The 56,594-nt window shown below is 69.3% G+C and carries 51 protein-coding genes (1 of these 51 running past the window's edge); 18 read left to right on the forward strand and 33 right to left on the reverse strand.

The features are described from left to right. Positions 1 to 46 precede the first annotated feature (46 nt). The 5 genes from ACFVM3_RS18165 to ACFVM3_RS18185 all read right to left on the reverse strand — a co-directional run bounded on the left by ACFVM3_RS18165 (position 47) and on the right by ACFVM3_RS18185 (position 4,260). A complete protein-coding gene (locus ACFVM3_RS18165; RefSeq protein ID WP_378439973.1) occupies positions 47 to 670 on the reverse strand; it encodes a hypothetical protein in 624 nt (207 codons plus the stop codon). A 142-nt stretch (positions 671 to 812) separates the two neighbouring features. Next, on the reverse strand, positions 813 to 1,358 hold the full coding sequence (locus tag ACFVM3_RS18170; protein ID WP_378439975.1) for a hypothetical protein: 546 nt from the start codon (positions 1,356 to 1,358) through the stop codon (positions 813 to 815). Positions 1,359 to 1,458: 100 nt separating this feature from the next. Beyond that, positions 1,459 to 2,115, reverse strand: a complete 657-nt coding sequence (locus tag ACFVM3_RS18175; RefSeq protein WP_378439977.1) for a response regulator — start codon at positions 2,113 to 2,115, stop codon at positions 1,459 to 1,461. After that, entirely contained in the window at positions 2,094 to 3,164 is a 1,071-nt protein-coding gene (locus ACFVM3_RS18180; RefSeq protein WP_378439979.1) for a histidine kinase, read from the reverse strand. The genes ACFVM3_RS18175 and ACFVM3_RS18180 overlap by 22 nt, the downstream gene beginning before the upstream one ends. Then, positions 3,157 to 4,260 carry a sensor histidine kinase gene (locus ACFVM3_RS18185; protein ID WP_378439980.1) on the reverse strand — a complete coding sequence of 368 codons (1,104 nt, stop codon included), beginning with the start codon at positions 4,258 to 4,260 and terminating at the stop codon, positions 3,157 to 3,159. Before ACFVM3_RS18185 ends, ACFVM3_RS18180 begins: the two co-directional genes overlap by 8 nt. 262 nt (positions 4,261 to 4,522) lie before the next feature. On the opposite strand from ACFVM3_RS18185, the gene ACFVM3_RS18190 reads away from it, so the two are divergent. Continuing rightward, complete coding sequence (locus ACFVM3_RS18190) at positions 4,523 to 6,091, forward strand: choice-of-anchor A family protein (RefSeq protein ID WP_378439982.1); 1,569 nt, start codon at positions 4,523 to 4,525, stop codon at positions 6,089 to 6,091. A gap of 281 nt (positions 6,092 to 6,372) precedes the next feature. Here the strand turns inward: ACFVM3_RS18190 and ACFVM3_RS18195 are convergent, their stop codons facing one another. From ACFVM3_RS18195 to ACFVM3_RS18210, 4 genes are all read right to left on the reverse strand, one after another. Next, complete coding sequence (locus ACFVM3_RS18195; protein WP_378439984.1) at positions 6,373 to 7,266, reverse strand: DUF2268 domain-containing protein; 894 nt, start codon at positions 7,264 to 7,266, stop codon at positions 6,373 to 6,375. Between the two features lie 50 nt (positions 7,267 to 7,316). After that, complete coding sequence (locus ACFVM3_RS18200; RefSeq protein ID WP_378439986.1) at positions 7,317 to 8,702, reverse strand: alpha/beta fold hydrolase; 1,386 nt, start codon at positions 8,700 to 8,702, stop codon at positions 7,317 to 7,319. Between the two features lie 349 nt (positions 8,703 to 9,051). After that, positions 9,052 to 9,723, reverse strand: coding sequence for a GntR family transcriptional regulator (locus tag ACFVM3_RS18205; protein ID WP_378439988.1), 672 nt, complete (start codon positions 9,721 to 9,723; stop codon positions 9,052 to 9,054). Then, on the reverse strand, positions 9,720 to 11,153 hold the full coding sequence (locus tag ACFVM3_RS18210; RefSeq protein WP_378439989.1) for an aldehyde dehydrogenase family protein: 1,434 nt from the start codon (positions 11,151 to 11,153) through the stop codon (positions 9,720 to 9,722). The genes ACFVM3_RS18205 and ACFVM3_RS18210 overlap by 4 nt, the downstream gene beginning before the upstream one ends. A 138-nt stretch (positions 11,154 to 11,291) precedes the next feature. On the opposite strand from ACFVM3_RS18210, the gene ACFVM3_RS18215 reads away from it, so the two are divergent. After that, positions 11,292 to 12,737, forward strand: coding sequence for a GMC family oxidoreductase (locus ACFVM3_RS18215; protein WP_378439991.1), 1,446 nt, complete (start codon positions 11,292 to 11,294; stop codon positions 12,735 to 12,737). Here ACFVM3_RS18215 and ACFVM3_RS18220 read toward each other — a convergent pair. Genes ACFVM3_RS18220 through ACFVM3_RS18230 form a run of 3 tightly spaced genes read right to left on the reverse strand, consistent with a single transcriptional unit; the run spans position 12,721 to position 15,713 of the window. Continuing rightward, positions 12,721 to 13,644, reverse strand: a complete 924-nt coding sequence (locus tag ACFVM3_RS18220) for an alpha/beta hydrolase (protein WP_378439993.1) — start codon at positions 13,642 to 13,644, stop codon at positions 12,721 to 12,723. The two genes, ACFVM3_RS18215 and ACFVM3_RS18220, sit on opposite strands and share 17 nt — an antisense overlap. Further along, the gene (locus ACFVM3_RS18225; RefSeq protein ID WP_378439995.1) at positions 13,641 to 14,600 is read right to left on the reverse strand and encodes an aldo/keto reductase; all 960 of its coding nucleotides are present in this window, start codon (positions 14,598 to 14,600) and stop codon (positions 13,641 to 13,643) included. Before ACFVM3_RS18225 ends, ACFVM3_RS18220 begins: the two co-directional genes overlap by 4 nt. Positions 14,601 to 14,609: 9 nt before the next feature. Further along, positions 14,610 to 15,713, reverse strand: a complete 1,104-nt coding sequence (locus ACFVM3_RS18230) for a zinc-binding dehydrogenase (RefSeq protein ID WP_378439997.1) — start codon at positions 15,711 to 15,713, stop codon at positions 14,610 to 14,612. A 101-nt stretch (positions 15,714 to 15,814) separates the two neighbouring features. On the opposite strand from ACFVM3_RS18230, the gene ACFVM3_RS18235 reads away from it, so the two are divergent. Continuing rightward, positions 15,815 to 17,143 (forward strand): amidohydrolase, encoded by a 1,329-nt coding sequence (locus ACFVM3_RS18235; protein WP_378439998.1) that lies wholly within the window; start codon positions 15,815 to 15,817, stop codon positions 17,141 to 17,143. Here the strand turns inward: ACFVM3_RS18235 and ACFVM3_RS18240 are convergent. Continuing rightward, positions 17,060 to 17,776 (reverse strand): SDR family NAD(P)-dependent oxidoreductase, encoded by a 717-nt coding sequence (locus tag ACFVM3_RS18240; protein WP_378440092.1) that lies wholly within the window; start codon positions 17,774 to 17,776, stop codon positions 17,060 to 17,062. The genes ACFVM3_RS18235 and ACFVM3_RS18240 overlap by 84 nt on opposite strands. 69 nt (positions 17,777 to 17,845) lie before the next feature. Here ACFVM3_RS18240 and ACFVM3_RS18245 point away from each other — a divergent pair, with 69 nt between their 5' ends. Then, complete coding sequence (locus ACFVM3_RS18245) at positions 17,846 to 18,787, forward strand: aldo/keto reductase (protein ID WP_378440000.1); 942 nt, start codon at positions 17,846 to 17,848, stop codon at positions 18,785 to 18,787. Between the two features lie 267 nt (positions 18,788 to 19,054). Here the strand turns inward: ACFVM3_RS18245 and ACFVM3_RS18250 are convergent, their stop codons facing one another. The 5 genes from ACFVM3_RS18250 to ACFVM3_RS18270 are packed head-to-tail and all read right to left on the reverse strand — an operon-like array spanning position 19,055 to position 24,961. Then, a complete protein-coding gene (locus tag ACFVM3_RS18250; protein ID WP_378440094.1) occupies positions 19,055 to 19,753 on the reverse strand; it encodes an alpha/beta fold hydrolase in 699 nt (232 codons plus the stop codon). Positions 19,754 to 19,783: 30 nt separating this feature from the next. Further along, on the reverse strand, positions 19,784 to 20,704 hold the full coding sequence (locus tag ACFVM3_RS18255) for an ABC transporter permease (protein ID WP_378440002.1): 921 nt from the start codon (positions 20,702 to 20,704) through the stop codon (positions 19,784 to 19,786). After that, positions 20,701 to 21,645, reverse strand: coding sequence for an ABC transporter permease (locus ACFVM3_RS18260; protein WP_378440004.1), 945 nt, complete (start codon positions 21,643 to 21,645; stop codon positions 20,701 to 20,703). Before ACFVM3_RS18260 ends, ACFVM3_RS18255 begins: the two co-directional genes overlap by 4 nt. Further along, positions 21,642 to 23,222 (reverse strand): ABC transporter substrate-binding protein, encoded by a 1,581-nt coding sequence (locus tag ACFVM3_RS18265; protein ID WP_378440006.1) that lies wholly within the window; start codon positions 23,220 to 23,222, stop codon positions 21,642 to 21,644. The genes ACFVM3_RS18260 and ACFVM3_RS18265 overlap by 4 nt, the downstream gene beginning before the upstream one ends. Continuing rightward, positions 23,219 to 24,961 carry a dipeptide ABC transporter ATP-binding protein gene (locus ACFVM3_RS18270; RefSeq protein WP_378440007.1) on the reverse strand — a complete coding sequence of 581 codons (1,743 nt, stop codon included), beginning with the start codon at positions 24,959 to 24,961 and terminating at the stop codon, positions 23,219 to 23,221. Before ACFVM3_RS18270 ends, ACFVM3_RS18265 begins: the two co-directional genes overlap by 4 nt. Positions 24,962 to 25,194: 233 nt before the next feature. Here ACFVM3_RS18270 and ACFVM3_RS18275 point away from each other — a divergent pair, with 233 nt between their 5' ends. After that, positions 25,195 to 26,181: a methyltransferase dimerization domain-containing protein gene (locus tag ACFVM3_RS18275; RefSeq protein ID WP_378440009.1), complete on the forward strand. Its 987-nt coding sequence runs from the start codon at positions 25,195 to 25,197 to the stop codon at positions 26,179 to 26,181. Beyond that, on the forward strand, positions 26,178 to 27,113 hold the full coding sequence (locus tag ACFVM3_RS18280; RefSeq protein ID WP_378440011.1) for an alpha/beta hydrolase: 936 nt from the start codon (positions 26,178 to 26,180) through the stop codon (positions 27,111 to 27,113). Before ACFVM3_RS18275 ends, ACFVM3_RS18280 begins: the two co-directional genes overlap by 4 nt. 315 nt (positions 27,114 to 27,428) lie before the next feature. On the opposite strand, the gene ACFVM3_RS18285 is transcribed toward ACFVM3_RS18280, so the two are convergent. The 4 genes from ACFVM3_RS18285 to ACFVM3_RS18300 are packed head-to-tail and all read right to left on the reverse strand — an operon-like array spanning position 27,429 to position 32,363. Continuing rightward, entirely contained in the window at positions 27,429 to 28,016 is a 588-nt protein-coding gene (locus tag ACFVM3_RS18285) for a TetR/AcrR family transcriptional regulator (RefSeq protein WP_034306161.1), read from the reverse strand. 41 nt (positions 28,017 to 28,057) lie between these two features. After that, positions 28,058 to 29,692 carry an amidohydrolase gene (locus ACFVM3_RS18290; protein WP_378440013.1) on the reverse strand — a complete coding sequence of 545 codons (1,635 nt, stop codon included), beginning with the start codon at positions 29,690 to 29,692 and terminating at the stop codon, positions 28,058 to 28,060. A gap of 3 nt (positions 29,693 to 29,695) precedes the next feature. After that, on the reverse strand, positions 29,696 to 30,487 hold the full coding sequence (locus ACFVM3_RS18295) for a molybdenum cofactor biosynthesis F family protein (protein WP_378440015.1): 792 nt from the start codon (positions 30,485 to 30,487) through the stop codon (positions 29,696 to 29,698). Between the two features lie 10 nt (positions 30,488 to 30,497). Continuing rightward, positions 30,498 to 32,363, reverse strand: a complete 1,866-nt coding sequence (locus ACFVM3_RS18300) for a primary-amine oxidase (RefSeq protein WP_378440017.1) — start codon at positions 32,361 to 32,363, stop codon at positions 30,498 to 30,500. A gap of 114 nt (positions 32,364 to 32,477) precedes the next feature. Between ACFVM3_RS18300 and ACFVM3_RS18305 the strand changes: the two genes are divergently transcribed. From ACFVM3_RS18305 to ACFVM3_RS18315, 3 genes are all read left to right on the forward strand, one after another. Next, positions 32,478 to 33,197, forward strand: a complete 720-nt coding sequence (locus ACFVM3_RS18305; RefSeq protein WP_378440019.1) for an SDR family NAD(P)-dependent oxidoreductase — start codon at positions 32,478 to 32,480, stop codon at positions 33,195 to 33,197. 14 nt (positions 33,198 to 33,211) lie between these two features. Continuing rightward, on the forward strand, positions 33,212 to 34,009 hold the full coding sequence (locus ACFVM3_RS18310; protein ID WP_378440021.1) for an SDR family NAD(P)-dependent oxidoreductase: 798 nt from the start codon (positions 33,212 to 33,214) through the stop codon (positions 34,007 to 34,009). A gap of 465 nt (positions 34,010 to 34,474) precedes the next feature. Beyond that, complete coding sequence (locus ACFVM3_RS18315) at positions 34,475 to 35,368, forward strand: hypothetical protein (RefSeq protein ID WP_378440023.1); 894 nt, start codon at positions 34,475 to 34,477, stop codon at positions 35,366 to 35,368. A gap of 82 nt (positions 35,369 to 35,450) precedes the next feature. Here ACFVM3_RS18315 and ACFVM3_RS18320 read toward each other — a convergent pair whose 3' ends face one another. From ACFVM3_RS18320 to ACFVM3_RS18355, 8 genes are all read right to left on the reverse strand, one after another. Then, on the reverse strand, positions 35,451 to 36,146 hold the full coding sequence (locus tag ACFVM3_RS18320) for an ABC transporter ATP-binding protein (RefSeq protein ID WP_378440025.1): 696 nt from the start codon (positions 36,144 to 36,146) through the stop codon (positions 35,451 to 35,453). Continuing rightward, the gene (locus ACFVM3_RS18325; protein WP_378440027.1) at positions 36,143 to 37,846 is read right to left on the reverse strand and encodes an ATP-binding cassette domain-containing protein; all 1,704 of its coding nucleotides are present in this window, start codon (positions 37,844 to 37,846) and stop codon (positions 36,143 to 36,145) included. The genes ACFVM3_RS18320 and ACFVM3_RS18325 overlap by 4 nt, the downstream gene beginning before the upstream one ends. Next, the gene (locus ACFVM3_RS18330) at positions 37,833 to 38,693 is read right to left on the reverse strand and encodes a branched-chain amino acid ABC transporter permease (RefSeq protein ID WP_378440029.1); all 861 of its coding nucleotides are present in this window, start codon (positions 38,691 to 38,693) and stop codon (positions 37,833 to 37,835) included. The genes ACFVM3_RS18325 and ACFVM3_RS18330 overlap by 14 nt, the downstream gene beginning before the upstream one ends. 12 nt (positions 38,694 to 38,705) lie before the next feature. Continuing rightward, the gene (locus ACFVM3_RS18335; protein ID WP_378440031.1) at positions 38,706 to 39,884 is read right to left on the reverse strand and encodes an ABC transporter substrate-binding protein; all 1,179 of its coding nucleotides are present in this window, start codon (positions 39,882 to 39,884) and stop codon (positions 38,706 to 38,708) included. Beyond that, positions 39,881 to 40,273 carry a nuclear transport factor 2 family protein gene (locus tag ACFVM3_RS18340; RefSeq protein ID WP_378440033.1) on the reverse strand — a complete coding sequence of 131 codons (393 nt, stop codon included), beginning with the start codon at positions 40,271 to 40,273 and terminating at the stop codon, positions 39,881 to 39,883. Before ACFVM3_RS18340 ends, ACFVM3_RS18335 begins: the two co-directional genes overlap by 4 nt. Positions 40,274 to 40,282: 9 nt before the next feature. Further along, positions 40,283 to 41,050, reverse strand: a complete 768-nt coding sequence (locus tag ACFVM3_RS18345; protein WP_192744583.1) for a MoaF C-terminal domain-containing protein — start codon at positions 41,048 to 41,050, stop codon at positions 40,283 to 40,285. A 40-nt stretch (positions 41,051 to 41,090) separates the two neighbouring features. After that, positions 41,091 to 42,071, reverse strand: coding sequence for a helix-turn-helix domain-containing protein (locus ACFVM3_RS18350; protein WP_378440035.1), 981 nt, complete (start codon positions 42,069 to 42,071; stop codon positions 41,091 to 41,093). Positions 42,072 to 42,295: 224 nt separating this feature from the next. Beyond that, positions 42,296 to 43,678, reverse strand: a complete 1,383-nt coding sequence (locus ACFVM3_RS18355) for a PLP-dependent aminotransferase family protein (protein ID WP_378440037.1) — start codon at positions 43,676 to 43,678, stop codon at positions 42,296 to 42,298. A 91-nt stretch (positions 43,679 to 43,769) separates the two neighbouring features. Here ACFVM3_RS18355 and ACFVM3_RS18360 point away from each other — a divergent pair, with 91 nt between their 5' ends. Beyond that, complete coding sequence (locus ACFVM3_RS18360; RefSeq protein WP_378440039.1) at positions 43,770 to 44,222, forward strand: carboxymuconolactone decarboxylase family protein; 453 nt, start codon at positions 43,770 to 43,772, stop codon at positions 44,220 to 44,222. Between the two features lie 72 nt (positions 44,223 to 44,294). Further along, positions 44,295 to 45,467, forward strand: a complete 1,173-nt coding sequence (locus tag ACFVM3_RS18365) for an MFS transporter (RefSeq protein WP_378440041.1) — start codon at positions 44,295 to 44,297, stop codon at positions 45,465 to 45,467. Between the two features lie 14 nt (positions 45,468 to 45,481). On the opposite strand, the gene ACFVM3_RS18370 is transcribed toward ACFVM3_RS18365, so the two are convergent. Then, a complete protein-coding gene (locus ACFVM3_RS18370) occupies positions 45,482 to 46,807 on the reverse strand; it encodes a cytochrome P450 (protein ID WP_378440043.1) in 1,326 nt (441 codons plus the stop codon). Between the two features lie 149 nt (positions 46,808 to 46,956). Between ACFVM3_RS18370 and ilvD the strand changes: the two genes are divergently transcribed. Continuing rightward, positions 46,957 to 48,636 (forward strand): dihydroxy-acid dehydratase, encoded by a 1,680-nt coding sequence (gene ilvD / locus ACFVM3_RS18375; RefSeq protein ID WP_378440045.1) that lies wholly within the window; start codon positions 46,957 to 46,959, stop codon positions 48,634 to 48,636. A 220-nt stretch (positions 48,637 to 48,856) separates the two neighbouring features. Beyond that, the gene (locus tag ACFVM3_RS18380; RefSeq protein ID WP_378440047.1) at positions 48,857 to 49,978 is read left to right on the forward strand and encodes a helix-turn-helix domain-containing protein; all 1,122 of its coding nucleotides are present in this window, start codon (positions 48,857 to 48,859) and stop codon (positions 49,976 to 49,978) included. A gap of 3 nt (positions 49,979 to 49,981) precedes the next feature. Here the strand turns inward: ACFVM3_RS18380 and ACFVM3_RS18385 are convergent, their stop codons facing one another. After that, complete coding sequence (locus tag ACFVM3_RS18385; protein ID WP_378440048.1) at positions 49,982 to 52,294, reverse strand: LuxR C-terminal-related transcriptional regulator; 2,313 nt, start codon at positions 52,292 to 52,294, stop codon at positions 49,982 to 49,984. Between the two features lie 238 nt (positions 52,295 to 52,532). Between ACFVM3_RS18385 and ACFVM3_RS18390 the strand changes: the two genes are divergently transcribed. From ACFVM3_RS18390 to ACFVM3_RS18405, 4 genes are all read left to right on the forward strand, one after another. After that, positions 52,533 to 53,717: a sensor histidine kinase gene (locus tag ACFVM3_RS18390; RefSeq protein ID WP_378440050.1), complete on the forward strand. Its 1,185-nt coding sequence runs from the start codon at positions 52,533 to 52,535 to the stop codon at positions 53,715 to 53,717. Next, positions 53,718 to 54,389: a response regulator gene (locus ACFVM3_RS18395; protein ID WP_378440052.1), complete on the forward strand. Its 672-nt coding sequence runs from the start codon at positions 53,718 to 53,720 to the stop codon at positions 54,387 to 54,389. A gap of 86 nt (positions 54,390 to 54,475) precedes the next feature. Next, positions 54,476 to 55,051 (forward strand): dihydrofolate reductase family protein, encoded by a 576-nt coding sequence (locus tag ACFVM3_RS18400; protein WP_378440054.1) that lies wholly within the window; start codon positions 54,476 to 54,478, stop codon positions 55,049 to 55,051. A gap of 39 nt (positions 55,052 to 55,090) precedes the next feature. After that, positions 55,091 to 55,924: an ABC transporter ATP-binding protein gene (locus tag ACFVM3_RS18405; RefSeq protein ID WP_378440055.1), complete on the forward strand. Its 834-nt coding sequence runs from the start codon at positions 55,091 to 55,093 to the stop codon at positions 55,922 to 55,924. Between the two features lie 31 nt (positions 55,925 to 55,955). Here the strand turns inward: ACFVM3_RS18405 and ACFVM3_RS18410 are convergent, their stop codons facing one another. Then, positions 55,956 to 56,369 carry an ATP-binding protein gene (locus ACFVM3_RS18410; RefSeq protein WP_378440057.1) on the reverse strand — a complete coding sequence of 138 codons (414 nt, stop codon included), beginning with the start codon at positions 56,367 to 56,369 and terminating at the stop codon, positions 55,956 to 55,958. Between the two features lie 154 nt (positions 56,370 to 56,523). Between ACFVM3_RS18410 and ACFVM3_RS18415 the strand changes: the two genes are divergently transcribed. Next, positions 56,524 to 56,594 carry the 5' end (the start) of an STAS domain-containing protein gene (locus ACFVM3_RS18415; protein ID WP_378440059.1) on the forward strand. The gene runs 280 nt beyond the window's last position, so 71 of the gene's 351 nt are visible here — the first part of the coding sequence; the start codon lies at positions 56,524 to 56,526; its stop codon lies beyond the right edge, outside the window.

Here is a 56,594-nt window from a genome sequence, read left to right on the forward strand (position 1 = left end):
TCCCTCGGCTCAGCCGAGGGAAGGGGGCCTTCACGCGCACTGAGGGCTACTTCTTCCAGACGATCGGGTCGTCCTTGTATCCGTCACCGTCGTTGAACTCCGCACCGCCGACCTCGCCGCCGTCCCTGATGGCCTGGAGCTCACAGGTCTCGTAGGTCGCGCCGGCGGTCTTGAAGTCCTTCTTCGCCGACTCGGACTGGCAGTTCGTGGTCTCGCCGGTGATGATCACGCCGGTGCTCTTGTTGTCCGGGCCGACCGCGCGCATGCGCACCGTGCTGTTGCTGAGGTCGGTGCCGCCGACGTTCTCCACGGTCATCCGGATGTACACCGGCGTCATGCCCTTGGCCTTCTCGCCGTAAGAGGCGAGGTCTTCCTTCGGGCCGAGCTCGATCGCCTTGACGGTGATCGCGATGGTGCCGGTCTTGTCCTTGCCGTACTTGAACGGGACGACGGCGCGCTCGCCGACCTTCAAGGCAGTGCCGGGGGCGGTGGCGTCCGCGTTCGAGACCGGGACCGTGCCGCTGGTGGCGGGCGAGGACGCAGCGGCCGACGTCGGCGCCGGCGACGGGGCGGGAGCGGGACTGCCCCCCTCCTTCTCGCCGCCGCAGGCGGAAAGCAGCAGCGCGGCGGCGCAGCCGGTGGCGGACAGGGCGATGCGGTCGAACTTCATGGATCTCCTCGGACTCCCCGCCGAATCCTGCTCCGGCGTTCTCGCCACGCACCGTAGTCGATGAGGGAGCAAGTGAGTGTGGGCCATTCGCACCACGAATGGTTACGAATCGATTACGCTGTTCGGCCCAATGGGGAGCGGTTCACTTCTTCCAGGTGATCGGGTCGTCCTTGTAACCGTCTCCGTCACCGAACGACACGCCGCCGACCTCGTCACCGTCCTTGACGCCTTCGGTGTCGCAGGTCTCGTAGGTCGAGCCCGGCGTGGTGAACGTCGCCGGCGCGGTTTCTCCCTTACAGGCCGCGGTGCCACTGGCCATGATCACCTTGGTGCCCTTGCCGTTCGCGTCGACCGCGCGCACCGACACCGAAGTGTCGGCGAGGTCGGTGCCGCCGATGTTCTCCACCGTCATCCGGACGTAGACCGGGAGCGATCCCTCACCCTTGTCCTTGAACTTGGCGAGATCCTCCTTGGGGCCGATCTCGACCGACTTGACGGTGATCGCGATCGTGCCCGACTTGCCCGCGTCGCTGAACGGGACGACGGCGCGCTCGCCGACCTTGAGCTCGCTGCCGGGAGCCATGGTGCCGTCGGCTCGGACGGTCTTCCCGCCCTCCTCGCCACAGGCGGAAAGCAGCAGCGCGGCGGCGCAGCCGGTGGCGATCAAGGCGGTACGGGCGGGCTTCATGGTTCTCCTCGGACTGCCGCCGAGTCGGTACCGGCGTGCTCGTCACGCACCGTAGCCGCCACCGGGGGCGGCGACTGTGGCTCGTTCGCACCACACCCGATCACAAATCGCTTACACCGATCAGCCCGTCTTGGATCGCCCGGGCGACGAGCGCCGCCTTCGTCGGGGCCTCCCTGCCGATCTGGGCGTACTTGACTCTGATCCGCTCGAGATGCGAGTTGACCGTGTTCGGCGAGATCCCCAGCCGGTGCGCGACGAAATCCTTCGACTCGGACTGGAACCACTCGATGAGGACTTCGGTCTCCCGCGCGGAAAGGGCGGGACGCCGTTCCGAGCGGTCACCGGCCATCGCACCCGCCAGCGACGGCGGCGTGTACGACCGGTCGGCCGCCGCCGCCCGCACGGCTTCGACGATGTGTTCCGCGCCTTCGGACTTGGTGAGATAGCTGAGCGCGCCGAGTTCGAGACACTGCAAGACCGTCTCGTCGTCGGCCCGCATCGAGTAGACGACGACCCGGCGGCCCGCCTCGGTGAGCCGTCGCAGGTCGCCCATCGCCGGGGTGGTGCTGTTCAGGTGCAGGTCGAGGATGACGACGTCGGCCTGTGCGCCCTCGCCGATCCACGCGGCCCGCACGTCTTCACCCTCGGCCACGACGGTGACCGGCGGGGTGCCGCAGGACAGCCAGTGCACGACCCCGGCCCGTACGGCCGGATGATCGTCGACGACCACCGCGGTCAGTTCGGTCGCGAACGCCATTTCGCCTCCATCCACGATCGTTCTCCCAGTGCGTGCCATTCGACGTCGACGGAGCCCGATCCGTTCGCCGTCGGCCCGGGTTCACCGTCCGTGATCGCGGCGACGCGGATCTCGTCGTCCGCGCGCAGGACGCTGACCCTGGCCTGCGTCCGGGCGGCGGCCAGCGCGGTCATCAGCGGACCGGTCAGTTCGCGGCGCACCGAAGTCGGGACGGGCGCCGCCTCCCCGCTGACCGCCAGTGTCACGGTCAAGCCTCGCCGCTCGGCGAGATCGACGCAGGCCGAGACCTCGTGGAGCAGCGGGTCGGGGACGTCGTCGTTCTCCGCGAACAGCCGCCGCAGTTGCGTGGCGGCGAGCGCGCAACGCTGCCGGACCGCGTCGTCACGCGGGTCCAGCGTGCGGTCGGCCAGACCGGCCAGCAGCGGCAGGGTGGCGCCGAGCTGTCCGGCGAACCGGCTCCGCTGGTCGGCCTCCCGTTCCTCCGCGAGCGCTTTGCGGTGGGCCTGCCGGTCGCGTTCCGCCGAAGCCTCCGCGGCTTCGCCCGCCCGCCGGTTGACGACCGTGATCAGCGCCAGTGTCGCGGCCTGGAAGGCGAGCACGCTGAGCCCGGCGATCATGACGCTGCCGATCTCGCCGCGATCGGTGGGCGCGGCGCCGACCTGCCGGACGAAGGTGAGCGTCATCTGGAGGACGAGCGCGGCCATCGCGACCGCGGGCCGGTCCAGCAGCAGCACCAGCAGATGCCAGCCCGCGAGGCCGGACGCCCAGTCCTCGTCGCCGAGGTGCTGGTCCGGGGGCAGAGCCCAGCTGGCGACCGCGGACGCCGCGAGGACCACGATCGCCCCCGCGAGCGCGACCGGCCAGGGGACCGGCTTCCAGCGCAGCACCCACCACGCCGCGAGGGCGAGCACGACGGCGAGCGTGGCGAACGCGATCCGGCCGGGGGCGCCGTCCAGCCGGGTCAGGCTGAGCCCGAGCTGGATCGCCGCCGTCGCGAGCAATACCGCGATCCGGCAGCCGCCGAGCACCCGGTCCGCGGTCTCATTCATGCGGCCACACCAGTTCCACCGTGGTCCCCGCACCGGGCGCGGAGGTCACCTCGGCCCGGCCGCCCGCCGCGGCCATGCGTTCGACGAGCGAGCCTCGGACACCTCGCCGCTGGGCCGGGGTCTTCGCCGGGTCGAAACCGCGGCCTTCGTCCCGGACGGTCACGCGAACGCCGTCTTCCACCGTCAGGCTGGCCTCGCCGACACCGGCGTGACGGTCGACGTTCACCAGCGCCTCGCGCACGGCACGGACCATCGCGAGCGCCGCCGACGCCGGGATCGGCGCGACCGGGGACCAGTGCGCCTGGACCTTCACCGGGCTTTGCGCGAGCACGCCGCGCAACGAGGTCTCCAGGTCGACGACGCTGCCGGGCCCGGATTCGCCGGTGAGGATCGCGAGATCGCGGCGGGCGTATCCGGCGACCTCGGACGGCTCCGTCGTTTCGCCGCGCTGGGCGACCGTGAGAAAGGTGGCCGCTGCCGTGTCGTGCAGGACGGCCAGGTACTCGCGTTCCTGCAGCCGTCGTTGCACGGCAAGGGATTCCTCCCTGGTCAGCCGGGCCTGGCGCTCGCGGAGATCGTCGATCCGGCGCGTCGTCCGCGACAGCAGATGGAAGGCGATCCTGGCGAGAGTGGCTTCGATCAGCACTCGCACCACCACCCACAAACCGTCCTCGAGGCCGAGAGGCGCCACCTCGATCGCCAGCAGGCAGGCGATGGCGGGCACGGTGACCTTCGGCGGCCATTCCCATTGAAGGGTGATGGCGGTGATGGTGAGGACATTGAGCGCCCACTGGTTCAGCTCGGCCGCTTCGGGCGCGGTCAGGACCTGGGTGCCGCAGATCGCCGCCGCGCGCACCAGCGTCAGCGCGAACGCCATCGGCCTGCCCCGGCCCGTCTTCCCCACGAGGTGCTCGGCAACCGCGGTGACCAGGGCCAGCGCGAGCAGTCCGAAGGCGAGCGGGAGCGCCCCGGACGGTGTGGCGAGTACCCCGAAAACACTGATCACCAGCAGCCCGGCGCCCCTGGCCGGACCGGCGAACCGGCCGACCACCCGCGAGAACTCCGCTTCGACGGAGGTCGCACGATCGGACGGCACGGCAGCAGTCAAGCAGATGCCTCGAGCGCGCGCAGGTCCAGTACCCGCCAGGTCAGGGATCCACCACAGTCCACAGGCGAGCCCGCGCTGTGGTGGACCTCCCTTGTCGGGCAGGTTGCGGGATTTCGCATTCCACCTGGAATTCACTTGTCCGGACAACGCTGGACAACCGAAAATGAGATGGGTTACCCGCCTCGCCCGGTCGGGGGTATTTCCGCATTCCGATTGTGTTCGCACGGTCGATGGGCACAAGAATCGCCGCATGCGTGCAAGGCGATTCGCCTCTCTTTCCGCCGGTGCCGCCGCCGCGGTGTGCGTCGCGGCGCTCGTGGTCACCGACGGCGCGGTCGCCGCCCCGTTACCGGGCGGTCTGGGACCCTGCGTCGGACCGGCCTGTCCCGATGTGTACCCACCGGTGAACAACAAGGATTACGCTGGCCGGGACAACGGCATCAATGTCTATGTCGGCGGCGAATTCCAGGTACGGGAAGCCGCCGCGGAAGCCGAAGGGCGGGTCGTCGTCCTCGGTGATTTCGATATGGCCAAACGAGCGGGCGTGTCCTCCGTCTACAACGTCGGGATCGCCGGTGTCGGATCGCGTGTCCCGCCACCGGACGGCGCGGATTTCCTCACCACCGGCGGGAACGTCGGTGTCGCGGCGGGCCAGCGGCTGCTCGCCGACGGCGGCGTCGTCCGGCACGCGGGAACCGTCACCGGGACGGTGACCGGCAAACTCGAACAGGACCCCGACGCGGCGAAACCCTATCTGAGCCTGCGTGAGGAACTTCGGGTCGCGAGCAAGTGCTACGCGCGGGAAGGCGCCACGCCGCGTCCGGCCACCGGCACGGCGGTCAACCAGGGATACCGCACCTTGTTCACCGGGGACGGGAAATCCGCGCTGCAGGTGTTCACCGTGGACTTCGACCTGACCGGCCCCACCGGCGGCATGCAGGGGATCGAGTTCGAAGGTATCCCGGCGGGGGCGACGATCCTGGTCAACATGATGGGGACCGCCCGGACGATCAACACCTACACCGGCGACCCCGACGACCGGGATCCGCTGAACAAGCTGCGCGAGCGGCTGCTGTGGAACTTCCCGGACGCCACCGGAGTGAAGATCGCCGGAGGCGCCCAGTTCCAGGGGAGTGTGCTGATCGGTGAGCCGGGGAGCACCGCGACCGTCACCGCCTCCGGGATGAACGGCCGGTTCTTCACCACGGGCTCGCTGGTGCACACCTCCGAGGCGACCGGCGGTGGAGGGCAGGAATTCCACGCCTACCCGTTCAACGGCGACCTGCCCGAATGCGGCAGCACGCCGACCACGACGCCCAGCACCTCCACGTCTTCGTCTTCTTCGTCGAGCAGTTCGCCGACGAACAGCAGCTCGACCACCACGACCAGCAGCTCGACACCGACCAGCTCGACACCGACGAGCGCTACGTCGACCATTCCGACTTCGGCCACTTCCACGTCGACGGCGCCCACCTCGGCCACGTCGTCGAGCCCGACAAGCACCAGTTCGACGTCGACCAGTTCTTCCAGCAGTGCGACCTCGTCGAGCAGCAGCGCCACGCCGTCGTCGAGCTCGGGCAGCACCGCACCGACCACCACCAGCAGGACTTCGACCACGAGCCCTGCGCCCGGGATCACGGTGACCACCACGCCTGGGCAGCCCGGCGCGCCCGCTCCGGGCGGCGGGCCGTCCGACAGCGGGCCGCTGGCCTCGACCGGCAGTGAGGTCCGTGGCCTGCTGGTCGCCGGCCTGTTCCTGCTGTTCGCCGGTGGCGCGCTGGTGGCGCTCACGATCCGGTCGAGGCGCCGCGAGTCCTAGCCGCTGCCCGGCAAGTCCTGTTCGCGGTCTTCACACCCAGGTGTCGCGAAAGTCGCTTTCGGGACATCAGGCGTCGCGAAAGTGGCTTTCGCGACACGCTCCGGCCGCACGACCACTTGCGGGACGTCACCGCCGACCCCCACTGTCCACAAAGGCTTCCTTCGCGGGGGGCTGAGTGATTTCACGAAGGGATCGTGAGTGGTAAGGAGCGTCCTTACCGCTCACGATCCCACATCCAGTCGGCGAACGGCATCCTTTGTGGACACTTGGGAGACGCGGACTCATCGGACAGTGCCCTGGCCGAGGGCGGTGTCGATGACGTCGCGGCGGTCCGCCAGCAGGGCCTCCGCGGCGGTCCGGCCCGTCGCGGCCAGATACGCGTCGACGAGCCGGTTGCCGACCGCGTAGCCGGCGCCGGTCGGCAGGCCGACAGGTGTGGCGCCGTACCGGGCGGCGGTCTCGTCGCCGTGCACCCACGCCGTGAAGTTCTGCATGCCGGTGATCTCCAGTCCGGAGACGACCTTCGCGAACACGGCGTCGTCGCGCAGATGCGGCACACCGATGCGGGCGTAGCCGAGCTCGTCGCCGTAAAGCTGGCGGGCGAACGCGTCGGCCAGGCCCTCGGAGACGATCTGCTCGCCGACGGTGACCGTCGCCGGGTCCCAGATCACCCCGCCGGGGCTGTAGCGCAGGTTGTGGTTCAGCTCGTGGACCGCCGTGGCTTCGAGCCGCGCCAGATTCTCCGGATACGGCCAGAAGTTGAGGTAGATGTAGCCGGACACGCTGCCGTTCGCCGTCATCCCCAGACTCGGGCCCAGGAAATGCTCGTCGCCGGGATCACCCAGCACGGTGAGGACGGTGATGTCCGGGACCGTCAGGCCGGGTGTCGCGGCGAGCTGTGTTGTGACGGCGTCGTCGAGCGCGCGCTGGATCCGGTTCCATGCGTCCGCTTCGTGGAGTGCTTCGAGCGCCTCCAGGCAGCGTTCCTCGTCGCGGTCGAGCGGGAACCCGGCGCCCATCGCGTGCATCGCGACGAGGTCCACCTCGCCGGGGAAGTAGCGGTACATCCCGGCGGCGGGTTCGACCATCGCCTTGAGCATCGCGGCGCGGTCCGCCCGCGGCGCGCGCAGGATCGCTCGCATCGCGGGGTAGGTGTCGAGAACGGTGATAGTCATGGGAGCGACGGTAAAGGCTCCAGTGGGTGGAGACTCAAGCTTGCGACGGCTCACCTGGCGAGGAACTCGGCCACCGCTTTCCGTCCGGCCCCGCCCGGCTCCCGGTTCTGAATGGAATGCGCCGCGCCTTCGACGATCACGACCTCGCCCCGCGGCGCGGCCTTCGCCTCCGCGTACGCCCACTCCATCGGTGTCGACAGGTCGTGGTCGCCGTTGAGCAGCAACACCGGGACGTCCGGCAGTTTCCCGCCGGGGTTCGAACTCGGCGGGACGACCGGCCACGGCAGGCACGTCCGGATGAACCCGACCCCGGTCGCCACGGCCGGGCTGAACGGCCACGTGTCCCGCGCGGTCAGACGCTTCTCGGCCGGCTTCAGCAGCGGCTCGCGGACGAAGCCCGGCGTTCCGGCGTCACCCCAAGGGAAACGCATGTCCGCACACAGTGTCGCCGCGTGCAGGCCCGAGCTGAACGACGTGAGCGGGTCGCCGCCGGACGCGAGATTCCGCAGCAGCGAATCGAGTTTCGTGGTGTTTCCGCCGCGAGCGGTCCGCAACGCGGTGATCAGATCTGCTCCCAAAGCCGACGGGTCCCGGTAGGTGGGGTCGACGAACTCGTAGGTGACGATCATGTCGAACAAAGCGACCCCGGCCGCCGTGTCCCGGTTCCGGACCAGCCACGCGAGGTCCTCCGCCGGATCGGAGCCACAGACCGGCGGCTTCGCGCAGGCGTCACGCAGCACACGCGCGGTCGCCTTCATCGCCTGGAGGTACAACGACTGGTCGGCCGTCGCATGGTGGGGGAGCACCGAATCGAGGATCAGTTTCGAGACGTTGCCAGGATGCGCGATGGCGTACCGCGCCGCCGTGAACGAACCGTAGGAAACCCCGTCCACCACCATCTTCGGCACGCCCAGTGCCCGGCGGAGCAGATCGAGGTCGGCGACCGTCGCGTCGCTGCCGTAGAACCCGGCCTTGTCACCGAGAACGGCGGCACAGCGCGTGACCGCTTCGCGGGTCGGCGGTTCGATGTCGGAGCTGCCGACCTGGGCCTGCAGCTCCGGGCAGTCGATGGCGTTCGCGCCGGTGCCCCGTTGGTCGATCATCACCAGCCGGTGGTCGGCGAACACCTCCGGCATCCGGTCGAAGAGCTTGGTGCTGAACGGGACTCCGGGCTGCCCCGGTCCGCCGGTAAGGAAGAGCAGCACCCCCTTGGCCGCGTTCGCGTTGTTCGCGGTGGCGACCTGGAGTTTGAGCTTGCCCGGTGTCCGGCCGCGATGGTCGAGCGGCACGGTCAACGTCGAACAGGTGAACCGCGCGTCGTGCGCGCAGGCGCGCGGGTCGTCCAGCCGTGGTCCCGCGGTCGAAGCGGCGGCCGGTCCGGCGAGCCCGGCCGTACACGCCAGGATCGCGGCAAGAGCGAGCGTCTTCGATCGCATGGACCGATTCTGACCAGGCAGGCCGGGCGCCGCGCGGGGTTTCGCCGAAGTTGGTCCGGTCGGCGGATCCTGGATGTCCGGCAGCCGTCGGCTCCTAGCGTCTTACGACACCCGCCAGTGGCCCAGCGGACTTCGACGCGCGGCTCACCGAGGAGGAGTTCCATGACGGTGCGAAAGCCACTTTCGCAACGTCCGGCGGGACACTCCACCCACCAGGACCCCTGCGGTACACGAAGAGGCGCAGGTACCGAATGGGCCACGTCTCGTGACCGATCGGACGACGCGAAAACGCCACCCGTGCACCCGCAGGAGGTACCTAGGCAACCTGGGCGCAACGGCCGCCAACTTGCTAAGGATGCCGCCAGGCCAGGAACGTCTCCAAAGTGGTCAACCGGTGCTCCCGCACGGCCAGTTCGATCTCCCCGGCAGGCGCGTTCCGATCGAACAGGTCGAGGATCTTCCGGTGCTCCTGCACGGATTCGTGCGCGCGGCCGGGGACAAAACTGAACGTCGACGTGCGGAGCCCGGCCAGCCGGTTCCAGCCGCGGTTGACCAGATCGAGTACCTGGGGATTGGGGCAGGTACCGAAGAGGACGCGGTGGAAGTCGCGGTTCAGCGCGGTGAACCGCGACGGCTCGAAGTTGTCCAGGCAGGCGGTCAGTTCCGCGTTGAGTGCCTTGGCCTCCTCGAGCGCCTCGCCGGGCAGGGACGGCGCCGCCAGCGCGGCGGCGTAACCCTCGATCAGCGCGAGCGTCTGCATGGTGTGCTGGTAGTCGCTCTCGTCCGCCATCGCGACCTGCGCGCCGATGTTGTGCTCGTAGGTCACCAGCCCCTCGGCTTCCAGCCGCCGGACCGCCTCGCGCACGGGCACGGTGCTGACCCCGAGTTCCTGGGCGATCTGCCCGAACACGAGGCGGTAGCCGGGGGAGAAGGTGCCGTCGTCGATCCTCGCCTTGATCCAGTGGTAGGCGATCTGCGATTTGCTCATCGCGGTCGAGTTGACCGCGTCGCCCGTGGTCACGAGTAGTGCAGCCAGACGGATTTGGTCTCGGTGTACGCGTCGATCGCCCACGGCCCCATCTCCCGGCCCCAGCCGGAAGCCTTGTAGCCGCCCCAAGGCGCGGCCATGTCGGGGATCGGCGGCATGTTGACGAACACCGCGCCCGCCCGGATGCCGTTGGCGAACCGCTGTGCGACACCCAGATCGCGAGTCCACACGGTGGCCGCGAGCCCGTATTCGGTGTCGTTCGCCCGTGCGAGCAGTTCGTCCGGATCGTCGTAGGCGGTGACGGCGAGGACGGGGCCGAAGATCTCCTCACGCATGATCGTCATGTCGTCGGCGACACCGGCGAACAAGGTGGGGGAGTAGAAGTAGCCGTCGCGGTCGACGGGTTTGCCGCCGGTGATCAGTTCCGCGCCCTGCTCGTTCCCGGTCGAGACGAGGAAGTCCACGTGTTCGCGGTGCTTCGCGGACACGAGGGGGCCGAGCTGGGTGGTTTCGTCCAGCCCCGGCCCGATCTTGAGGCCTTCGAGCCCGGCGGCCAGCTTCGCGACGAACTCCTCTTCGCGTTTGCGGTCCACGAAGAACCGGGTGTACGCGGCGCAGACCTGCCCGCTGTTCAACGTCGCGCCGGCGAGGTTGCCGGCGACGGCGGCATCGATGTCCGCGTCGTCGGCGATGATGCTGGGTGCCTTGCCGCCGAGTTCGAGGGTGAGGCGCTTGAGGTTCGACTCCGCGCTCGCCGCCGTGATCAGTTTCCCGACCGCGGTGGACCCGGTGTAGGACAGATGGTCGACGTCGGCGTGCCTGCTCAGGAGCGCGCCGACGGCACCGTCGCCGGTGACCAGGTTGACCACCCCCGGCGGGAACCCGGCCTCGTGCACCAGCTCCACCAGCCGGATGCTGGTCAGCGGGGTGACCTCACTGGGCTTGATCACCACGGTGTTGCCGGTGGCCAGTGCGGGCGCGAGCTTCCAAACGAGGATCATCAGCGGGAAGTTCCACGGCGTGATCAGCGCGTTCACCCCGACCGGCTCGCGGCGGGTGTAGTGCAGCGTGTCCGGGAAGGACACCGGGTTGGTGGTGCCCTGGATCTTGGTCACCCAGCCCGCGAAGTACCGGAGGTGCTCCGCCGCGCCGGTGACGCTGACCTGGCGCGAGACGCCGATCGGCTGGCCCTGGTCGCGCGTCTCGAGCGCGGCAAGCTCCTCGTGGCGCTCGTCGACCAGCGACGCCAGCTTGAACAGCAGCGCCGCGCGCTGGACCGGCAGCAGACCCGCCCATGCGGGGTCGTTCAGTGCCTTCCGTGCGGCACCGACGGCGGCGTCGACGTCGGCGGCCGACGCGGTGCCGACCTCCTCGATCACCTGGCCGGTGGCCGGATCGTACGTCGGCAGCGACCCGCCTCCCGCGGCGGTCCACTGTCCGTCGATGAACAGGCGTGTGGCCATGGCTAGCTCCTCCTCGACCGGTGTGTGATCGAGTATCGGGCGCCACGAGGGCCCCGGTCTTGCCCGCCAGGGCACGCCGATTGTCGGCCAGCGAACCGAATCCGCCGGACGTCGTCGCGCCTTGCGAGGGTGGGGGACATGGACGTCATCGTGGTGGGAGCGGGTTCGGCCGGTTCGGTGGTCGCCAGGAGACTGGCCGATTCCGGGGTGTGGGTCACCCTGCTCGAAGCGGGCGGGCCGGACACCAACCCGGCCATTCACGACCCTTCGCGGGCCGGCGAGCTGTGGCACGGCCCGGAGGACTGGGACTACTACACCGTGCCGCAGCCGCACGCGGCGAACCGGCGGCTGCACCTGCCGCGCGGCAAGGTGCTCGGCGGGTCGCATTCGCTCAACGCGATGATCTGGGTGCGTGGCGCCCCGGCCGACTACGACGGCTGGGACCTGCCCGGCTGGCGGTGGGACGACGTCCGTCCGGTGTACGAGCGGATCGAAAAGGACCTGCTCGACGTCGTGCCGAACGAACCGCTGCACCCGATCCAGCAGTCCATTGTGGACGCTGCCGTGCAGATCGGCCTGCCGTTCAATCCGGACTACAACGGCGACGAGCTCGACGGCGTGTCGGTGCAGCGTGTGACCACGCGCGACGGAAAACGGCTCAACACCTGGCTCGCTTACGGGCAACCCGTTGCCGAGCGGATGACCGTCCACACGGGAGCGCTTGTGCACCGATTGCTCTTCGAGGGCGACAAGGTGACCGGTGTACTGGCCGAGATCGACGGCGAACTGCGCAAGGTCTTCGCCGACGAGGTCGTGCTCGCCGCCGGCGCGCTGGCGTCCCCGGCGATCCTGCTGCGCAGTGGGGTCGGCCCGGTCGACGAGCTGGAGGTGCACGGTATCGACGTCGTCGCGGAGCTGCCGGGCGTCGGGAAGAACCTGCACGACCATCTGCTGTCGCCGGTCATCTTCGCGACCGATCGCCGTCAGGTGGACCCGCCCGCGCCCGGCCGCTCGGTCACGCAGACCCATCTGTTCTGGCGCAGCCGCCCAGGCCTGGCGGTGCCCGACACGCAGCCGATCCACTTCAGTGTCCCGATGTACGAGTCGTGGATGACCGGCCCGGAGACCGGGTTCTCGCTGATGGCGGGCATGGTCACGCCGCGCAGCCGGGGCAGTCTTCGGCTTTCGGGGCCGAGTCCGCTCGACGAACCGCTGATCGACCTCGCCGCGCTGGAGGATCCGGCCGATTTCGAAAGCCTGGTCGCGTCGGTGGAACAGTGCCGGGAGATCGGGCGGGCGTCCGCCCTGGCCGAGGACTGGGGTGCCCGCGAGCTGTATCCGGGTCCGGACATCGACGTCCGCGAGTATGTCCGGCGGACCGCGATCACCTACCACCACCAGGTCGGGACCTGCCGGATGGGCACGGACGCCGACTCCGTGGTGGACCCGGAGCTCGCCGTGCACGGGATCAGCGGGCTCCGGATCGCCGACGCGTCGGTGCTGCCGCGCGTGACCACGGGCAACACCAACGCGCCGGCGGTGCTGGTCGGCGAGCAGGCCGCCCGGTTCATGCTCGGCCGATAGTGCGGCGCAGCCAGGAGGCCCGGGCGGCGAGCGCGGCCCTGGTCACCTCGCTGTCCGGGGCGATCCGGTCGAAGCCGTGGTACGCGCCCGCCCAGACGTGCAGTTCGGTGGGCACGCCCGCCTGCCAGAGGCGCCGCGCGTACTCGACGTCCTCGTCGCGGAAGATCTCGGCCGCGCCGACCTCGATGAAGGCGGGCGGGAGCCCGGCGAGGTCGTCCGCGGTCGCCGGAACGGCGTACGGTGAGGTCTGTCCATTCAGGAGCGATCGCCACCCGAACTCGTTGGCCGCCCTGTCCCATACTCCGTGTTCGGCGAATTCCACTGTGGACCCGGAGTCGTTGCGGCTGTCGATCATCGGGCACAGCAGGAGCTGACCGGCCAGCGCGGGTCCACCGCGATCTCTGGCAAGCAAGGCGATACCCGCGCTGAGCCCGCCTCCGGCGCTGCCACCGCCCACGATCAGCCGTCCGGGGTCGAAGCCGAGTTCGTCCGCGTGCTCGGCCATCCACGTCAAGCCCGTGTAGCAGTCTTCGATCGGCACCGGATGCGGATGTTCGGGGGCGAGCCGGTAGTCCACGGTCACCGCGACGAAGCCGAATTCCTCGACGAGGGCGACCATTCTAGGCAGGTCGGCGAACCGGTCGTCCAGCACCATCCCGCCGCCGTGGATGTTGTAGAAACCCGGCGCGTCCTCGGCGTCCCTCGGCTTGACGACCGTGACGACCACGTCGGTACCCGGCACCTGCCGGTCTTCCCAGACGAGATCCCGGTCGCCGATCGCCTCGGCGCAACTCAGGTTCCCGTCGGCCATCGCCCGCCGGATCTCCGCCAGCGAATCGGCACCCAATGGTGGTCCGGCAGGCAGTCCGCTCAGGGCTTCGGCGAGTTCGGGGTCGAAGGCCGTCACGGTCCCTCCGGATCGACGACGCCCCGGTCCGCCCAGTACGGCTCGACGAGTTCGCGGAGCTGTCGCGCGCCCACGCGCTCGACGAGATCGACGGCGCCCAGGTTGTCCTTGAGCTGCTGGGTGCTCGTCGCACCGAAGAGGGTGGTCGTGTTGGCCGGATGAGTGAGAGTGAACGCGAGACACAGCTGCGCCGGTGTCGCGGCCAGTCCGGCCGCGATCTTCGCCAATTCCGGGGCAGCGGCGGCAATGCGCTCGCGGATGTCGCCGGGATCGCGGCCGACCTGGCGCGCACCGCTGTTCTTGCCCAGCAGGATCCCGCCCTCGAAGATGTCCGAAGACTGCAGCGTGACCCCGAGTTCGCCGAAGACCTTCTTGAAGGGTTCACCGTCCGGAATGGACCGTCGCGCGACGCTGTACTTCAGCTGCGCGATCGCGGGACCGGGCACGTTCTCGGCAGCGGCGAAATCGTGCAGGGCCTGGATCGTGGCGGCGGACCAGTTGTTGACGCCCCACTGCCGGATGAGCCCGGCCTCGCGCAGTTCGTCCAGATCCAGCACCAGCTGGTGCAGATCGGTGTCGTCGCGCCGGAGATCGCCCAGTACCACCAGGTCGGCGTGCTCGACGCCCGCGCGGAAAAGCGCGTTGTCCAGCTGGTCGCGCAGGTTGTGCTCCGGATAGCCATCCAGCCAGAGCTTGGCCGAGAACAGGTAGTCCTCCCGGCGGAGCCCGGCCGCGCGGACCATCGCGGAGAACAGCACGTCGGTGAAGACCGGTGCGGCGCCGGGGAAACCGTAGACGCCGACGTCGAAGAGCGTGATGCCGGAATCGACCGCGGTGCGGACGAGGTCCACCGCCTCGCGGAAGTCCATCCGGTCATAGGTGTGCCAGGAGCCGAGCGAGAGCACGCCGGTGAGCGGGCCGTCGCGGCCGATCCTGCGCTGGGGGACTACGGTCATGAGGGTCTCCTAGGGGAGGCGGGGATCGATGACGGCTTTGAGTTCGCCGAGCCGCGACATCGACTCGACGCTCTGGGACGCTTGGGAAAGACCCACAGGCGCGCTGAAAAACTCGTCCCACGGCAGCCGATCGGCGAACGTGCGGAAGAATTCCACCGAGCGGTGGTAGTCGGCGATGTCGCCGTTGAGCGAGCCGACGACCGTGAGTTCCTTGCCCATCACCGTGCCCAGCGCCACGGGGGAGGGCGCGGGGCCGGTGGAGCCGACGATCGCGATCGTCCCGCGCTGGGCGGCGAAGGCGACGGCCTCTTCACCGATCGTCGGCCCGCCGGCGAAGTCGAAGACGTGGTCGGCGCCCCGGCCGCCGGTGAGTTCCTTGACCCGCTCGATACGGTCTTCGACGCTGCCGTCGACCGGGATCGTCGCTGTGGCCCCGAAACGTTCGGCGATCTTCAGGCGGTCGGCGGGCCCGCCGATGGTGATCACGTCTCCCGCGCCGGAGATCCGCGCGACCGCGGTGGCGAACACGCCCAGCGCGCCCGCGCCCTGGACCACGACGGTCGCCCCTGGACGAATACCGCCCGAACGCGACACCGCCCGCAGTACGGTTTTGCCCGCGCAGCCCGACATCGATGCCCAAGTGTCCTTGACGTCGTCGGGGAGAAGAAGCTTTGCCGCACCAGGAGTCACGTAGCAGTACCGCACGAGTCCGCCGGTGGCGTACGGGAAGACATCGGAACGCTGGAGGAAACCGTATCCGCGCTTCTCGCAGGCGACCGGCTCGCGCAGGATCGTGCAGCCGTAACACTTTCCGCAGGTCGACTCGGACCAGCCGATGCGGTCGCCCTGGGCGATCTCGCGGCCGAGCGTGTCGGTGGTACCCGCTCCGACGGCCACCACCTCGCCGACCATTTCGTGGCCCAGCACCATCGGGAGCATGCCGGGGAAGGTCATCTGGCCGGACCAGAGGTGCACATCGGTGCCGCACAGGGTGGTGCAGGTGATCCGGACCAGCGCGGCGCCCGGTTCCGGCTCCTCGGGCAGCGGTAGTTCCCGCAACGTGAGCGCGGAGCCGTGTTCGGTGAGCACCGCCGCTTCGGTTCTGTTGGCCATCTTTTTAGTCTACAGTCGTAGGAGAAAAAGTCCAGATCCTGGAGGAAACCATGCCGTCGCACCGTATTCGCCCCGCTTCACTCGTGGTTCGCGGCGGCCCTGTGCTTACTTTCGACCCGGCGGACACCGTCGTGCGGGCGATGGCCGTCCGTGGCGATCGGATCGTCGCCCTCGGCGATGTCGCGCTGGACCACATCGGCCCGGAGACCGAGGTGATCGACCTGGCGGGCAGAGCCGTTCTCCCCGGTATCAACGATTCACACCTCCACGCGACCTGGCTTGGTGCCCGCTGGCCGGACACGCTCATCGGTGGTGCCGGATTCGCCGGGGGAGAAGAGAAAACGGTGCGCACCGCGGCCGAGCGGCGGGCCGCCATCCTGCGTGCGGGTGACCTGTGCGCGTCACTGGGCATCACGAGCTACACCGAACCCGGTCTGGGGCCTGGCGAGACCGGGTGTTTCGGCGCCGAGGTGCTGGCGGAGTACGCCGCGCTGGCGGAGGACGGGATGCTTCGCGCGAGGGTCACCGCGTTGCGGCTCTTCGGTCTGCTCGACGGTGCCAGTTCGCTGGCGGACTTCGAGCGTGGGCTGTCGTCACCGTCGCCGGTCGCGGATCCGTTGTGGCTCACCGTGCCCGGCGTGAAGATCTTCGCCGATGGCATTCCGCCGATGCGCTCCGCGTGGACGCACCACTGCTATGCCGACGGTTCGCACGGGGCGCTGCTCGTCGACGGCGACGACGATCCGGACCGTGCGGGTAATCTGGCCGCGATGATCCGTCTCGCCCACGACGCCGGGATGACTGTGGCCGTACACGCCACGGGGGATCGCAGCATCGAGGCCGCGCTCGGCTCGCTTCGCCGTGGCGACCACCTGGTGCACGGCGACCTGGTGACGGCGGATCAGCTCGCGCGCATGGCTTCGGCGGGCGTCGGCCTGACCACGCAGCCCGCGATCGCGGTCGCGATGCGGGGAATGCTGACGGACGCGCTCGGTGCCGAGGTCGGTGCTCGTGCCTGGCCGCTGGCGGAAATGCTGACGTCGGGTATGCCACTGACCTTGAGCAGCGACGCACCGGTGGTGACCCCTGATTGGCGGGTGCACATCGCGGCGGCCGCCCAGATGCTGGAAGTGTCCGAAGTGGACCCGACAGTGATGGCTCGGCTGCTGCGCTGCTACACGGTCGCGGCCGCGGAGCAGGACGGTGCGGCGGAGTGGAAGGGTTCGCTGACCGTGGGCCGCGTCGCGGACTTCTGTGTGCTGGCGGCGAATCCGCTCGAGGTCGGGTTCACGGACCTGCCGGACGTCGGTGTCGAACTCACCGTGTCCGGCGGCCGCGTCGTGTACTCAGGTGAGCAGCTGCCCGCCGTCGACCTGGAGGCTCACCCCGGTGAGATGGCCGGCGTCGGCGGAGGCGAGGAACAGGACTGACGGCACCACGTCGGCGACGGAAGCGATGGTTCCCAGGGGAATCCTCGCTTCCCACGCCGCACGGGCAGCGGCGTCCGAGGCGAAACCGGCGGTCATCGGAGTGAGCACCGGGCCGGGCGCCACGGCGTTGACGCGGATGCCGTGCGGTGCCAATTCGAGCGCGGCCGATCGCGTGAGAGCCTCGACGGCGGCCTTGGTGGCCTCGTAGTGGCCGAGCCCCGGGGTCGGCTGCCGGGCGCCGATGGAGGTGATGTTCACGATGGCGCCCCGGGTGCCCGCTTCCAGCATGTGCGCGCCGACCGCGCGCGTCATCAGGAAGGTGCCGCGGAAGTTCACCCGCATGCACAGGTCGAAGACGCCGATGTCCAAGCCCACCAACGGTCCGCCGCCCCCGGCGAGCCCCGCGTTGTTGACGAGGACCTCCACCGGGCCGAACCGATCGGCGACCAGCGCGAGCGCCGCGTCGACCGATCCGGGGTCGGAGATGTCGAGTTCGACATGCTCCGCGCCGAGTTCGCCGGCCAGGTCGTGCGCCGCGCGGACGTCGACGTCGGCGATGACCACGCGGTCACCCGCGGACTGGAACGCTTCGGCGACCCCGCGGCCGATGCCGCTGGCGCCGCCGGTCACCATGACAAGTCTCTTGTTCATTCTATGATCGTAGACTAAAACTTGTTTCCGTTGCCAGCGAAAGGAAATCTCGTGGACGAGAAGCAGAACGGGCTGGGCTTCGCCACTTCGGCGCTGAGCCTGGGATCCTGGAACACCTGGGACCGCATGGACTTCGGCGACGCGGTGCGTCTGCTCCGGTACGCGATCGACTCCGGGATCACGCTCTTCGACGTGGCTCACTACAACATGGGGCCGCATTCCGAACAGTCGCGCACGGACCTCCTCTTCGGCGAGGCCGTCCGCGCGGCCGGGATCAAGCGCGACGAGTACCAGCTGTGCGGGAAACTCTGGCTCTGGGACTACCCGGACACCGGTTTCGCCGAGCAGCTCGCGACCTCGTTCGACCGCGTCGGCGTCGACCGCGCGGAAGCCGTCGTGGTCGGCGACTACTTCGAGCGTCCGGACGTCCCGCGGATCGTCACCGAGGTGGCCGAACAGATCCGGCTCGGCCGGTTCGACGTCTGGGGAGTGAACAACTGGCAGGCCGCCGACCTCGACCTCGCGCTGGACTTCGCCGCGCGCGAAGGTCTTCCGGCTCCACGTTTCGCTCAGCTGAAATACAGCGTCGTTCGCCGTTCGATGGCGGAAGGCCGCTTCTACGGCGCGCATTTCGAGGCGGGGCGGTTGACGTTGCAGGCGTCCGACGTGTTCGAGGGTGGCGTGCTGCTCGGAAAGACTCCGTCGCGGGAGATCGGCGCGGACCCGGGTGGTATCCGGGAGTCGATCCGCGCCGTCGCCACACGCGTCGCCGCTGCTGCCGGGGACTTCGGCGTGAGTCCATCGCAGTTGGCACTCGCGTTCTGCCTCGCGTACGGGCCGGTGGCGAACGTGCTGTTCGGCGTGAGCCGTCTTGCGCAACTGGAGGACAACTTGGGCGCTGTCGCGTTGGCGGCTTCCCAGGGGGCGGAGGTCCGGGCGGCTCTGGATGACCTGTGGCTGGACCGGGAAGTGGCTGCGGACGGGACCTTCTGAACGCCTTTCGCGACTGCGATGAAGGACGCTTTCATAGCGAAATTTGCTATGAAAGCGTCCTTCATCGCAGCAGTGAGAGCACCGGACCCGCATCTGGGTGGTATGAGCCGGGCGAGAGCGCCATGAAAGGTCCTTTCCTTGCAAAATTTGCAAGGAAAGGACCTTTCATGGCATCGGTCGTGTCTTGGGAAGCGTTGCGAAAGTGGCTTTCGCAACGCCTGCGGACCCGCCTGTCGCCGTCCGGAGGTCATGAAAGCCGAAGAGACCTCAGCCCAGGAATTCCAGCACGGCCGCCTTGAACTCCGGACTCCTCAGCGCCCCACCATGGTCCCCTGGCACCCGCACCAGGGAGGACCCCGGCACCAGCTCCACCAACGTCTCGATCCCCTGACTTACCGGATCCTCCACCCCCGCAACGAATCGAGTCGGCACGGAGACCGCACCGGCCACCGGCGCGAAAGGCTCCGCCCGCAGGTCTTCGATGCACCGCGCGAGCGCGGCCGGATTCCGCCCCGGCGCGGTGATCATCTGCGCGATCATCCCCGTCAGCGGATCCGACGGTGCCTTACCGCCACCGGCGAAAGTCAGCGCGGCCGCGACGTCGACGGTGCCGAACGGCTCGAAGGGGCTCACGCCGGCGAGCACGAGCCGCCGGACAGGGGCCTGAGCGGGCAGGTCCCAGGCCAGCCGCGCGCCCAGCGAGTAACCGACAACGTCCACTTCGGACAGACCCGAGACCAGTCGGGTCAGTTCCGAAGTGATCGCGGCGGCACCCAGTGATCCCGAGGGGGCCGGGCTGGAGCCGTGCGCGGGAAGATCGGGGACGAGCACCTCGCGGCCCGCGGCGGTGAGCGCCGCCGGCCACCCGGTGGTGATCCAGTCGGTGTGCCCGTCGGAGGCGAATCCGTGCACCAGCAGTACAGGCGGTCCCGAGACGGTTTCGGGAGCGAAGTGGCGCACGGCCAGGGAAGTAGTGGCAGACAACGGGATCCTCTCTCAGCTGGCGGAAGGGCGGCGGGTGCGCAGGCGCTGCATTTCGCTCAACGTCCGCGCGCGGGCGTCGACGGCGATCCGCAGCGACGAGCCGATGAGGTTCAGCAGGAACACGCACACCATGATCGTCACGCCGGGCGCGATCACCAGCCAGGGCGCCTGCACCAGGTACGACCGCCCTTCGGCGATCATGTTGCCCCAGGTCGGGGTCGGGGGAGCGATACCGAGACCGAGGAAACTCATCGCCCCGTCCACGAGCATCGCCGCCGCGGACAGGATCACCACCTGCACCAGCGCGAGCGGCAGCACGTTCGGGAACACGTGCACGACGAGGATCTTCCACCGGCTCATGCCCGAGACCCGGGCGGCGCCGATGTAGGCGCGTCCGGCGATGCCGAGCACCCGGCTGCGGATGACCCGGGCGGTGAACGGCGTGAAGATCACGGTCAGCGCGATCAGCTCGGTCCAGATGCTCGCGCCGAGCGAGATCGCCAGCGCCATCGCGAGGATGATCGCCGGGAACGACATCCAGGCGTCCATCACCCGCATCAGCACCGCGTCCGCGGCACGGAAGAACCCGCTGATCAGCCCGATGACCAGGCCGGTGAAGGCCGCGCACAGGGTGATCAGGGCGGACAGCCCGAGCGACGCGCGGCCGCCGGAGACCAGCCGGGCGAGCACGTCCCGGCCGAACGAGTCCGTGCCGAGCGGATGCGCGGCCGACGGCGGCAGCAGCCGGTTCACCGGGTCGGTCGCGCTGACACTCGGCAGGAAGAACGGCAGCACGATCACGGTCAGCACGATCACCGCCAGCATCGCGGTGGTGATCACCAGCATCCGGTTCCGCCGGAACATCCTGGCCGCCCGGCCCGCCGGACGGGGTTCGCGCACCGGCGACGTCTTTTCCACGAGAGCCACGCTCACGAGACACGCACCTTCGGGTCGAGCAGCGCGTACGAGAGGTCCACCAGCAGGTTGACCAGCACGAACAGCACCGCGACGAACAACGTCACACCCTGGATCAGCGGGAAGTCGCGAGTGGACACCGCGCCCATCAGCAGATGGCCCAGCCCCGGCACGACGAAGATGGACTCGATGATCACGATTCCGCCGACGAGCATGGCGAAATTGCTGCCCAGCTGAGTGATCAGCGGCATGAGCGCGTTCGGCAGGACATGTTTGGTCATGACCTGGCGCTCCGACAGACCTTTCACCCGCGCGGTGCGCAGATAGGCCAGCGGAAGCTCACCGAGCAGGCTTTCACGCAGGGTGAGCACGAACAACGCGGTCTGCCCGATGACCAGCACGGTCAGCGGCAGCACCAGTGCGGGCACCGCCGTCGCCGGGTCGGTGAACAGGTTCTCGTAGCCGCTGGACGGGAACCAGCGCAGCGTCACCGAGAACACGAGCACGAGCATCAGCGAGATCCAGAAGTCCGGCATCGCCATCCCGAGCGCGGAGAGCCGGTCCAGCGCCCGCGCCATCGGGTTGCGCGGCGACACCGCCTGCCACGAGGTGATCGCGACCGAGAGGAAGAAGCTGATCACCGTCGAGAGCACGGCCAGCGTCAGCGTCGGCAGGATGTGGTCGGCGACCACGCCGAGCACCGGCGCGTGATAGGTGATCGACGTACCGAAGTCGCCGTGCAGTACGTTCCCGGCCCAGCTGAAGTACTGCTCCCAGAGCGTCCCGTTCAGTCCCATGCTCTCCCGCAACGCGTCCACATCGGACGGACGCGCGGTCGGGCCGAGGATCGCCTGCGCGGGGTCGCCGGGGATCAGGCGGATGACGAAGAACATCATCGTCCCGACGATCACCAGGATGATCACCAGATCGCGCAGCCTCCGCAGCAACAGACCGGTCATGACGCCAGCCAGGTGTTCCAGAAGACGCGGTAGAAGTCGCCGTAGCCCTTGAGCTTGGGGGAGTAGGCCGCGTACAGCTTCGACTGGCTCAGCGTGATCACCGACAAGTGCTTCCAGGTGAACGCCTGAAGCTTGTCCACCACCGCCTTCGCCTGCTCGGGTGTCGTCGAGGCGTTGAACTCGGCCATGAGCGCGTCCAGTTCGGGCGACGACGAACCGTTCAGCGTGCCCAGAGTGAGCGCGGGCATCTGCGCGGGCGAGGTCAGCGCCGAGTCGAAGAACAGCGTGGTGATGTCCCAGCCGCCCGGTTCCTTGGTCAGCGTGCCGAGCATGGTGGCGAAATCGAAGGTGTCGATCTTGGTGTTGATGCCGATCTTCGACAGGCTGTCCTGGATCAGCACCGCCCACTTGCCGAACTCCGGATACGAGTTCGTGGTGACGATCCGGATCGTGGCGCCGGCGATGATCCCGACCTCGGCCAGCAGCCGCTTGGCCTTCTCCGGATCGTGCGCCTTGTAGACCTCTTCGCCCGCGGTCGAATAGAACTGCTTGTTGTCCGGCGAGGCGAAGGCGCCGGTCTCGAGGGTGAGGTCCTTGCTGCCGCCGGTGGCCGCGTTGATCGCGGGCTTGTCCAACAGCAGGTTCAGTGCCTCGCGAGCGCGGGGGTCGGCGAACTTCGAACCGGTGTTGAAGTTCGGGATCACCACGTTGTCGTTGCCGCCCGGCAGGTTGTGCACGACCACGGCCGGGTTGTTACGCAGCGGCTCGTACTGGTCGTTCGTGGGCATGATGTGGTCCCATTGGCCGGTCTGAAGGCCGTTGATCAGCGCGTCCTGGTCGGAGACCACCTTGTAGGTCACGGTGTCCAGGTATGCGTGCTTGGCGCCCGCCTGCCCGCCCCAGTCCTCTTCGGACCGGGACTTGTAGCCGGAGTGGCGCTCCAGCACCAGTTCGCGGCCGATGTCCCAGCTCTTGAGCTTGTACGGCCCGGTCCCGATCGCCTTGTCCTGGGCGAACCCGGTCGGCGCGACGCCGGCGAGGTTCTTCGCCTCGTAGATCTCCGTGCCCGCGCCGGCGAGTTCGTTGATGAGCGGGTAGCGCGGCTTCTTGAGCTTGATGGTCACCGTCGCCGGATCGGTCGGCGTGATCGTTTCGATGTCCGGTGTGACCAGCTGACCGGTGCGGTGCACCTGCTGCCACCGCTTCAGGCTCGCCACGACGTCCTCGGACGTCAGCGGGTTGCCGTCGTGGAACGTGACGCCCTGGCGGAGCTTGAAGGTGTACGTGAGCCGGTCCGGGCTGGTGGTGTAGTCCTCGACCAGCATGGGCCGGGCGGTGAAGCCCTTGTCCACCTCGAACAGCTTCTCGTACATCATGTTGCCGATATGCGCGGTCACCTGGCCGGGGTTGGCGACCATGTCGAGCGACTGCGGATCGGTGGGCACGGCGACCTTCAGGTTGCCGCCCCGGACCGGCGGCCCGTCGGCGGCCCCACCGCCTGCCTGCCCTCCCATGCACGAGCTGATCAGCAGGACGGTCGCCAGGCCGAGCGCGGCCTTGGTCAGGGTTCGTCTCATGGGTTCCGCACTCCAATTTCGGGGTTCGCCGCGAGGAGACGGCGGGTGTACTCGTGCCGGGCGCGGAGCCGGATCTCGTCCGGTTCGCCGATTTCGATCAGCCGACCGCGGTACATCACGCCGACCCGGTCGGCGACGGAGAGCACCAGGCTGAGGTTGTGCGTGATGAACAGGAAGCTGAGCGCGCGGGTGCGCCGCAGTTCCAGCAGCAGGTTCATCACCTGCCCCTGCACCGAGACGTCGAGCGCGGAGGTGGGCTCGTCGGCGACGATGAGGTCGGGTTCGGCGGCGATCGCGCGGGCGATCGAGACGCGCTGCCGCTGACCACCGGAGAGCTGTGAGGGCAGCTTCTTCGCGGTGTCGGAGGGGAGGCCGACCTCGTCGATCAGTTCGGTGACGCGGCGGTCGAGTTCGGCGCCGCGGAGGCCGGTGAGCTCCCGCAGTGGCTCGGCGATGATCCTGGCGGCGGTGTGCCGGGGATCGAGCGAGCTCTGCGGGTCCTGGAAGATGAGCTGCGCGCGGCGGCGGAACGCGCGCTCGTCGCCGTCGAGCCCGGATGCGGTGCACCGGTGATCACCGAAGGCGATGGTGCCCGACGTCGGCGGCTCCAGCGCGCTCACCAGGCGGCCGAGGGTGGTCTTGCCCGAACCGGATTCCCCGACCAGGCCGAAGAACTCGCCGGGCGCGATCTCCAGCGAGACGTCCTTGACCGCGTGCACCTCCGGCTCGCGGCTGAGGGAGAACCTGCCGCGTCGTCCGTACACTTTGGACACGGAATCGATGACGAGCGCGGTGCCCTCGCCGATGTCTCCGGTCTTCGCGCGGCTCAGCGACCTGGTTTCGGTCGCGACCGCCGACTCGCCGTTCATCGCGGCTTCGAGCAGTGCCTCGGAGATGGTGGGGAAGCCGTCGCGCCTGCTGATCCCGAGTTGCGGAACGCAGTCGAGCAACGCCTTGGTGTAGGGATGCTTCGGGGAATACAGAATGTCCTCTGTGGACCCCAGCTCGACCAGTTCGCCGCGGTACATCACCGCGATCCGGTCCGCCACCTGCGCGGCCACGCCCATGTCGTGCGTGATGAAGACGCACGCCGTGCCGTGGTCGCGGCGGACCCGGTCGAACAGGGTGAGGATCTCCGCCTGCGTGGTCACGTCCAGAGCCGTGGTCGGCTCGTCGGCGATCAGCAGACTCGGATCGGCCATCAGCGCCAGCGCGATCATCACGCGTTGCTGCATCCCACCCGACATTTGGTGCGGGTAAAGGGAAAGCACGCGGTCGGTGTCGGTGAGGCCGACCTCCTTCAGCAGGCCGCGAGCTTTCGCCTCGGCCTCGCGATGCAACGGCGTGCCCTTGCGCGCGGCCTGGCGTGGCAGGGAACCGGGCTTCCGGTAGGCCTCGATCAGCTGTTTCCCGACGCGCTGACTCGGGTTGAGTGAATCCAAGGCCTCCTGGAAGATCATGCCGATCCGCGGGCCGCGGTACGCGCGCATCTCGTCGGCGGAAAGCCGCGTGACGTCCACGCCGTCGACGGCGATCCCGCCGCGCGTGAACACCGGCGCGACGAATTCCAGCAACCGGATGATCGACAAGGCCGTCACCGTTTTACCGCTGCCGGATTCGCCGACCACGCAGAGTGTCCGGCCTTGGTCGAGGTCGAACGAAAGTTCGCGCACCAGTTCGCGTTCGGTTTCGTCGGCGATGACGCCGACGGTGAGTTCTCGTAATTCGAGCAGGGTCATGAATCCCCTTTCCCGAGCCCGCCCGAAGCGGACCGCACTGCCGGGGAACGGGCCTCCGGCGGGGGTGGTTCTACGCATGTTGACACTGGGCGAGTGCGCTGTCAATGGGTATATTCTACGAATGTAGGAAGTTGATATCCGGCAGGTTTTCCCTGGCAGCGGGCGAAAACTTGCACTGGATTCTTTTGTCTACGTCTGTAGACTCTCGATGGAAACGAGCTGAGGAGGCACCCGTGAGCGGGTCGACCAAGACTGCCGGTCCCGAGCGGATCGTGGACATCGCCGTGGGCTACATGGCGGCAAAGCAACTCTTCGCGGCGAGCCGGATCGGCCTGTTCACCGCGCTCTCCGACGGGCCGTTGACGGCCGCGGAACTGGCGGGGAAGATCGGCAAACCGGAGAAGATCACCCGCATCCTCGGTGACGCCATGTCATCACTCGGTCTACTGTCCCGTGTGGACGGACGGTACGAGCTCGGCGCCGACGCGGCGGAGTATCTCGGTGGCGGCGACCTCGATCTGGCGCCGTTCCTGACGTTCCTGGACTCGATCAGCTACCCGCATTGGCTGCAGTTCGGTCACACGGCCGACAGCGGTGAGCCCGGGAAACTGGAGATGGACGACGCGCGCTGGGGCACGTTCATGGCGGGAGTCATGACGTATAACGCCCTGCACGCCAAGATGCTGGCCGGCGCTTACGATTTCGGCTCGCATCGCAAGGCGCTGGACCTCGGCGGTCTCTCCAGCGCGTTCGCGGTCGAAGCCATGAAGCTCAACGACGAACTGCACACCACGTTCGTCTTCGACCCGGGCTTCACCGAGTCGGTTACCACCGCGGCGGCCGAGGCGGGCTTGGCGGACCGCGCGACCGTCGTCGGGGCGGAGACGCCCACCGCGCGGCCGGAAGGCGAGTTCGACCTGGTGATGGTCAACCACGTCGTCCACCGGTTCGACGCGAAGCAGAACGCGGAGATCCTGCGTAACGCTCGCGCCGCCGCCGCGCCGGGAGCGGCACTGCTGGTGCTCGACTTCTTCCTCGACGACGACGAGGTCCAGCGCCCGATCGACGCGTTGCACGCGGGAGAGTATCTGGTGATCGACGGGACGGTCGTCTACCCGGAGGCCGAGGTCCGAGGCTGGCTGAGCGCGGCGGGCTGGCGGGTCACCGACCGGCTCGCGCTGCCGGGCAGCCCGCGGGTGCTGGTCGCGGAAGCGGTGTGACCGTGACCCTCGATCCCGCGGTCAAGGAACTGCTCGCCCGCAGCGCCCCGTCGGAGGCGCCGGCCGGGCCGCTGACGGCTCCCGAGCTGCGAGCCGCTTTCGCCGCTTCCTGGCGACGCCCCGAGTCGGTCGAAGAGGTCGGATCGGTGGCCGAGCACGTCCTGCCGTCCGGTGTGCGGGTGCGGATCTATCTGCCCGAGGTCGCGGGGCCGGTGCCCGCGTTCGTCTGGATCCACGGCGGCGGGTGGACGATCGGCTCGATCGACGAGAACGAAGTCGCGTCGCGGGCGGTGTGCAACGCGGCGAAGGTCGCCGTCGTCGCGGTCGACTACCGGCTCGCGCCCGAGCATCCGTACCCGGCGGCCCCGGACGACTGCTACGCCGTCGTCGAATGGCTCGCCGCGGGCGGCGGGGGTCCTTCGGTCGACTCCGCGCGGATCGCGGTCGGTGGGGAAAGCGCGGGCGGCAACCTGTCGACGGTGGTCTCGATGATGTCCCGTGACCGTGGTGGCCCGCCGTTGGCCGCGCAGGTGCTGATCTGCCCGGTGTACGGCCATCCGGACGACGGGTTCCGGTCCTATGTGGACTTCGCCGAGGGCTTCGGCATGACCGCCGGGGCGATGCGGTTCTTCTTCGAGCAGTACGTGTCCGATCCGGCGCAGCTGAACGACCCGTACCTGCTGCCGCTGCGCGCCGACGACCTGACGGGTCTCCCGCCGGCGCTCGTGCTCACGGCCGAGTACGACGTCCTGCGGGACGAAGGGGAAGAGTTCGCGCGGCGGCTGGCCGACGCGGGGACCCACGTCGAGATGACGCGGTACTCGGGGCAGATCCACGGGTTCTATGGGCTCCACACGGATCTTCCGGCCTCGCCGCGCTCGCACCGGCACGTGGCGAGCTTCCTGACCCGGACCTTCGACTGCCGCGTTTAGTCCTCTGAATGCGGTATCGCCGGGCGCCGGCACGTTGCGAAGGCCACTTTCGCAACGTCCTCGTGGAGGTTTTCGCCATCGGTAGGCGAGTCGTCACTCGTGTGTGTGGGGCCGGAACTCGCGTGTTTGGGGGCGGATGACAGCTGGTGGCGAGAGTTCCGCCTCCAGTCACGCGAGTTCCGCGTCCAATCACGCGAGTTTCGCCTCTGATCACGCGAGTTCGGTTGTGCGGGCGGAAGTCCGTGAAGGCCTCCTTCACTACCCTGAAGGTAGGGAAGGAGGCCTTCACGGCGTCAGATGCGGGGAAAGCGCCCTTCAGGGGCGGGTGAGGCGCTCGAAGAACGACTCGAGGTGCTGCCGCTGCAAAGCGATCGTCGAGAACTCCCCGGCGACCAGGCTCATCACGTTCGCCCCGGCGTTGATCAGCACGACCTCGTCGACCAGCTGCTCGTCGGGGGTCTCGGTGACGATGTCGCCGTCTTCCCGGCCTTCGGTGAGATACCGGTGCAGCAGCCCCCGCCACGAGCGGATGTGCTCGAGGTACTTGTCCTGCAGTTTCGGGTTGGTCAGCGACAGCTGCCAGAAGGTGAGCAGGACACGCCCCGCGGCGATGCGGTCCTCGTCGATCGGCATCGACGAGACGCACAGCTCGCGGAGCGCGGTCAGCCCGCGCAACTCGTCCAGCTCCACGTACTCGCGCATCATGCCGAGCGCGCGTTCGTAGGTGGCCTGGATGATGTCTTCCTTGCTGGGGAAGTACAGCTTGAGCGCGCCGTTCGCGAAGCCGGCGGCGGCCGCGATTTCGCGCATGGTGGCGGCCTCGATCCCGCCCTGGGTGATCAAATCCCAGGTGACGTCGACGATATGGCTACGCCGCTCGTCGTGGTCGATGATCTTCGGCATCGGCAGACCTCCCGCACTGGTTCTTCTACCAGTGTAGGAGATCAGACGCGGTGATACACGCGCCGCCCGGCGAACCACGTTTGCGTCACCTTTGTCTTGACGAGCGCGGACGGGTCGGTTCGGAACGGATCGCGGTCCAGAACGACGAAATCCGCCGACTTCCCGGGGACCAGCGAGCCGGTGACGTCGCCGAGCCCCATCGCGCGGGCGGCGGCCAGGGTGAAGACCTCGATCGCCTCGTCCAGGGTGATCGCCTGCTCCGGCCACAGCGCGCCGGGGAACGCGCCGGTCGGATCCTGGCGGGTGACGAGGCCGTGGATGCCCTCCCACGCGTTCGGGGACTCGCTGACCGGCCAGTCCGAACCGCCCGCGACCAGCGCGCCCTCGTCGAGCAGCGACCGGTTCGGCTGCATCCGCCCGGCCCGCTCGCCGGGCAGGACCTCGGCGATGGCGGCCGGGATGACGCCCGGGACCCACAGGAACGGCGAGATGTCCGCGGCGACGCCCAGCGCGGCGAAGCGGGGGAGGTCGTCGGGATGGACGAACTGGCCGTGCGCGACCTGGAACCGCGCTTCGGTGAAGCCCTCGGCGCGCACCTTCTCGACGGCGTCCAGCGTCGCGCGCACCGACGCGTCCCCGGTGCAGTGGACCTTGGCCGAGAGCCCCGCCGCGGCCGCCGTGCGCAACCAGCCGACGAGTTCTTCACCCGGCATGGTGGTGGCGCCGTGATGGCAGGCCCCGTGCGCGGCGTCCGGCAGATACGGCTCCAGGAACGCGGCGGTCCGCGTCGGCGGGACACCGTCGAGGAAGATCTTCACGAAGTCCGGCCGGTGATGCTCGCTCCGGTACTGCCCGGCCACCTCCAGCAACGGCGCCCCGATCGGGTCGAAACCGAAGATCGGGTCGTTGATCAGCAGCGACGAAACGACCCAGGCGTGCAACTCGCCCGCGTCGTCGAGCGCCTTGAGGGCGCCCAGGATGTCCGCGGAGACACCGGCGTCCTGGAACGCGGTGACCCCGTACGAGTGCAGCGTGCCGATCCCGTGCCGTGACGCCGCGACGTGCTGCTCCGCGGTGAGTGTCCGTGTCTCGCTGAGGGCTCGTTCGACGGCGACGCCCGCCGCCTCGAGCAGGACGCCGACCGGCTCACCGGTCGAGGGGTCGCGGACGATCTCCCCGCCCGCCGGATCGGGCGTCGACGCGGTGACGCCCGCCAGCTCCAGTGCCCGGCTGCTCACCCAGCGGTTGTGCCTGCTGTCGTCCGACAGCATGACCGGGCGTCCGCCGGCGGCCTCGTCGAGCGCGAGCCGGGCCGAAACCCGCGAAAGCGTGCTGACCAAAGTGGACGCCCAGGCGCCGCCGACCACCCACTCGTCCGGCCCGAGCTCTGCAGCCCTCGCGCGGACCGCGGCGAGGATGTCGTCCAGTCCGGCGTCGAGGCCGAAGTTCAGCTCGAAGAGGGCCGAGCGCCCCGCGAGGGCGTGGTGGTTGTGCACGTCGACCAGACCGGGCATCACGAACGCGCCTTCGAGGTCGACGACCTCGGTATTCGGCCCGCGTTCGATGTCCTCCAGGGACAGCACCTTGCCATCCTTGATCGCCAGCGACGATGCCCAGGGTCTGCCACCGTCCACTGTGTACACGGTGGCGTTGGTGAGGACGATGTCGACGGTCAAGGTTCAGCTCCCGGCCGGGTCGTAGGCCTCGGGGTGCACGGTGGTGCTCAGCAGCCTGCCGTGCGCGCCGAAGGTGAAATGGGTCGGAGTGCTCCCGGTGGCGTCGAGTCCGAAAAGGACACCGTGCGAGCGAAGGCGCTTCGCGTCACGGTGGTCGGCGACGGTCACCGAGGCGCACGGGATCACCTTCTCCCGCCAGGCGAAGACGTAGATACCCGGCCGCAGCTCGTAGACCGAGTTCTCGTCGGTGTCCGCGAGCCCCCTCTCGGGGCCGGCGAGGCACTGCCACGTGTACCAGTGCGGGCTGAGGTACACGTGCTCGTAGGCGTGTTCGGTGCTGTACACCCACAGCACCCGGCGCCCGACCAGCGATGTGGTCGGGGCGAGCGGTTCCCCGGTCGGCTCGATGCCGCCGACCGTGGCGGCCACGAAGGACTGCGTGACGCGGGGCGAAGTGTCGCCGATCTTGCTCAGCACCAGGAGGGCGCGGCCGCGGCGCAGGTCCAGCAGCAAGGTGAACGCCTCGTCCTGCCTGGCCTGCGGGTGGAACTGGACGTAGTACAGGTCGTCGTCGACCAGGAACGTCTCGCAGCGGTCGGTGCCCGTGCCGTGGTAGGTCCACTCGATGCGGGTGCCGGAGAAGGCCGCGGTGAACCTGGTGCCGTCTTCACAGGCGAGTTCGAAGGCGCGGCCGTGCAGGTCGCCGACCGTGGGCGCCTTGTTCGCGTCGAAACCGGGGGCCAGACCGTCCAGCGGCAGCCAGGTGGACGTGTCGGACAGGGTCAGTTCGGGCATCGTGGGAGTCCTAGTGCTCGTGGGCGGAACAGTGATCGGCGGCGGCGCCGGAAGGCAGGTCGAGGGCCGGGTTCCGGTCCAGGAAGCCGTAAGGGCGCAAGGAGAAACCGGAGTAGTCGACCGGCATGACCGGCCAGTCCTCCGGACGCGGGACATGGGTCGGGCCGAACACGTGCCACAGCACGAGATCGGTGTCGACGAGGTCGCGGTCGGCTGCCGTCCAGGCCGGCAGGCCCGCTCCGCCCGGATGCGCGTTCGGACGGTCGCCTGCCGGGAAACGTTCGTCCGCGCGGTACGGCGTCGCCCACAGATGACGGGTTGCGAACGTCGCCCGCTGGTGGACGGTCGATTCCGGCTGCGCCATCAGGGTCGCGGACGGCCGCGGCACGAGCTGGTACGCCGTCGGCGAGCCGAGCCGGTTGGTCCGCCCCGCGCTGCGGATCTCCCAGACCCGCGCCTTGGCCGGATCCGCTAGCCGCCGCGCCTCCTGTTCGGTGCGCAGCGGTGTCTCCTTCCAGGTGAACGCGTTCCCGTACGGGTTCTGCTCGCCCATGGGCACCCGTTCGACGTCGACCTCGACGAGCGAGTTGCGTTCGCCGTCGATCGCCACGTCCAGCCGGGCACAGAACAGGTGCTGGTGCACCGGCGCGAACAGGCCGGGCGCGATCTCGTTGGCGTGCGGATGATCCGTGCCGGGGTGCGCGGCTCCGGCGAACACGATGCCGGTGGCCTTCGCCTCCAGTTCCACGGTGCCGTCGAGGTAGAGGTACCAGAAGAAGCCGTAGTCGTAGTTGCCGATGGTGGAGATCGACGAGATCACCAGCCGTCGGGAGCGGCGGACCTCGGCGCGGCCGTCGAGATCCGTGTGCTTCCAGAGGATCCCGTAATCCTCCTCGTGCATGCAGATCGCGCGGGGGATCTCGACCGGATGGCCGTGGTCGTCGGCGACGAACGCGGGGAAGTAGTGGATGACGCCGAGGCAGTCGCAGCCCAGCCGCAGGTCGTTGCCGTTCTTGCCGAGCAGGTACTCGCCCGCGTCGAAGTAGCTGATCCAGAACCGTCCGGGCGCGGTGTCGCCGTAGGGCACCACCATCTCCGGTACCGACGCGCGGTGCAGCACCGACCGGTCCTGGAAGCTGATCTGATGCAGCGTGAGGCCCTCGCGGGCGTTGAAGCCGACCCGGAGTTTCCAGCCCTCCCAGGTGACCTCGTTGCCGTCGACGGTGAAGCTCGGCCCCTCCGGCTGGGTGATCTCGATCGGCTTGAGGGTGGTGCGGGCCGGGACACCGTCGTAGCGACCGTGCTCAGGTGGCACGGGCACGTCGCCTTCGTCCTCCACCCGGATGATGCGCTGCCCGGTCAGGTCGATGTGCACGATCAGGCCTTCGACCGGATGCGCCCACGGGCTGTCGGACGCGTCGTCGCGCAGGAACGTCAGCGAGCGGATGACCCGGCCGGTCTCGTCGGGCCTGCCGAAGAAGCCGGGCGCCAGGGGAGCGCAGAAGGCGTGCTCGATCCGGTCGCCGAGCCCGCGCCGCTCCATCGCGGCCTGCCACTCCGGCGAGGCCTTGGTGATCGACGCGGCGAGGTCGTACTCCTCGAACAGATACGCGGGCTGACCTGGGCCGCAGTCCTCGTTGGAGACGACTTCGCGCTTGGCCAGCGAAACGACCACGTCTCGCGCCTCGCCGGTCGCGGTGTTCAGCAGCGTGTACTGGACACGGCGGTCGGGGGCGGCGTCGCCTTTCTCGGGCTCCACCGGCAGCACGGCCGGGAATCGCGTGGTCGCGGCGAGCAGGCCTTCGGCGGCCAGGATCTCGCGGCCTGCGGTGAGTTCGTCGGCGGTCAGCGGGTCGAGTGGATGCGGCCTGGTCATGGTTCGCAGTCTTGCCGGTCCACCTCCGGCTGAAAAGGCCGTCATGCGGCTGCCGACAAGAAGGGTGCACTGACGGCCAACCTCCGTGAATGATCCGGACCGGAGGATGGCGCCATGGGACTGGAGCTCGCGGGCAAGGCCGTGCTGGTGACCGGCGCGGCATCCGGTATCGGCCTTGCCTGCGTCCAGGCGTTCCTCGCCGAGGGCGCGCGGGTCGGCGCCCTCGACCGGGCTCCCGTGCCCACGCTGGCCGACGGCCTGCTGGCGATCCACGCCGACGTGACCGACGAGCCGTCGATGGCGGCCGCCGTCGGCACCATGGCGAGCCGGTTCGGTGGACTCGACGTCGTGGTCGGCTGCGCGGGGATTTCCGGACCGGTGGGCACCTCGGTCACCGAAACCACGGCGGCGGATTTCGCCGCGCTCATGGCCGTCAACGTCACCGGCCAGTTCCTGCTGGTCAAACACGCGGCGCCGTGGCTCACCGCGTCGGGTGGCTCGGTCGTGCTGCTGGCCAGCGACTCGGCGTTCACCAGCGCGCCCGGCATGGTCCCGTACTGCGCTTCGAAGGGCGCCGTGGTCGCGATGACCAGGGCTCTCGCCGTCGATCTTCCCGGTGTCCGGGTGAACTGCGTCTGCCCGTCGGTGGTCGACACCCCGATGGCGCGCGGCGATCTCGGCGACGTACTCGACGATCCGGCTTTCCCGGTGCAGGCTCCCGAAGAGGTCGCCTGGCAGGTGCTCCACCTCGCGTCCGCGCGCTCGCGGGCGGTCAACGGCCAGGCCGTGCTCGCCGACTTCGGCGTCTCGGCCCGCTCCGGTTTTCCCGCTTAGAAAGGACTCCGCAAGTGAAGAAGGTTGTCGCGATCACGGGTGGCGGTACCGGTATCGGCGCCGCGGTGGCCCGCCGGTACGCCGATGAGGGCGCACAGGTGGTGGTGCTCGGACGGCGGCTCGAACCGCTGGAGAAGGTGGCCGCCGAAACCGGCGCGCACGTCATCGCTTGCGACGCCAGCGTCCGCGAAGCCGCCGAGAACGCCGCGGCGGAGATCGTCGGCAAGTTCGGCAGGCTGGACGTCGTCGTGGCCAACGCCGGCGGGCACGGCCTGTCCTCGGTGGTCGACACCGGCGACGAGGAATGGGAACTGGCGCTGCGCTCGAACCTGTCCAGCGCCTTCGTGTTCTGCCGGGCCACGCTGCCCACGCTGGTCGAAACCGGCGGTCAGGTGGTCATCGTGTCGTCGCTGGCGGGGTTGTTCGCCGGGCCGAACGTCGCCGGCTACACGGTCGCGAAGCACGCGCTGATCGGCCTGACACGCTCGATCGCCCGTGACTACGGGCCGAAGGGCGTCCGCGCGAACGCGGTCTGCCCCGGCTGGGTGCGGACCCCGATGGCGGACGGCGAAATGGACCAGTTCGCCGAGGCGGCGGGTTTCGACGGCGGCCACGACGAGGGCTACCGGCGCGTCACCGCCGAGGTCCCGCTGCGCCGTCCCGCCGAACCGGAGGAGATCGCGTCGATCGTGCGGTTCCTGGGGTCTTCGGAGTCGTCGTACATCACCGGCGCGGTGATCGTGGCGGACGGCGGCGCGCACGCCGTCGATCTCCCGACTTTGGCCTTCGAACGGGCGGGGATGGGTTCTTAGGGCGCGAGGTACATGATGGCCCCTTCCTTGCGCCTGGTGCAAGGAAGGGGGCCATCACGCGCTTCACGATTTCGTTGGCGCCGGCGTCTTGTGCCACCGATTCGCTATCGCGCCGTGCATGCCACTGAGTTGGTCGGAGCCAAGGAAGAACACTGTCGGTTCACCACCCGGTCTGCGGTTTCACGCCCGGCGAATGAAGGTCAGCTGCGGGAATTCGCGCCCCCGGTACATTCTGGACACCTATCGAGATGGGGAACTCGTGGTAGACAGACGTGTAAATGTGCTTTCGGTGGTCGGAGTGTCAGGGCTGATGCTGACGGCATCGATTCTCGGCGCCGCGGCGGCGCAGGCGGACAGCGCACCGCAATGCACGGCGACGGATCATTGCTACTCTGTCGGGGTCATCGGATCCCAAGCGGAACCCTTGTGGATGAATGCGTCGGCGCGGACCTCGGAGTCGGATGTTTGCACGTAGACGACCGGGACAACGAGTTCGCGAATTGGGAGATGTGGATCCTCACGAACCTTAATGACCCGAAGCAGGACACCTGGGTGGAAGCGGGAATGACCGCCGGAACACTCTACGCTTCGCCTGGGCGAGAGAAGGGTTTTCTCTGGTACTGGGCGGACTCGCGCCCCGGGTCTCCGTATCGCGAGAGTTACATCAAGCCCGCGCGTACGAACGAGTTCGAGAATGTGACGTTCAAATGGGTGCCCGGCAGCGGCGACTGGGAAGTTCACCAGGACGGCGACCGGGTCGCGGTGTCCGAGGGTAACGGGGCCTATGGTGGGCGAGCGGACAATGGACTGGAGGTGACTACGCCGGGTGCCCGGATCGCCGGTGCGTCGACGAACTTTCAGTACCAGGACACCGGCAATGTGTGGCACACTGCCCCCACCTACATCGAGAACGACCGGCCCGACCTCTTTTTCGGTTATACGAACGGAAAGAATGTCGTCGCCGGAACACACAAGCCGTGCGTGAACGAAGTGGGCACGATGACAGAGAACAGGGAAGCGACGTCGCCGACACCGGCCGGCCTGCTGGCGGCGGCCAGGAAGCTGGCGAGCCAGAACGGCGAGCCGAACCCCAGGAACATCGAATACGTCGCGACCGGTAGGCAGGCTCTTTCCAGTCTGGACGGTAGCCGGACGACCTCCGACGACCCCGCGTACTTCGTGCAGATGACCGGTGATTTCGTCGGGCATGCCGCGAAGGTCCCCCGGGGTAGCAAGGCGCCAAGGGGCAACGTGCTGACGTTGACCATCGACGCGAAAACCGGGCAAACGCTGGGCTGGTCCATAGCTTTGGCGCCGCACGACCTGTCCCGGTTCGGGACGGTATCGACATTGCGATAGCGCGCGGATACGTACCGGGTCCGTGAAGCCTCCTTCCTCACCTTCAAGGTAGTGAAGGAGGCCTTCACGGACTTCCGAACGGTCAGGGTTCCCCGAGGTAGGCCGAGTGCAGGGTGCCGGGCGAGTCCAGCAACTCCTGCGCCGAACCCGCATAGGTGACCTGCCCCGAAGACACCACCAGCGCGTCGCTCGCCACGCCGAGCGCGAGGTGCGTGAACTGCTCGACCAGCAGGATCGCCGCGCCCTCCTCGGCGAACCGGGTCACCATCGGCAGCAGCCGCGTGAACACCACGGGCGCCAGGCCGAGCGACATCTCGTCGATCAGCAGGAACGACGGCCGCGCGGCGAACGCGCGGGCCAGCACCACCATCTGCTGTTCGCCGCCGCTGAGCAGCGCGGCCGGCGAGTCGCGGCGTTTCTCGAGTTCGGGGAACAACTCGAACAGTTCGTCGGCCCGCGCGCGGGTGCGCGCGGTCAGCATCAGGTTCTCCAGCACGGTCAGGCCCCCGAACACCGCGCGCCCCTGCTCGATATGCGCCAGACCCCGTCGCGCGCGGGAGACCCGCGACTGCTTCGTGATCTCGTCGGATCCGATGTGGACGGTCCCGGCCGAGGCGGGCACCACGCCGGAGACGGCCTCCAGCAGGCTGGTCTTCCCGGCACCGTTCGGGCCGACGAGCGCGGTGATCCGGCCCGGCTCCAGGGTCAGGTCGACGTCCCGGATCACCGGCCCGGCCCCGCGGGTGACGGTCAGCCCGGCTATCCGCAAAGCGTTCACAACAGCTCCGTTTCACCCATGTACGCCTTGAGCACGGCGGGATCTGCGAGCACCTCGGCCTGGGGGCCGGACGCCAGCACGCGGCCGAAGTCCAGGACGGTGATCGTGTCGCAGACCGAGCGCACCAGGTCGAGATCGTGCTCGATGAGCAGCACCGACACCCCGAATCGCGCCGGGACCTGCCGAAGCCGTTCCCCGAACGCGATGTGTTCTTCGTGTGGAAGTCCCGCGGCCGGCTCGTCGAGCAGCAGGACCCGCGGCCGCGCCAGCAGATGTCCGACGACCTCGACCAGCCTGCGCGCCCCAACGTCCACTTGCGACAGTGGTGTGCGGGCGGCCGGGCAGCCGAAGAAGTCCAGCGCCTCGCCGATCTCGTCGGCGGTGAGCCGCCGCCTGGCGAGGAACTTGAGGTACGCCCCGACCGTCAGCCCCGGCGGGACACGGTCCTGCTGGAACGTCCGGCGCAACCCGGCGCGGGCCCGGTTGGACGGCGACCCGGTGAGCGGGCTGCCGCCGAGTTCGACGGAGCCCTCGGCGTTCGGCAGGAAGCCGCTGATCGCGTCGACCAGCGTCGACTTGCCCGCGCCGTTCGGCCCGATGACGCCGAGCACCCCGTGTTCCGGGACCGCGATGTCCACTGAGGACAGTGCGGCCACGTGCCCGAAGTTCACGCTCAGCCCGCGTACGGTGAGCACCGGTGGGCCAGGCGCTGTGGACTCGATGTTCGCGGTCTTGGCGGCGAGGTCGAGTTTCGCCGGTTCCTTCTTGGCACGCCGATACCACACCTGGCGCACCGTGGTGCCCAGATTCCCGCCGCCGGCCAGCGCCTGGACGCCGAGCACGCCGAACACCACGAAACCCCAGTCCTGAGGGATTCCCCAGCGCTTCAGCAGTTCCGGCACCCCGACCCACAGGATCGCGCCGAACACGGCCATGTCGATCAGATGCGCGCCCGACATGATCGCCAGCACGTACAACGCCAGCGACTGGATCGCGGTGAAGCTCGCCGGGAAGGCGAGCCCGACCTGCCCGGTGAGCAGGCCGCCGCTGATGCCGCCGAGGGTGGCGCTCACCGCGAACGCGGTCAGCTTCGACGTCCGCACGCTCGTCCCGGCGGCCGCCGTGCCGCGTTCGGAGAACGCCACCGCCTGCCAGGCGCTGCCCCAGCGCCCGCGGCGCAGGAAATACACGGCGAGGCAGCACAGCACCAGCACGACGACGGCGAGCTGGAAATAGGACCGGTCGTCGGAGAAGGCGTCCGGCCGTTCGACGGAGATCCCGCCGGAGACGCCGGGGAACTGGAGCTGGACGAGCGCGAGGTCGGCCGCCGCGGCGAGCCCCAGCGTGACGACGGCGAGGTTGATCCCGCGCAGCCGCAGCGCGGGGAGCCCGACGAGGATCCCGACCAGTCCGGCGACGAGGCCGCCGAGCAGCAGCCAGACCAGGAATCCGCCGGGCGCCTGTGCCTCGTTCAACGCTGACACCGTCCACGCACCGACGGCGCCGAAGGTCAGCTGGCACAGGGAGATCATGCCCGCGCTGCCGGTGACGACGCCCAGCCCGAGCAGGGAGATCCCGGCGACGACGGCGCTCATGCCGAGATAGACGAAGTACCCGTCGAGTCCGACGCTCAGGCCGTAGCCCACGGCGATCGCCACGATGGCGACCGCGAACGGAATCCCGCGTTCAGCGAGCCGCATCCCACACCTCCCTGCGCTGCGACCAGAGCAGCAGCGCGACGATGACTGCGAACGGCAGGAAGTACCGCACGACCGAAAGTCCGTCGACCTGCGCGGCCGCGCCCTGGATCAGGCCGAGGCCCAGCCCGCCGGCGACCGCGAGGTCGAGACGGCGGAACCCGCCGAGCAGGGCGGCCGCGGCCGCGGGGACCACGAGCATCGCCAGCGACGTCGCGTCGTTGGACTGCGACGGCGCCACGATCGAGATCACCAGTGTGCTGACCACCCCGGTGACCGCCCAGACCGCGATGCTGAGCCGTTTCGCCGGGATGCCCAGCAATTCCGCCGTCGTCGGGCGTTCCGACAGGGCCCTGAGCTGGACACCCGCCGACGTCCGGCTCAGCACGATCCGGCTGGCCACCGCCACGAGGACGGCCAGCGCGACCGTGACCACGGTGACCTGGCTGATCACCACGCCGCCGACGGTGACCGCCGGACCGTCCAGGATCGGGTGGAACGGCTGAGGTTTGTTGCCGAACAGGATGAACGACAACGAGATCAGCAGGAGCAGCACCGCCACGGTGACCGCCGATCGGGTGCCGGTGTCCGCCTCGGCGAGCCAGGTGGACACGATCCAGCCGAGCAGCGCGCTGAGCAGCCCGCCGAGCAGGATTCCCGCCACCGTGGCCAGCCACGTCGGCAGTCCCGCGTGGACGGACAGGAACACCGCCACGTAGCAGCCGAACATCCCGGTGGCGGACTGGGCGAAGTTCACCACCCGCACCAGGCGCGACATCAGCGTCAGGCACACCGCCAACACCGCGTACAGTCCGCCGGCGGCCAAGCCTGCCAGCGCTCCCTGCAGCATCGAATCCTCCCGTTACTTCTTGGGAATCCGCAGCCAGTCGTCGGCGACGAGTTCCCATTTGTTGGTGCCGGAGGCGAGCTTGATGGGCCAGCCCGCGGTGTTGTCGTGGTGCGTCTGGCCGGGGCCGAAGACGTACGGCGTACCGACCATCGGGTCGGTGATCGGCTTCATCTCGCGCAGTGCCTTGGTCACCGATTCGCGGGTGATGTCACCCTGGATCCCGCGGATGACGTCGAGGAAGTACTTCGCCGCCAGGTAACCGCCCTGGCTGAACGAGGTCAGCGGGATGTTGTTCTTGGTCATCAGTTCGCGCCAGTCCTTGTTCTGCGGGCTGGTCGCGTCGGTGAACGGGTAGAACTCGGCGGGCACGTACACCCCGGCGCCCGCGTTGGTGATGGCCTTGGCGTAGTTCTCGCTGTAGACGCTGGTGAGCAGCAGCCACGTGACGTCGTTCCAGCCCTGCGCCGCGGCGGCCTTGAGCTGGCCGATGGAATCCGGCTCGACCGGGTTCACCGTGATCGCCTTGCATCCGGCGTTGCGCGCCTTGACGATGTAGGACGTGTAATCCGAACCGCCGTAGGGCACGGTCGCGTCGAGGTACTTGAGCTTCTTGCCGGTGATGGCCGACCACTCGTCGATCGCCGCCTGGTACGACGGCAGCGTGTTGCCCGCGATCTCCAGTAGCGCGCAGATGTCGTTCAGCTTCAGCGTTTCCGAGCCGTAGAGCAGGGTCAGCGTCATGTCGTGGTATGGGCCGACGTTGACCGGGGCGATGTTCGGGCTGGAGAAACACGCCGGGTCCACGCCGATACCCTGCATGGACAGGATCTTCTGCTGTTCGTAGTACTTGTTGTTGATCTCGCACTCGATGAGGCTGGACGAGCCGACGAGCGCCACCGCCTCGTCCCGGCCGACGACCTCGCGGGCCGCGGCGGCGGCGGCCGCCGGGTCGCCCTTGTCGTCGAGGGCCTTGTACTGGATCTGTCTGCCGTTCACGCCACCGGTCGCGTTGGCCGCGTCGAAGACCGCCTTGGCCGCCTGGGAGGCTTCGGGGAACGTCGCCGCGCCGCTCAGCGCGTTGACCGAGCCGACCACGATCGGCCCGCTCGAACCGCTTTCGGAGCCGGCGCAGCCCGCGGTCGCGAGCAGGACCGCGGCGGCGAGGGCGGCGAGGCGCCGCGCGGGTTTCACCGGTTCCCCATGGCTTCGGCGACGGGCACGGAGTCGACGATCTGCTCGAACGAAGTGACCTTGCCGCCGTCGAACTTCCACACGTGCGCGACGCGGGCGGTGAACGAGCGACCGGTCTCACGGTGCTTGCCCTCGTAGGTCCCGATGCCGATCACCGCGTCACCGGCGTCGAAAAGGTCGCCGAGCGTGAAGGTGTAGCCGTCCCAGTCCTTCGCGATCGCGCCGAAGACCTTCTCCCGGACTTCTTCGGGGCCGGTGTAGGTGCCGGCGTAAGGGAACCCGGCCGCCTCCGTCCAGGTGGTCCCGGGACCGAGCGGGGCCAGCATGCCCGCCAGATCGCCCCGGTCGCTCGCGGCGTAGTGCGCGGCGATGATGTCTAGATTGGACACTGGGACTCCTTAAACCGGTTGCGCGTCGGGATAGGCGACCGCGCCGAGTGGGTAGATGTGCCCGCCCGCGCGGGAGTGTTCCGACCGGCCGTCGCCGGTCAGGCCGAGGAAGACTCCGGTGGTCTTCAGCGCGTAGCCGAGGTCGTGCAGCCACACACTGGCCACGGCGATGCGGAATTCGCGGAAACAGAACAGGTAGAGCCCGTCCTGGAACTTCCACACCGTCGACAGGTCCATGTCCCCGTGACCGCGCTGCACACCTTCGAGGCATTGCCAGGCATAGCGTTGCGAGGACACGTACACGTGCTCGTAGAGGTGTTCGGGACTGTAGCGGTAGATGTTGCGCTTGCCGATCAGGTCGCGCGACGGTCCCGGTACCTCGCCGGTCGGCGTGCCGGCGTCGGTCGTGCCGGACCAGAACGTCTGGGAGACACGGGGAACGCCTTCGACGTCCTCGGCGCCGATGACCGAGCGCACGGCGAGCGCGCGATGCGTCGTCGTGGAGAAGACGACGGTGAGCGCTTCACCTTCGACGCTGGTGTGTGGGAGATTGACGAAGAAAACGTCTTCCCGGACGGCGACCGCGTCGTACGGATCCTTGATGCCGTTGCAGGTGACGGTTTCAGCGTCTTCGAACCGCAGCGCGAGCGTCTTTCCGTCGTCGAGGGTGACGGTGAGCTCGCGTCCCGACAGGTCCGCGTTCGGCAGGCGGTAGGTGGCTATTCCGGCGGCGAACTCGTCATAGGTGCGCCACTGTTCCTCGGGTGCTTCGGGCATGCGGTCATCGTCGAGGCGACCGCACCGGCGAGGCCAGCTGTCACGCGCTGGGCGGCAACAACCGGTCGCTCACGGTCAAGCCGCGGCGCAGTTCGCTCGGCGAGCAGCCGAATTCCGTCTTGAACACCCGGCTGAAATGCGGCGCGTCGACGAAACCCCACTTCGCCGCGATGGCCGCGACGGGCCGGGAAAGGTGCACGGGGTCGAGCAATTCGCGGCGGCAGTGTTCGAGCCGCCGGGTGCGGATCCAGCCCGAGACGGTCGTGCCCTGTTCGTGGAAGAGGCCGTGCAGATGCCGGGTGGAGATGTAGTGCTCGGCGGCGATCTGCGCCGGGCCGAGGTCGGTGGAGGAGAGGTTCGAGTCGATGTAGGCGAGCACGCGGCGCATCAGCTCGTGGTGCGGCCCGGCGGTCGCGCGGGCGAGGTCCAGCTCGCTGGCGAACAGCGTCGCGAGCAGATCGACCGCCGTATGCGCGAGCCGGACGCCCGCCGGCCCGCCGAGCTGGTCGAGGTTGCTGCCGAGTTGCGCGAGGAACGGCACCACCACGTTGCCCATGCCCCGCTTGCCCGACATGGGCACCGCGGTCAGCTGGCCGACCAGGTCGCGGGGGAGGTCGATGAGCCGCTGCGGGAACATCACCACGAGCGTGCGGAAATCCTCTTCGAAGGCCAAGGTGTACGGCCGGTGCGTGTCGTACAGCGCCACGTCTCCGGGGCGGAGCATCGCCTCGCGGTTGTCCTGCACCAGGAGGCCGGTGCCGGACAGGATCAGGCTCAGCTTGTAGTAGTGCCGGTCCGCCCTGGCGATGAGCTCGGGCGTCCGTTCGACCACGTGCGCGGACGCGGTCACCTCGGTCAGCTGGACGTCGTCCGCGCCGCAGGAGCGGATGCGGCCGCGGAAGTGGTCCCGGTGCTCGCTCGTCACGTGCAGCGGCACGAAGGATTGCGACACCACCGTGCGGAAATCGGTGAAATCTCGCGCGACCGTGGTGGTGGTCGGGTCGGCGGTGGCGGTGGTCACGGGGGTCACCTCGCAGCATCGGGGGTGAATTTCATATACGATAAGCGATACGATGCTGCCGGGCAATGATCGCGGCGAGGTCGGTCGGCGAGGGTCCTCGGGTCCACGTCGACGGGTGCCACCGTGCCCCTTTCGTGACGGCCGACGTCTTCGGTGAGGACGCGCGCGCGCTGAACGGGGTCGCGAACGGATTTGTTCGTCCTTTGTGGACGTGCGGCGGGTCTTCACCGGTCAGGCAAGGCGAGGCAGAGGGCGTCCAGCGCGGCACCGAAGGCGTGTTCGGGTGGAGTGCCGTACCCGATGACCAAGCCCTCGCGCCGGGGCATCGTGCTGTCCGGATGCGGATAGGCGGCGAGGCCGTCGAGTGCGAGCTCTTGGCGCCGTGCGGCGCGCAGCGCGGCTTCTTCGGTACCGGCGGGCAGTTCGAGCACGGCGTGCAGCCCCGCGGCGATTCCGCCGACCGTGATGTGCGGGGCGCGTTCGGCGAGTGTGGTCGTGAGCAGGTCGCGACGGTGCCGATAGACCTTCCGCATCCGGCGCAGGTGCCGGTCGTAGGCGCCGCAGGTGAGGAAGTCGGCGAGGGTGAGCTGATCGACGACGCCCGACCAGATCTCCCGCGGTCCTTTGGCGGCGACGACCTCGTCCGCCAGCCAGCCGGGCACGGCCAGCCAGCCGAGCCTGAGCGCGGGGGAGAGGCTCTTGCTCGCCGAACCGAAATACACGACGTGATCGGGGTCGAGACCCTGCACGGCGCCGGTCGGCTCGCGGTCGTAACGGAACTCGCCGTCGTAATCGTCTTCGAGGAGCAAGCCTCCGGTCGCGCGTGCCCAGTCGATGACCGCTGCCCGGCGCTCCGGACGCAGGGCACCTCCCATCGGGTATTGGTGGGCGGGTGTCAGCAGGGCGGCGTCCGCGCCGGTGCGGTGGAGCTCCTCGACGCGTGCTCCGTGGGAGTCCACCGTCAACGGCACCGTTTTGAGTCCGGCTTCTTCGAGCAACGATCGGTGGAACTCGAGTCCGTACGACTCCACGGCGACAGGGCCGCGCAGGACCCGGCGTACGAGGCTCAGCCCATGCGCGAATCCGGAGCAGACCACGATCCGGTCCGGTTCCGTGCGTACCCCTCTGGTCCGCGCCAGATACTCCACCAGCGCCGCCCGCAATTCCGGTCTGCCGCGGGGGTCGCCGGCGCCGAAGGCCTCGTTGGGAGCGCTCGCGAGCGCCCGCCTGGCCGAAGCCGCCCAGGCCGAGCGTGGGAAGGCGGAGGCGTCCGGGGAACTGGGCGTCAGGTCGTGGAGCACGCGGCGTGAAGCCGGGCGCGCCGGACCTCGTGAACGGCCGGGTTCCAGCGGGGTGGCGCGATGCGCGACGCGCGTTCCCGACCCTTGGCGGGTGATGAGCCAGCCTTCTTCGGCCAGCTCCGCGTACGCGTCGGCGACGGTGTTGCGAGCGACGCCCAGGTCGGCGGCGAGGGCGCGATAGGGCGGCAGCCGGGTGCCGGGCGCGAGCCGTTCGGACCGGATCGCTTCACGCAAGGCCCGCATCAGCCGGAACCGCAGGCTCCCGCCGCCGGCGAGCTCCAGATGCAGATCGCTGCCCCGGTCCATCACGGCCCCTCGGGCTGACGGTGATTGACCCATGAAATCTCCACGGGAATGCACCATACCGTGGGCCACTTGCGCTTCTAGTGTCCTTGGCATGACCACAGTTCACATTCCCGAGCGGATGGATTTCTCCCGCGTCGCCCCGCGGGTCTTCAAGGCCGTACTGGCCCTGGACGCCGCGGCCCGTGCCGGGCTGGATCCGGTCCTTCTCGAACTCGTGCAGATTCGCGCGTCCCAGCTCAACAGGTGCGCGTACTGCATCGACTACCACACCGGCGACGCGCGCAAGGCGGGCGAAACCGAAGAGCGCGTCAATCAGCTGATCGCTTGGGAAGAGTCCAGCCTCTACACCGCGAAGGAGCGTGCGGCGCTCGCCCTCACCGACGCCGTGACCTTGCTGCCACAAGGGGTTTCGGACGAGGTGTACGACCAGGCGGCTCTGCACTTCGAGGACACGGAGCTCGCCCAGCTCATCGCGCTGATCTTCACGGTCAACGCCTGGAACCGGATGAACGTGACCACCCGCAAGACGCCGGGCACCGAATAACCGCTCCCCGCACACCAAGGGCGATGGCCGCTCGCGCGCGGCCATCGCCCTCGATCTCGAAAGGTTCCTCTCGTGACCGCCGCCGAAACCCTGCCCAGGAGCCATTCACCGGTCAAGGGCTGGCTCGCCGTCCTGGCCGTGACACTGGGCATCTTCGCCCTGATGACCTCCGAACTGCTGCCCGTCGGTCTGCTCACGCCGATCGGCTCGGCCTTGGACGTCTCCCCGGGAACGGCGGGACTGATGGTCACCGTGCCCGGTCTGGTCGCCGCGATTTCGGCGCCACTGGTGACCGTGGCCATCGGCAAGACCGATCGGCGGCTGGTGCTGGCGGTGCTGGTCGGTCTCGTGGGCGCGGCCAACCTGGCTTCCGCGTTCGCCACCGGCTTCGCCCTCGTTCTCGTCGCCCGCTTCCTGATCGGGATCAGTGTCGGCGGTTTCTGGGCCCTCGCCGGTGGTATCGCATTGCGCCTGGTGCCGAAACACCACGTCGCGCGCGCCACCGCCGTGATCTTCGGCGGGGTCGAGACGGCGTCCGTGCTGGGCGTGCCCGCCGGTACGCTGCTCGGCGACCTCGGCGGCTGGCGCACGGCCTTCGCGGCCGTGGGCATCCTCGGCCTGATTTCCTTGGCCTGCATGGTCTTCCTGATGCCGAAGGTGGAGCCGGACCAGACGATCACCTTCGCGGATCTGCCGCGCGTGTTCCGTTCGCACGCCGCCGTCCGCGTGGGGATCGCGATGACCTTCCTGGTCATCACCGGTCACTTCGTCGCCTACACCTTCGTACGGCCGATCCTTCAGGAAGACGGCGTCGCCGACGGCATGATCGGTGTGGTGCTGCTGATCTTCGGAGCCGCCGGCATCTGCGGGAACTTCCTCGCGGGCGCGCTGATCGACCGGTACCTGCGGCAGACCGTGTGGGGGATCGGCGTGGTCCTCGCGACGGCCATGGCCGTGTTCGCCGTGACCGACAACGGCACCTTCTCGGCCGCCGTGATCCTCGTCCTCTGGGGACTGGGCTACGGCGCCGTCCCCGTCACCTTCCAGACCTGGATCCTCGCCGCCGCACCGGAAGCGACCGAGGCGGCTTCCTCGCTGTACGTGTCGGCGTTCAATCTGTCCATCGCGCTCGGCGCGCTGTTCGGTGGTTTGGCCGTCGACGCCATCTCCACCGTCAGTGTGCTGTGGATCGGCGGAGCACTGGTGCTGTTGGCGCTTCCGGTGGTGGGGCGGCGGAGAGGGTGAACGAAACGATCCCTTTACGCGAGCGCGGCCGGGAGGGTTTCGAAGCCGCGCAGGATCCGGGTCTCCCGCCGTCGCGCCCCGTCGAGCGGCCGCAGGTCCGGGAAGCGCTCGAAGATCGACCGCAACCCGATCTCGCCCTCCATGCGCGCCAGCGAAGCGCCGAGACAATAGTGCCGCCCCGCGCCGAAGGAGACGTGATCCCGCGCGTTCACCCGTCCGACGTCGAAGGTGGCGGGGTCGTCGAAGATCTCCGGGTCACGGTTGGCGCCCGCGAGCACGGTGGTGACGATCGCGCCGCGCTCGATACGGGTCCCGCCGATCTCGGTGTCCCGCGCGGACAGCCTGCCGGTGAGCAGAACCGGCGGGTCGTAGCGGAGGATCTCGTCGACGGCGTTGCTCCACAGCTCCGGTTCCGCCCGCAGTTTCGCGAGTTCGCCCGGGTGCCGGGTGAGCAGGGCGATGCCGTTGCCGAGGAGGTTGACGGTCGTTTCGAAGCCGGCCGCCAGTACCAGTCCGGCGGTGGCCTTGAGTTCCCGCTCGGTCAGGCCCACCCCGTCCTCGCGTGCGGCGATCAGCTTGCTGAGCAGGTTGTCGCCCGGATTCTTCCGCAGTTTCCCCAGATGCAGCGTGAGCCACGAGTCGAACTCGGCCAGTGTCGCCTCCACCGTGCGGAAGGTCCGCCACGGCAGACCGAGGTCGAGGCTCGGGGCCGCGGCGCCGCCCAGCGCGAGGACCTTGTCGCGTTCCTCCGCCGGGACGCCGAGGATTTGGCTGATCACGGTGACCGGCAAAAGCCCGCAGTACCGCTCGATGAGATCGACGGGGTTCGCCGGGTCGAGGCCGTCGAGCAGCTCGTCGGCGATCGCCTGCGTGCGCTCGCGCAGCTGCTCGACCGCGCGGGCGGTGAAGACGCGGGTGACCAGCTTCCGGTAGCGCGTGTGGTCGGGCGGTTCGCTGGCGAGCAGCGACGGCGGCTCGATCGGATGGATCAGGCCGGACGACGACCAGGCGACCAGCCGGTTGAGCAGCGGGTTGTCCGGGACGAACCGCACGGTCTTGAACGCGTCGCTGGTCAGCACCTCCTTGCACGCCGAATGCCGGGTGCTGACATGGCCGACCCGGGTGGTGGCGATGGCGCCGTGCGAGCGGATCTCGTCGAACAGTCCGCTCAGATCCGCTCCGCCGCTCGCCTCGACGGACAGCCTGCCCTGGAGATCGCCCCGGCGCGCCGCGGCCCGCAGGGCGACGCGGGGGATGGCGTGGCCGATGCTCCAGCGGGTGACCGGTTTGGCGATCGCCTCCGCCTTGTGCCGGAAGGGAGCGGTCTTGAGTGCGAACATCAGGACTCCGTCCGTGCGGGTTCCCCGTCGAAGGTATCGGAACGACGTGTCAGTAGCCAGCGGCTCGGAGCTCCGCGGAGCGGTGAGTTGCGCAGGGCGCGCCGGGTTGGCAGCGTGCGCGGTGTCCCACCACGAAGAAAGGTGTTCCGATGCCGCAAGACCAGCCGGATTTGAAACCTCGTTCGCGCGACGTGACCGACGGCCTGGAGCGTGCGGCGGCCCGCGGCATGCTCCGCGCGGTCGGGATGGGCGACGACGACTTCGCCAAACCGCAGATCGGGGTGGCGTCCTCCTGGAACGAGATCACGCCCTGCAACCTGTCGCTCGACCGGCTGGCCAAGGCTGTCAAGAACGGCGTGCACGCGGCGGGCGGCTATCCGCTGGAGTTCGGCACGATCTCGGTGTCCGACGGCATTTCCATGGGCCACGAGGGAATGCACTTCTCGCTGGTGTCCCGCGAGGTGATCGCCGACTCGGTCGAGACGGTGATGATGGCCGAGCGGCTGGACGGCTCCGTGCTGCTGGCGGGCTGCGACAAATCCCTGCCGGGCATGCTGATGGCGGCGGCGCGGCTCGATCTCGCTTCCGTTTTCCTTTACGCGGGCTCGATCATGCCCGGTCAGGTGGACGGCCAGGACGTCACGATCATCGACGCGTTCGAGGCTGTCGGCGCCTGCCTGGCCGGCAAGATCACCCGCGCCGAGGTGGACAAGATCGAGCGCGCGATCTGTCCCGGCGAAGGCGCCTGCGGCGGGATGTACACCGCCAACACGATGGCGTCGGTCGCCGAGGCGCTCGGCATGTCGCTGCCGGGGTCGGCCGCTCCGCCCGCCGTCGACCGGCGCCGTGACGGGTTCGCCCACCGGTCGGGGGAGGCCGTCGTCGGGATGCTCCGCCAGGGGATCACCGCGCGGCAGGTCATGACCATGGAAGCGTTCGAGAACGCCATCGCCGTCGTGATGGCGCTGGGCGGTTCGACCAACGCCGTCCTCCACCTGCTCGCGATCGCGCGCGAGGCGGAGGTCGATCTGCGCATCGACGACTTCAACCGGATCGGGGACAAGGTCCCGCACCTCGGCGACCTGAAGCCGTTCGGGAAGTACGTGATGAACGACGTCGACAAGGTCGGCGGTATCCCCGTGGTGATGAAGGCGCTGCTCGACGCCGGGCTCATGCACGGCGACGTGCTCACCGTGACCGGCAAGACCATGGCCGAGAACCTCGAAGGCATCGCCCCCGCCGCGATCGATGGCGAGATCATCCGCCCGCTCGACCGCCCGATCCACAAGACCGGCGGGCTGACCATCCTCAAGGGATCGCTGGCACCCGAAGGCGCGGTCGTGAAGTCGGCGGGCTTCGACGAATCGACGTTCACCGGCACCGCGCGGGTGTTCGACGGCGAACGAGCCGCACTCGACGCGCTCGCGGAAGGCCGGATCGTCGCCGGGGACGTCGTCGTCATCCGGTACGAAGGTCCCAAGGGCGGGCCGGGGATGCGGGAGATGCTCGCCATCACCGGGGCGATCAAGGGCGCCGGGCTCGGGAAGGACGTCCTGCTCATCACGGACGGCCGGTTCAGCGGTGGCACGACCGGGCTGTGCGTCGGCCACATCGCCCCGGAAGCCGTCGACGCCGGGCCGATCGCGTTCGTGCGGGACGGCGATCCGATCACCCTCGACGTCGCGAACCGGACACTCGAAGTCGAGATCGACGACATCGAGGCGCGCAAGGAGGGCTGGACCCCCAAGCCGCCGGCGTACACGCGCGGGGTGCTCGGCAAGTACGCCAAGGTCGTCCGCAGTGCCGCCCACGGCGCTGTTTGCGAGTAAGGCCCAGCACCTGCCCCGGGGGCTGAAGGGGCCCTTCACCGCATGCAACGCGGTGAAGGGCCCCTTCGTCGCATCGCATGCGGTGAAAGTCCCCTTCAGCCACCACGAACGGGTGATGCGTAGGCCGGAGAAGCGCGAGTACGTAATTCACCCGATGTGCCCCGCTACTCCGGAGTAGCAGACTCGGCGACCCCGACGATTCCCGCTGCTCCGGAGGTCGATGATGACCCTGACCGCGTACCACGCCCCAGCCCGCACCGCCGCCCTCGTGATCGCCCGCGTGGTCGTCGACGGGATCCGGCACTCGCTGCCCGAGCACGCGCCGCTGTTCGACGCGCGTGCCACGGAGTTCGTCGCCTCGGTACTGGAGCACGACGGGATGAACCTGGGCATCGCGGCCGGTGCGGACGCCTTCCGGCAGGTCGGCGTCGCCGAGTACGCGGCGGGCAAGGACCTGGAGCGGCTCTCCCGCGCCTACCACTCGGCCGGCCGATGTGCCCTGCCCGCGCTGGCCTCGCTGTCGCGGCAGCCCGGGGCCGGGTCGGCCCTGATGGACACCGGGGTGGAGGCCCTGCTCCGCTGCGCGGACGTCTTGATCCGGCTGTCCACCGCCGCCTACCGCGCGGCGCACACGCCTTCGGTCGCCGAAGTGCGGCAAGACCTGCTGAGGGAGATCTTGAGCGGCCGCCCGCCGTCGAAATGGGCGGGTCTCGCGGCGGAGGCGGGCTGGGTGCCGCCCGCCAGGGTGGTGGCCGTCGCCGCGGAGCCGGGCGCGGTCCGCGCCCCGTTCGGGCCGGAGGTGCTGGCCGATCTCACCGGCGAGTATCCGCACCTGCTCGTGCCGGACGACGTCGAGATCGGCGGCGTACTGGCGGGGACGCGGGCGGCGGTCGGGCCCGCGGTGACGCCGGCGGAAGCCGCGGTGTCCCTGCGGTGGGCGCGCCGGACGCTCGAGCTGGTCCGGCGTGAGGTGATCGAGGACGGCCCGCTCGTGCGCTGGTCGGACCATCTGACCACGCACTGGCTTTTCGCCGACGAGGTGCTGACGACCGCGCTCGTCACGCGCAGCCTGGCCCCGATCGACGGCCTGCCCGCGAACGAGCGCGCCAAACTCGCCGAAACCCTCGACGCCATGCTCTCCGCCCGAGGTGGGGCACCCGAGATCGCGGACAACCTCGGCGTGCACCCGCAGACGGTCCGCAACCGCCTGCGCCGTCTCCGGGTCCTGTTCGGCGCCCGGCTCGACGACCCGGAGACACGGCTGGACCTGAGGATCGCCTTGCGCGCCGAGCTGCTCGCGCCCGAACCGGGACGGCAGGCGACTCCGATGCGGGTGGCGTGACCGTCAGGCGGATTCCGCGGACCGGGTCACCCACGTGGCGACCTGGACGCGGTTGGAGTAGCCGAGTTTGGTGAGGATGTGGTCGATATGGGTGTCCACCGTCCGCCGGGCGATGCCGAGCCGGTCGGCGATCTCCTGGTTCGTCAGCCCTTCGGCGACCACGTGCGCGATCTCGGTCTCGCGTTTGGTCAGCACCCGCGCGGTCTCCTTCCGCGGTTCGGGTGACCGTTCTTCGAGGGCGTACGCGATGGCGTCGGCGATGGGCATCGCGGCGCCGTCGGAGAACTCCTTGACCGCGACCTCCCAGCCCAGCGCCGCCGTCACGACCTCGGTGTCGGCGAGCAGCGGTTCGGTGAACGCCTCGTACCGCGTCGGCCACGCGCCCACCGTGCGCCAGACGTTCATCGAGGCACCCTGCAGGATCGCGGCCCGGTTGGGCCGTCCGGTGCGGGCGGCGCAGCCCGCCAGCACGGTGAGCGTGAACCCGACGACGACGCGGTCGTCCACCCTGGCGTGCAGGCGCAGGACCTGCTCGCAGCAGCGGCTCGCCACCGCGAGATCCCCTTGGAGGTACTCGGCGGCGGCACGCGACCACAGCGCCCAGCCCCGCCAGAAGACCTCGCCTTGCCGCTCACACCGTTCGACGGCTTCCGCGAGTACCGCCCGGCCGCGGTCGATGTCGCCGTTCAGCCAGATGGCCAGCCCGTGGTTGTAGCTCGCCCAGAGGTCCGCGCCTTCGTCGCCGTGGGCGCGGAAGAGGTCGATGGCCGTGCCGAACAGGCGTGACGCCTCGGCCATGTCGTTGCCGATCAGCGCCGCGTAGGCGCGGACGTGGAGCACGTACGCGGCGGCGAGTTCGTCGCCGCCTGCCCCGGCTTCGGTGGCCGCCCTCTCCAGCATGCACCGGTGAGCGGGCAGGTCTCCTTGCACCAGGGCGAGAAAACTGGACAGCCACAGCACGTGCGCCCGCCCGGGAACGCCCGGCGGCGCCGCCTCGTCGAGACGGCGGACCCACATCCGCCCCTCGGTGTTCAGCCCGCGGACGATCCAGAACTCCTTGACGTCGCGTAGCATCCGCAGCCCGATGATCGCGTCGGCGGGATCGCCGGTGCAGTAGTCGAGGGCGACACGAAGGTTGGCGTGTTCGCGCCGCAGCCGTCCGATCCAGGCGAGCTGATCCGTCTCCAGCCATTCGGTGGCGTACCGGCCGGCGAGTTCGGCGAACCAGTCCCGGTGCCGTTTCCGGAACTCCGCCGTCGCGCCGGTCTCGCTGAGCCTGTCGACGCCGTACTCGCGTACCGATTCCAGCATGCGGTACCGCACGCCGCCGGGGTACTCCTCGCGCAGCAGGATGGACTTGTCCAGCAGCCCGTCGACGACTTCGAGGACCCGTTCGCGCGGCAGTTCGCCACCGGAACAGACCTGTTCGGCCGCGTCGAGGTCGAAGCTGCCGGAGAACACCGACGCGCGCGCCCACAGCAGCCGTTCCGGCCCGGTGCAGAGGTCGTGGCTCCAGTCGATCAGGGCCCGCATGGTCTCGTGCCGTTCCGGCCGCCCCCGCCGGTCCTTCGTGAGCACGGAGAACTGCCGGTCGAGGCGGTCGGCCAGTTGGCTCAGGGACAACGCCCGCGCGCGGACGGCCGCCAGCTCGATGGCCAGCGGCAGCCCGTCCAGTCTGCGGCACAGCCGGATCAGCGGTTCGGTGTCCTCTTCGGTGAGCCGGAACGACGGCGCGACCGCGGTCGCGCGGTCCACGAACAGTCGCACGGATTCGTCGTTCGTCAAGCGCTCGAGGGAGTCGCCCTGTTCCGGGATCGCCAGCGGCGGCACCGGGAGGACACGTTCGCCCGCCACCCCGAGCGACTGCCTGCTCGTGGCCAGCACGGTCACCTGAGGACAGGCCCGGACGACGGTGTCGGCGAACCAGGCGCAGCTGTCGACCAGATGCTCGCAGTTGTCCAGCACCAGCAGCAACCGGCTGGCCTGAAGCGCCTCGACGACCACCTCGATGGCCGGCTTCGCCGAGCGGTCGCCGAAGCCGAGGACGTTCGCCACGGTCGGCACGAGCAACGCCGGTTCCCGCAGTTCGGCCAGCGACACGAACGCGACCTCGTCGGCGGTGGCCTCGCGGTGGGCAGCGGCGATCCGCCACGCCAGTCTCGTCTTGCCGACGCCGCCCGGCCCGGTCAGCGTGACCAGCGAGGACACGTTCAGGAGGCGCCGCGCTTCACCGGTCTCGGCGTCGCGGCCCACGTAGCTGGTCACTTCGGTGGGATCGGCAGACCATCCCGCGAGTGAGCCAACTCCGTCCGCCATGCATTCTCCCGCCATCGACAAGACCCCGTGACTTCCGTCCGATGTAGACGGAAATCGCCCGGCTGCGGATACTAGCGGACCGGCGTCCGCCGGCGGGACGCTTGCTTCCCGCGATCATGGGCAGCAGGATCCGGGCGCACATCGGCAGTGCGTCGCACTTCGCGTCCGACCAAAGTCGAGCCCCGGATCGTCCTGTGTCCGGCTGCGCCGCCGCGAGCGGGTCGACCATGATGGGCCGGTGATCACCGACGCCGGCGCCCGGCCGCCCCTTCGTGCGTGGGGAGAGGTCTGGCGCCTGCTCGCCGCCACCGGACTGGGCGCGCTGCTCTGGCTCGTCACGGCGTCGCAACTGCCGGTGGGCGCGGCGGGGCCGAGGGTCGACTGGCTGATCACCGGTGATCCGCTGATCGCGCTCGTCTGCCTGGTCGCCCTCCTGTGGCGCCGTCGCTTCCCGGTCGTGATCACGGTCGCGATCACGCTCGCCACGATGGCTTCGGTACTGGCGGCGGGCGCGGCGTTACTGGCCCTCTGTTCGCTGGCCACCCGGCGGCGACCGGCCGAAACGGCGGTCGTGGCGGTGTTGTCGGTGGTCACGGCGGTGCTGACGGCCGGCCTCTATCCGCAGCGCGAGGCGCCGGGACCGTTGTGGCTGGTGATCAGCCTTCCCACCTTGCTGGTGGGCATCGTGGTGGCCGTTGGCGCCGCGATCGGGGCTCGCCGGGAGGAGGTGCGCTCCCTGCGCGAGCGGGTCGAAAGCGCGGAACGGGAGCAGGCCGCGCGGGCGGCCGAGGCACGGATCATGGAGCGGCACCGGATCGCCCGCGAGATGCACGACGTCCTCGCGCACCGGGTCTCGCTGGTCGCGATGCAGGCCGGGGTGCTGGGGCACCGTCCTGATCTGCCCGCCGACCAGATCGCGGAACTGGCCCGCGGGATCGCCGACGGCTCCCATCAGGCGCTGGAGGAGCTGCGGGACGTCCTGGGCGTGCTCCGGGCGGGCCCGGAGGAGCTGGAACCACCGCAGCCTTCGCTCGCCGACCTGCCGGAGCTGGTCGCGGACGCGCGGGCGCTGGGACTGGACGTCTCGTTGACGACCACGATCCCGGGCGAGCCGCCCGACGCGATCACGAGGACCGTCTACCGGGTCGTCCAGGAGGGCCTGACCAACGCGGGCAAACACGCGCCGGGGGCGAAAGTGGCCGTCACCGTCGAGGGGGAAGCGGGGGAGGGCGTGCGGGCGACGATCCGGGATTCCGGTGCGGCTCGGGCGGTCGCGGGCCCGCCCACCTCGGGTTTCGGGCTGCTCGGGCTCTCCGAGCGGGTCGGACTGGCAGGTGGCGTGCTGGACCACCACGCGGAACCGGACGGCGGGTTCGTCCTCGCCGCGCGGTTGCCGTGGCCGGTCCGCGAAGGGAGCGAGTGAATGGGCGGCGAGCGGGTGCGGGTCGTGCTCGTCGACGACGAGCATCTGGTGCGGATGGCGCTGCGGCTCATCGTCGACGGCGAACCCGACCTCGTCGTGGTCGGCGAGGCCGCCGACGGCGACGCGGCGGTGACCGTGGTGGGGGAGCAGCGGCCCGACGTCGTCCTGATGGACGTCCGGATGCCGGGACGCGACGGCATCAGCGCGACCGAGGAGATCCTCCGGCTCCCGGAACCGCCCCGGATCCTGGTGCTCACGACGTTCGACTCCGACGAGATGGTGCTGGGCGCGCTGCGCGTCGGCGCGCTCGGATTCCTCCTCAAGGACACGCCGCCGCCCCGGATCCTCGCCGCGATCCGGACGGTCGCGACCGGCGAACCCGCGCTCTCGCCCGCCGCGACGTCCCGGCTGATCGCCGCGGCCACCGGGCCGCACTCGTCCGACGCGCGCCGGGCGTCCCGGGACACCGCCCGCGGGCTCCTGGCCGGCCTGACCGACCGCGAACGCGAGACCGCGAACGCCATCGCCGAGGGCCTGTCCAACACCGATGTCGCGCGGAGACTGCACATCACCGTTGCGACGGTGAAGGCGCACACGAGCAGCATGCTCGCGAAACTCGGTGTCGAGAACCGGGTGCAGATCGCCTTGCTCGTGCGCGACGCGGAAGGCTGAAACTTTTTTCCGGCGCGGTGTCGAATCCGTCGTTCCCCGGTCGACGTAGTGTCGAAAGCAGTTCAAAACGACCAAGGAGAAACCAGATGCGCACCCTGATCGCCACCGCGTTCGTCTCGCTCGACGGCGTCGTCGAAGGGCCCGGCGGGGAGCCGGGCTACCGCAACTCCGGCTGGACCTTCGACGGTATCGAGTTCGACGAAGCGGCCTTCGAGCTCAAGGGGCGTGAGCAGGGCGAGGCCACCGCGATGATGATGGGCCGGGTCAGCTACGAGGTGTTTTCGCCGGTGTGGCCCGGCATGACCGAGGACTTCGCCGCGTACAACGCGATGCCGAAGTACGTCGTCTCGACCACGCTGCGGGACGAGGACCTCGTCGACAACTGGGGCGAGATCACGATCCTGCGTTCCCTCGACGACGTCGCGAAGCTCAAAGAGACCGAGGGCGGGCCGATCATCATCCACGGCAGCGCGGAGCTGAACCGGAACCTCGCCGACGCCGGTCTGGTCGACCGCTACCACCTGCTGCTGTTCCCGGTCCTGCTCGGCGCGGGCAAGAAGCTGTTCGGCGACACCGACAAGGACAAGCAGAACCTCAAGCTCGTCGAGAGCGAGGCCTACGGCAACGGCGTCCAGAAGCTGGTCTACGACGTCATCCGATGATCGGACCCCCGACGGGGCCCTGGCGCGCGCCCTGCGATCATGAACCGCGTGAACAAGCCGGTCTTCGTGCAGCCGAATCTCGACGGACCCGCGGTGGAGCTGTCCGGGGTCGAGGTCCACGTCGGTCGCGTGCCGCTGGTGTCGGACGTCGACTGGCGGGTGGACTACGGCCAGCGCTGGGTCGTCCTCGGCCGTAACGGGGCCGGGAAGTCGACCATCCTTTCGGTGGCCTCGACCCAGCGGTTCCCCAGCGCGGGGACGGCCGTCGTCCTCGGCCATCGCATGGGCGCGGTCGACCTGCGTGACGTGCGGACGCATATCGGCTTCGTCGGGGCGAACCAGCGGCTGCCGGACGCGGAGAATCACGACGCGCACACCGTGGTGCTCACCGGGTTCAGCGGAAGCGTGCTGCCGCTGTGGGACCGCTACGACGACGCGATCCGGGACAGGGCGTCGAAACTGCTCGAACTGGTCGGCTGCGCCGAACTGCGCGACCGGCCGGTGCGCGTCTGCTCGCAGGGCGAACGTGCCAGGGTCCGCCTCGCCAGGGCGCTCATGGCCGACCCGCTGCTGCTCCTGCTGGACGAGCCGTTCGCCGGTCTCGACCTGCCAGGCCGCGAGGATCTCCTGATGGCGCTGGAGAACCTGACGCTGGCCCAGCCGGAGCTCGCGACGGTCACCGTGACACATCACCTGGAGGAGATCCCGGCGACGGCCACGCACGCGCTGATGGTGCGCCGCGGCAAGGTCACCGGCGCGGGGCCGATCGACGAGGTCCTCACCGGCGAAGGGCTCTCCGCCTGTTACGAACGGGACGTCGAAGTCCACCGCATCAACGGGCGCTGGGCCGCGCACGCGGTGCGACGTTCGTGAAGACGCTCGTCACCGCCGGCTGACGCCCCGGTCAGGCGGTGGGGCAAGGCCAGGCGAGCCGGACGATGGTCCCGGTCGGCGTGCTCGTCACCGTCGCCTCCGGTGCGAAGGCGCGGATGATCGGCAGGCCGCGTCCGCCGTCCGGGCGGCGTCCGTCGCGCCAGCGGCCCTCATCGGCGACGACGACCGTGAGGTGACCGCCGCCGTGGGCGGCGGTCACCCTCATGACGTTGTCGTCGGTGCCGTCGGGGTAAGCGTGCTTGACGACGTTCGTCATCGCTTCGTAGGCGGTGAGCTTGAGGTCCTCGGCCAGCTCCCGGGGAAGACCCCGTTCGAGGGCCCATTTCACCAGGACCTCCCGTAGCGCGGCAGCCTGGGCGGCGACGGCGGCGACCTCGAGGACCAGCTCGTCGGTGCCGTCGCGCACCGGCTCGTCGATCGGCATCACGAAGCTTCTCCTCGTCGTCCGCCGCGGTCCACGACCGCCGGATCCATCGACAAGGCTAAGGCACCGCCGCGGATCGGGACACGCGCGCCGCGCGAGCGGGCGCCGTCTTCCGATATGTTCGGGACAGTCGGGTACCGATCACGAGGGGTGGATGACGGTGACGAGCGGAGACGGCGAAAACCGGGAGGTCCCGTTCTCGGTGACCCTCGCCAGGCCCGATGG

This window comes from Amycolatopsis sp. NPDC057786, from assembly GCF_042797905.1.
Classification (GTDB): Bacteria; Actinomycetota; Actinomycetes; order Mycobacteriales; family Pseudonocardiaceae; genus Amycolatopsis.

Excerpts from the sequence above, each read along its gene's own strand:
- ACFVM3_RS18300 (WP_378440017.1), bottom strand. The coding sequence starts at position 32,363 with ATGACCAGGCCGCATCCACTCGACCCGCTGACCGCCGACGAACTCACC.
- ACFVM3_RS18230 (WP_378439997.1), bottom strand. The coding sequence starts at position 15,713 with ATGGCCAACAGAACCGAAGCGGCGGTGCTCACCGAACACGGCTCCGCG.
- ACFVM3_RS18295 (WP_378440015.1), bottom strand. The coding sequence starts at position 30,487 with ATGCCCGAACTGACCCTGTCCGACACGTCCACCTGGCTGCCGCTGGAC.
- ACFVM3_RS18210 (WP_378439989.1), bottom strand. The coding sequence starts at position 11,153 with ATGGCCACACGCCTGTTCATCGACGGACAGTGGACCGCCGCGGGAGGC.
- ACFVM3_RS18380 (WP_378440047.1), top strand. The coding sequence starts at position 48,857 with ATGATGACCCTGACCGCGTACCACGCCCCAGCCCGCACCGCCGCCCTC.
- ACFVM3_RS18345 (WP_192744583.1), bottom strand. The coding sequence starts at position 41,050 with ATGCCCGAAGCACCCGAGGAACAGTGGCGCACCTATGACGAGTTCGCC.
- ACFVM3_RS18330 (WP_378440029.1), bottom strand. The coding sequence starts at position 38,693 with ATGCTGCAGGGAGCGCTGGCAGGCTTGGCCGCCGGCGGACTGTACGCG.
- ACFVM3_RS18165 (WP_378439973.1), bottom strand. The coding sequence starts at position 670 with ATGAAGTTCGACCGCATCGCCCTGTCCGCCACCGGCTGCGCCGCCGCG.
- ACFVM3_RS18240 (WP_378440092.1), bottom strand. The coding sequence starts at position 17,776 with ATGGTGACCGGCGGCGCCAGCGGCATCGGCCGCGGGGTCGCCGAAGCG.
- ACFVM3_RS18215 (WP_378439991.1), top strand. The coding sequence starts at position 11,292 with ATGGACGTCATCGTGGTGGGAGCGGGTTCGGCCGGTTCGGTGGTCGCC.
- ACFVM3_RS18195 (WP_378439984.1), bottom strand. The coding sequence starts at position 7,266 with ATGACTATCACCGTTCTCGACACCTACCCCGCGATGCGAGCGATCCTG.
- ACFVM3_RS18400 (WP_378440054.1), top strand. The coding sequence starts at position 54,476 with ATGCGCACCCTGATCGCCACCGCGTTCGTCTCGCTCGACGGCGTCGTC.
- ACFVM3_RS18200 (WP_378439986.1), bottom strand. The coding sequence starts at position 8,702 with ATGCGATCGAAGACGCTCGCTCTTGCCGCGATCCTGGCGTGTACGGCC.
- ACFVM3_RS18395 (WP_378440052.1), top strand. The coding sequence starts at position 53,718 with ATGGGCGGCGAGCGGGTGCGGGTCGTGCTCGTCGACGACGAGCATCTG.
- ACFVM3_RS18410 (WP_378440057.1), bottom strand. The coding sequence starts at position 56,369 with ATGCCGATCGACGAGCCGGTGCGCGACGGCACCGACGAGCTGGTCCTC.
- ACFVM3_RS18265 (WP_378440006.1), bottom strand. The coding sequence starts at position 23,222 with ATGAGACGAACCCTGACCAAGGCCGCGCTCGGCCTGGCGACCGTCCTG.
- ACFVM3_RS18355 (WP_378440037.1), bottom strand. The coding sequence starts at position 43,678 with ATGGACCGGGGCAGCGATCTGCATCTGGAGCTCGCCGGCGGCGGGAGC.
- ACFVM3_RS18270 (WP_378440007.1), bottom strand. The coding sequence starts at position 24,961 with ATGACCCTGCTCGAATTACGAGAACTCACCGTCGGCGTCATCGCCGAC.
- ACFVM3_RS18260 (WP_378440004.1), bottom strand. The coding sequence starts at position 21,645 with ATGACCGGTCTGTTGCTGCGGAGGCTGCGCGATCTGGTGATCATCCTG.
- ACFVM3_RS18190 (WP_378439982.1), top strand. The coding sequence starts at position 4,523 with ATGCGTGCAAGGCGATTCGCCTCTCTTTCCGCCGGTGCCGCCGCCGCG.
- ACFVM3_RS18360 (WP_378440039.1), top strand. The coding sequence starts at position 43,770 with ATGACCACAGTTCACATTCCCGAGCGGATGGATTTCTCCCGCGTCGCC.
- ACFVM3_RS18175 (WP_378439977.1), bottom strand. The coding sequence starts at position 2,115 with ATGGCGTTCGCGACCGAACTGACCGCGGTGGTCGTCGACGATCATCCG.
- ACFVM3_RS18225 (WP_378439995.1), bottom strand. The coding sequence starts at position 14,600 with ATGACCGTAGTCCCCCAGCGCAGGATCGGCCGCGACGGCCCGCTCACC.
- ACFVM3_RS18180 (WP_378439979.1), bottom strand. The coding sequence starts at position 3,164 with ATGAATGAGACCGCGGACCGGGTGCTCGGCGGCTGCCGGATCGCGGTA.
- ACFVM3_RS18370 (WP_378440043.1), bottom strand. The coding sequence starts at position 46,807 with ATGTTCGCACTCAAGACCGCTCCCTTCCGGCACAAGGCGGAGGCGATC.
- ACFVM3_RS18405 (WP_378440055.1), top strand. The coding sequence starts at position 55,091 with ATGAACCGCGTGAACAAGCCGGTCTTCGTGCAGCCGAATCTCGACGGA.
- ACFVM3_RS18285 (WP_034306161.1), bottom strand. The coding sequence starts at position 28,016 with ATGCCGAAGATCATCGACCACGACGAGCGGCGTAGCCATATCGTCGAC.
- ACFVM3_RS18385 (WP_378440048.1), bottom strand. The coding sequence starts at position 52,294 with ATGGCGGACGGAGTTGGCTCACTCGCGGGATGGTCTGCCGATCCCACC.
- ACFVM3_RS18305 (WP_378440019.1), top strand. The coding sequence starts at position 32,478 with ATGGGACTGGAGCTCGCGGGCAAGGCCGTGCTGGTGACCGGCGCGGCA.
- ACFVM3_RS18325 (WP_378440027.1), bottom strand. The coding sequence starts at position 37,846 with ATGCGGCTCGCTGAACGCGGGATTCCGTTCGCGGTCGCCATCGTGGCG.
- ACFVM3_RS18170 (WP_378439975.1), bottom strand. The coding sequence starts at position 1,358 with ATGAAGCCCGCCCGTACCGCCTTGATCGCCACCGGCTGCGCCGCCGCG.
- ilvD (WP_378440045.1), top strand. The coding sequence starts at position 46,957 with ATGCCGCAAGACCAGCCGGATTTGAAACCTCGTTCGCGCGACGTGACC.